Annotated in this window: 68 protein-coding genes (2 of these 68 cut by a window edge); 23 read left to right on the top strand and 45 right to left on the bottom strand. The window is 29.6% G+C overall.

Annotated elements, in window-relative coordinates; all coding sequences use genetic code 11:
• The 6 genes from FBF02_RS00870 to FBF02_RS00845 all read right to left on the bottom strand — a co-directional run.
• Positions 1-181, bottom strand: partial view of a ribonucleotide-diphosphate reductase subunit beta gene (locus FBF02_RS00870; protein ID WP_002851758.1) — the start only. 842 nt of this gene lie to the left of the window's left edge; the window shows 181 of its 1,023 coding nt (coding positions 1-181); the start codon lies at positions 179-181; its stop codon lies beyond the left edge, outside the window.
• Positions 182-194: 13 nt separating this feature from the next.
• The gene (locus FBF02_RS00865; protein ID WP_002851998.1) at positions 195-605 is read right to left on the bottom strand and encodes an RDD family protein; all 411 of its coding nucleotides are present in this window, start codon (positions 603-605) and stop codon (positions 195-197) included.
• Positions 606-1,214, bottom strand: a complete 609-nt coding sequence (pyrE, locus tag FBF02_RS00860) for an orotate phosphoribosyltransferase (protein ID WP_002851820.1) — start codon at positions 1,212-1,214, stop codon at positions 606-608.
• A 2-nt stretch (positions 1,215-1,216) separates the two neighbouring features.
• Positions 1,217-1,780, bottom strand: a complete 564-nt coding sequence (gene frr, locus FBF02_RS00855; protein WP_002864198.1) for a ribosome recycling factor — start codon at positions 1,778-1,780, stop codon at positions 1,217-1,219.
• A gap of 9 nt (positions 1,781-1,789) precedes the next feature.
• Positions 1,790-2,161: a preprotein translocase subunit SecG gene (secG, locus tag FBF02_RS00850; RefSeq protein WP_002851915.1), complete on the bottom strand. Its 372-nt coding sequence runs from the start codon at positions 2,159-2,161 to the stop codon at positions 1,790-1,792.
• Between the two features lie 103 nt (positions 2,162-2,264).
• Entirely contained in the window at positions 2,265-2,960 is a 696-nt protein-coding gene (locus tag FBF02_RS00845) for a Bax inhibitor-1/YccA family protein (protein ID WP_002851668.1), read from the bottom strand.
• A gap of 159 nt (positions 2,961-3,119) precedes the next feature.
• Between FBF02_RS00845 and FBF02_RS00840 the strand changes: the two genes are divergently transcribed.
• Both FBF02_RS00840 and FBF02_RS00835 read left to right on the top strand, forming a co-directional pair.
• Positions 3,120-3,755 (top strand): carbonic anhydrase, encoded by a 636-nt coding sequence (locus tag FBF02_RS00840; RefSeq protein ID WP_002851887.1) that lies wholly within the window; start codon positions 3,120-3,122, stop codon positions 3,753-3,755.
• A complete protein-coding gene (locus tag FBF02_RS00835; RefSeq protein WP_002858655.1) occupies positions 3,752-5,635 on the top strand; it encodes a mechanosensitive ion channel family protein in 1,884 nt (627 codons plus the stop codon). Before FBF02_RS00840 ends, FBF02_RS00835 begins: the two co-directional genes overlap by 4 nt.
• Positions 5,636-5,657: 22 nt before the next feature.
• Here the strand turns inward: FBF02_RS00835 and FBF02_RS00830 are convergent, their stop codons facing one another.
• From FBF02_RS00830 to FBF02_RS00815, 4 genes are all read right to left on the bottom strand, one after another.
• Complete coding sequence (locus tag FBF02_RS00830) at positions 5,658-6,629, bottom strand: iron-sulfur cluster assembly scaffold protein NifU (RefSeq protein ID WP_002840050.1); 972 nt, start codon at positions 6,627-6,629, stop codon at positions 5,658-5,660.
• A gap of 9 nt (positions 6,630-6,638) precedes the next feature.
• Entirely contained in the window at positions 6,639-7,820 is a 1,182-nt protein-coding gene (locus FBF02_RS00825) for a NifS family cysteine desulfurase (protein ID WP_002858709.1), read from the bottom strand.
• Positions 7,821-7,997: 177 nt separating this feature from the next.
• Complete coding sequence (locus FBF02_RS00820) at positions 7,998-8,399, bottom strand: bacteriohemerythrin (protein WP_002851900.1); 402 nt, start codon at positions 8,397-8,399, stop codon at positions 7,998-8,000.
• Between the two features lie 136 nt (positions 8,400-8,535).
• Positions 8,536-9,702 carry a hypothetical protein gene (locus FBF02_RS00815; RefSeq protein ID WP_002852016.1) on the bottom strand — a complete coding sequence of 389 codons (1,167 nt, stop codon included), beginning with the start codon at positions 9,700-9,702 and terminating at the stop codon, positions 8,536-8,538.
• Between the two features lie 155 nt (positions 9,703-9,857).
• On the opposite strand from FBF02_RS00815, the gene rpmI reads away from it, so the two are divergent.
• Together rpmI and rplT are read left to right on the top strand one after the other, a co-directional pair.
• Positions 9,858-10,049: a 50S ribosomal protein L35 gene (gene rpmI, locus FBF02_RS00810; protein ID WP_002851822.1), complete on the top strand. Its 192-nt coding sequence runs from the start codon at positions 9,858-9,860 to the stop codon at positions 10,047-10,049.
• A 93-nt stretch (positions 10,050-10,142) separates the two neighbouring features.
• On the top strand, positions 10,143-10,496 hold the full coding sequence (rplT, locus tag FBF02_RS00805) for a 50S ribosomal protein L20 (protein ID WP_002851731.1): 354 nt from the start codon (positions 10,143-10,145) through the stop codon (positions 10,494-10,496).
• 52 nt (positions 10,497-10,548) lie between these two features.
• On the opposite strand, the gene FBF02_RS00800 is transcribed toward rplT, so the two are convergent.
• Both FBF02_RS00800 and FBF02_RS00790 read right to left on the bottom strand, forming a co-directional pair.
• Complete coding sequence (locus FBF02_RS00800; RefSeq protein ID WP_002858658.1) at positions 10,549-11,676, bottom strand: methyl-accepting chemotaxis protein; 1,128 nt, start codon at positions 11,674-11,676, stop codon at positions 10,549-10,551.
• Positions 11,652-12,206 carry an FIST N-terminal domain-containing protein gene (locus FBF02_RS00790; protein WP_002851848.1) on the bottom strand — a complete coding sequence of 185 codons (555 nt, stop codon included), beginning with the start codon at positions 12,204-12,206 and terminating at the stop codon, positions 11,652-11,654. Before FBF02_RS00790 ends, FBF02_RS00800 begins: the two co-directional genes overlap by 25 nt.
• Positions 12,207-12,687: 481 nt before the next feature.
• Here FBF02_RS00790 and cheP point away from each other — a divergent pair, with 481 nt between their 5' ends.
• Both cheP and cheQ read left to right on the top strand, forming a co-directional pair.
• Positions 12,688-13,545, top strand: a complete 858-nt coding sequence (gene cheP / locus FBF02_RS00785; protein WP_002851703.1) for a cheVAW transcriptional regulator CheP — start codon at positions 12,688-12,690, stop codon at positions 13,543-13,545.
• A gap of 27 nt (positions 13,546-13,572) precedes the next feature.
• Entirely contained in the window at positions 13,573-14,052 is a 480-nt protein-coding gene (gene cheQ, locus FBF02_RS00780) for a cheVAW transcriptional regulator CheQ (protein ID WP_002851877.1), read from the top strand.
• On the opposite strand, the gene FBF02_RS00775 is transcribed toward cheQ, so the two are convergent.
• Both FBF02_RS00775 and FBF02_RS00770 read right to left on the bottom strand, forming a co-directional pair.
• A complete protein-coding gene (locus FBF02_RS00775; RefSeq protein WP_002851616.1) occupies positions 14,021-15,331 on the bottom strand; it encodes an MFS transporter in 1,311 nt (436 codons plus the stop codon). The two genes, cheQ and FBF02_RS00775, sit on opposite strands and share 32 nt — an antisense overlap.
• A 2-nt stretch (positions 15,332-15,333) precedes the next feature.
• Positions 15,334-15,489, bottom strand: coding sequence for a highly acidic protein (locus FBF02_RS00770; RefSeq protein ID WP_002851965.1), 156 nt, complete (start codon positions 15,487-15,489; stop codon positions 15,334-15,336).
• Positions 15,490-15,581: 92 nt separating this feature from the next.
• On the opposite strand from FBF02_RS00770, the gene moaC reads away from it, so the two are divergent.
• From moaC to FBF02_RS00755, 3 genes are read left to right on the top strand one after another with little or no spacing between them, the layout of a single operon-like run.
• Complete coding sequence (gene moaC, locus FBF02_RS00765) at positions 15,582-16,055, top strand: cyclic pyranopterin monophosphate synthase MoaC (RefSeq protein WP_002851725.1); 474 nt, start codon at positions 15,582-15,584, stop codon at positions 16,053-16,055.
• On the top strand, positions 16,033-16,296 hold the full coding sequence (locus tag FBF02_RS00760) for a DUF493 family protein (RefSeq protein WP_002852023.1): 264 nt from the start codon (positions 16,033-16,035) through the stop codon (positions 16,294-16,296). Before moaC ends, FBF02_RS00760 begins: the two co-directional genes overlap by 23 nt.
• Positions 16,286-17,446: a hypothetical protein gene (locus FBF02_RS00755; RefSeq protein WP_010891847.1), complete on the top strand. Its 1,161-nt coding sequence runs from the start codon at positions 16,286-16,288 to the stop codon at positions 17,444-17,446. Before FBF02_RS00760 ends, FBF02_RS00755 begins: the two co-directional genes overlap by 11 nt.
• Before the next feature lie 18 nt (positions 17,447-17,464).
• Here the strand turns inward: FBF02_RS00755 and FBF02_RS00750 are convergent, their stop codons facing one another.
• Positions 17,465-18,223 carry an exodeoxyribonuclease III gene (locus FBF02_RS00750; protein WP_002851821.1) on the bottom strand — a complete coding sequence of 253 codons (759 nt, stop codon included), beginning with the start codon at positions 18,221-18,223 and terminating at the stop codon, positions 17,465-17,467.
• A gap of 117 nt (positions 18,224-18,340) precedes the next feature.
• Between FBF02_RS00750 and eptC the strand changes: the two genes are divergently transcribed.
• Genes eptC through pyrC form a run of 4 tightly spaced genes read left to right on the top strand, consistent with a single transcriptional unit; the run spans position 18,341 to position 21,471 of the window.
• The gene (gene eptC / locus FBF02_RS00745; RefSeq protein WP_002851930.1) at positions 18,341-19,879 is read left to right on the top strand and encodes a lipid A/FlgG phosphoethanolamine transferase EptC; all 1,539 of its coding nucleotides are present in this window, start codon (positions 18,341-18,343) and stop codon (positions 19,877-19,879) included.
• The gene (locus tag FBF02_RS00740; protein WP_002858751.1) at positions 19,876-20,232 is read left to right on the top strand and encodes a diacylglycerol kinase; all 357 of its coding nucleotides are present in this window, start codon (positions 19,876-19,878) and stop codon (positions 20,230-20,232) included. The genes eptC and FBF02_RS00740 overlap by 4 nt, the downstream gene beginning before the upstream one ends.
• Positions 20,229-20,474: a replication/maintenance protein RepL gene (locus tag FBF02_RS00735; RefSeq protein WP_002851854.1), complete on the top strand. Its 246-nt coding sequence runs from the start codon at positions 20,229-20,231 to the stop codon at positions 20,472-20,474. Before FBF02_RS00740 ends, FBF02_RS00735 begins: the two co-directional genes overlap by 4 nt.
• Complete coding sequence (pyrC, locus tag FBF02_RS00730; protein WP_002852008.1) at positions 20,464-21,471, top strand: dihydroorotase; 1,008 nt, start codon at positions 20,464-20,466, stop codon at positions 21,469-21,471. Before FBF02_RS00735 ends, pyrC begins: the two co-directional genes overlap by 11 nt.
• Before the next feature lie 31 nt (positions 21,472-21,502).
• Here the strand turns inward: pyrC and FBF02_RS00725 are convergent, their stop codons facing one another.
• From FBF02_RS00725 to FBF02_RS00715, 3 genes are all read right to left on the bottom strand, one after another.
• A complete protein-coding gene (locus FBF02_RS00725) occupies positions 21,503-21,718 on the bottom strand; it encodes a hypothetical protein (RefSeq protein ID WP_002858731.1) in 216 nt (71 codons plus the stop codon).
• A gap of 55 nt (positions 21,719-21,773) precedes the next feature.
• Complete coding sequence (locus tag FBF02_RS00720) at positions 21,774-22,493, bottom strand: class I SAM-dependent methyltransferase (RefSeq protein WP_002858666.1); 720 nt, start codon at positions 22,491-22,493, stop codon at positions 21,774-21,776.
• An 80-nt stretch (positions 22,494-22,573) separates the two neighbouring features.
• Positions 22,574-24,577, bottom strand: a complete 2,004-nt coding sequence (locus FBF02_RS00715) for a methyl-accepting chemotaxis protein (RefSeq protein WP_079376546.1) — start codon at positions 24,575-24,577, stop codon at positions 22,574-22,576.
• A gap of 220 nt (positions 24,578-24,797) precedes the next feature.
• Between FBF02_RS00715 and FBF02_RS00710 the strand changes: the two genes are divergently transcribed.
• The 3 genes from FBF02_RS00710 to FBF02_RS00700 are packed head-to-tail and all read left to right on the top strand — an operon-like array spanning position 24,798 to position 27,351.
• Positions 24,798-25,688: a zinc ABC transporter substrate-binding protein gene (locus FBF02_RS00710; protein WP_002858739.1), complete on the top strand. Its 891-nt coding sequence runs from the start codon at positions 24,798-24,800 to the stop codon at positions 25,686-25,688.
• Between the two features lie 12 nt (positions 25,689-25,700).
• Positions 25,701-26,555: a metal ABC transporter ATP-binding protein gene (locus FBF02_RS00705; RefSeq protein ID WP_002857268.1), complete on the top strand. Its 855-nt coding sequence runs from the start codon at positions 25,701-25,703 to the stop codon at positions 26,553-26,555.
• Positions 26,548-27,351, top strand: a complete 804-nt coding sequence (locus FBF02_RS00700) for a metal ABC transporter permease (protein ID WP_002857348.1) — start codon at positions 26,548-26,550, stop codon at positions 27,349-27,351. Before FBF02_RS00705 ends, FBF02_RS00700 begins: the two co-directional genes overlap by 8 nt.
• Here the strand turns inward: FBF02_RS00700 and FBF02_RS00695 are convergent.
• The 11 genes from FBF02_RS00695 to FBF02_RS00645 form a co-directional block, all read right to left on the bottom strand.
• Positions 27,340-28,671 (bottom strand): McrC family protein, encoded by a 1,332-nt coding sequence (locus FBF02_RS00695; RefSeq protein WP_002858668.1) that lies wholly within the window; start codon positions 28,669-28,671, stop codon positions 27,340-27,342. The two genes, FBF02_RS00700 and FBF02_RS00695, sit on opposite strands and share 12 nt — an antisense overlap.
• Positions 28,664-30,439, bottom strand: a complete 1,776-nt coding sequence (locus FBF02_RS00690; RefSeq protein ID WP_002858749.1) for an AAA family ATPase — start codon at positions 30,437-30,439, stop codon at positions 28,664-28,666. The genes FBF02_RS00695 and FBF02_RS00690 overlap by 8 nt, the downstream gene beginning before the upstream one ends.
• Positions 30,440-30,511: 72 nt before the next feature.
• Positions 30,512-30,955 (bottom strand): ribosome maturation factor RimP, encoded by a 444-nt coding sequence (rimP, locus tag FBF02_RS00685; protein ID WP_002858729.1) that lies wholly within the window; start codon positions 30,953-30,955, stop codon positions 30,512-30,514.
• Entirely contained in the window at positions 30,945-31,307 is a 363-nt protein-coding gene (gene rbfA / locus FBF02_RS00680; RefSeq protein WP_002778650.1) for a 30S ribosome-binding factor RbfA, read from the bottom strand. Before rbfA ends, rimP begins: the two co-directional genes overlap by 11 nt.
• Complete coding sequence (gene infB, locus FBF02_RS00675) at positions 31,304-33,919, bottom strand: translation initiation factor IF-2 (protein WP_002908209.1); 2,616 nt, start codon at positions 33,917-33,919, stop codon at positions 31,304-31,306. Before infB ends, rbfA begins: the two co-directional genes overlap by 4 nt.
• The gene (locus FBF02_RS00670; RefSeq protein WP_002859353.1) at positions 33,906-34,163 is read right to left on the bottom strand and encodes a YlxR family protein; all 258 of its coding nucleotides are present in this window, start codon (positions 34,161-34,163) and stop codon (positions 33,906-33,908) included. Before FBF02_RS00670 ends, infB begins: the two co-directional genes overlap by 14 nt.
• A gap of 24 nt (positions 34,164-34,187) precedes the next feature.
• On the bottom strand, positions 34,188-35,066 hold the full coding sequence (gene thrB, locus FBF02_RS00665; protein ID WP_002851909.1) for a homoserine kinase: 879 nt from the start codon (positions 35,064-35,066) through the stop codon (positions 34,188-34,190).
• Between the two features lie 8 nt (positions 35,067-35,074).
• A complete protein-coding gene (locus FBF02_RS00660) occupies positions 35,075-35,476 on the bottom strand; it encodes a tRNA (adenosine(37)-N6)-threonylcarbamoyltransferase complex dimerization subunit type 1 TsaB (protein WP_002851789.1) in 402 nt (133 codons plus the stop codon).
• A gap of 38 nt (positions 35,477-35,514) precedes the next feature.
• On the bottom strand, positions 35,515-36,399 hold the full coding sequence (gene lpxC, locus FBF02_RS00655; protein ID WP_002851689.1) for a UDP-3-O-acyl-N-acetylglucosamine deacetylase: 885 nt from the start codon (positions 36,397-36,399) through the stop codon (positions 35,515-35,517).
• Positions 36,399-37,772 (bottom strand): M23 family metallopeptidase, encoded by a 1,374-nt coding sequence (locus tag FBF02_RS00650; RefSeq protein ID WP_002858680.1) that lies wholly within the window; start codon positions 37,770-37,772, stop codon positions 36,399-36,401. Before FBF02_RS00650 ends, lpxC begins: the two co-directional genes overlap by 1 nt.
• Before the next feature lie 79 nt (positions 37,773-37,851).
• Positions 37,852-38,679 carry a prephenate dehydrogenase gene (locus FBF02_RS00645; RefSeq protein WP_002851653.1) on the bottom strand — a complete coding sequence of 276 codons (828 nt, stop codon included), beginning with the start codon at positions 38,677-38,679 and terminating at the stop codon, positions 37,852-37,854.
• Positions 38,680-38,755: 76 nt separating this feature from the next.
• Between FBF02_RS00645 and bamA the strand changes: the two genes are divergently transcribed.
• The 7 genes from bamA to FBF02_RS00610 are packed head-to-tail and all read left to right on the top strand — an operon-like array spanning position 38,756 to position 45,272.
• Complete coding sequence (bamA, locus tag FBF02_RS00640; protein WP_002851708.1) at positions 38,756-40,975, top strand: outer membrane protein assembly factor BamA; 2,220 nt, start codon at positions 38,756-38,758, stop codon at positions 40,973-40,975.
• The gene (locus tag FBF02_RS00635) at positions 40,975-41,697 is read left to right on the top strand and encodes an inositol monophosphatase family protein (RefSeq protein WP_002851687.1); all 723 of its coding nucleotides are present in this window, start codon (positions 40,975-40,977) and stop codon (positions 41,695-41,697) included. Before bamA ends, FBF02_RS00635 begins: the two co-directional genes overlap by 1 nt.
• A gap of 8 nt (positions 41,698-41,705) precedes the next feature.
• Positions 41,706-42,548, top strand: coding sequence for an acetyl-CoA carboxylase, carboxyltransferase subunit beta (gene accD / locus FBF02_RS00630; protein ID WP_002851791.1), 843 nt, complete (start codon positions 41,706-41,708; stop codon positions 42,546-42,548).
• 1 nt (position 42,549) lies between these two features.
• Positions 42,550-42,999 (top strand): 23S rRNA (pseudouridine(1915)-N(3))-methyltransferase RlmH, encoded by a 450-nt coding sequence (locus FBF02_RS00625; RefSeq protein WP_002851666.1) that lies wholly within the window; start codon positions 42,550-42,552, stop codon positions 42,997-42,999.
• A gap of 11 nt (positions 43,000-43,010) precedes the next feature.
• Positions 43,011-43,373, top strand: coding sequence for a molecular chaperone DnaK suppressor DksA (gene dksA / locus FBF02_RS00620; protein ID WP_002851949.1), 363 nt, complete (start codon positions 43,011-43,013; stop codon positions 43,371-43,373).
• The gene (locus FBF02_RS00615) at positions 43,363-44,349 is read left to right on the top strand and encodes a hypothetical protein (protein WP_002851806.1); all 987 of its coding nucleotides are present in this window, start codon (positions 43,363-43,365) and stop codon (positions 44,347-44,349) included. The genes dksA and FBF02_RS00615 overlap by 11 nt, the downstream gene beginning before the upstream one ends.
• Positions 44,346-45,272, top strand: a complete 927-nt coding sequence (locus FBF02_RS00610; protein ID WP_002851926.1) for a tRNA-dihydrouridine synthase — start codon at positions 44,346-44,348, stop codon at positions 45,270-45,272. The genes FBF02_RS00615 and FBF02_RS00610 overlap by 4 nt, the downstream gene beginning before the upstream one ends.
• Before the next feature lie 24 nt (positions 45,273-45,296).
• Here the strand turns inward: FBF02_RS00610 and FBF02_RS00605 are convergent, their stop codons facing one another.
• The 16 genes from FBF02_RS00605 to atpD all read right to left on the bottom strand — a co-directional run.
• Positions 45,297-45,986 (bottom strand): hypothetical protein, encoded by a 690-nt coding sequence (locus FBF02_RS00605; protein WP_002851870.1) that lies wholly within the window; start codon positions 45,984-45,986, stop codon positions 45,297-45,299.
• 123 nt (positions 45,987-46,109) lie between these two features.
• Complete coding sequence (gene ybeY / locus FBF02_RS00600) at positions 46,110-46,517, bottom strand: rRNA maturation RNase YbeY (protein ID WP_002851664.1); 408 nt, start codon at positions 46,515-46,517, stop codon at positions 46,110-46,112.
• Entirely contained in the window at positions 46,514-47,128 is a 615-nt protein-coding gene (recO, locus tag FBF02_RS00595) for a recombination protein RecO (RefSeq protein WP_002851895.1), read from the bottom strand. The genes ybeY and recO overlap by 4 nt, the downstream gene beginning before the upstream one ends.
• The gene (locus tag FBF02_RS00590; RefSeq protein WP_002785057.1) at positions 47,128-47,649 is read right to left on the bottom strand and encodes a cysteine hydrolase family protein; all 522 of its coding nucleotides are present in this window, start codon (positions 47,647-47,649) and stop codon (positions 47,128-47,130) included. Before FBF02_RS00590 ends, recO begins: the two co-directional genes overlap by 1 nt.
• Positions 47,650-47,653: 4 nt before the next feature.
• Complete coding sequence (locus FBF02_RS00585) at positions 47,654-48,409, bottom strand: tRNA 2-thiocytidine(32) synthetase TtcA (RefSeq protein WP_002851719.1); 756 nt, start codon at positions 48,407-48,409, stop codon at positions 47,654-47,656.
• Positions 48,406-49,095: an aminodeoxyfutalosine nucleosidase gene (gene pfs / locus FBF02_RS00580; protein ID WP_002859787.1), complete on the bottom strand. Its 690-nt coding sequence runs from the start codon at positions 49,093-49,095 to the stop codon at positions 48,406-48,408. Before pfs ends, FBF02_RS00585 begins: the two co-directional genes overlap by 4 nt.
• Positions 49,092-49,964, bottom strand: a complete 873-nt coding sequence (locus FBF02_RS00575) for an ACP S-malonyltransferase (protein WP_229151379.1) — start codon at positions 49,962-49,964, stop codon at positions 49,092-49,094. Before FBF02_RS00575 ends, pfs begins: the two co-directional genes overlap by 4 nt.
• A gap of 47 nt (positions 49,965-50,011) precedes the next feature.
• A complete protein-coding gene (locus tag FBF02_RS00570; protein WP_002851661.1) occupies positions 50,012-50,581 on the bottom strand; it encodes a peptidylprolyl isomerase in 570 nt (189 codons plus the stop codon).
• Positions 50,582-50,595: 14 nt separating this feature from the next.
• Positions 50,596-51,543: a tetratricopeptide repeat protein gene (locus FBF02_RS00565; protein WP_002851738.1), complete on the bottom strand. Its 948-nt coding sequence runs from the start codon at positions 51,541-51,543 to the stop codon at positions 50,596-50,598.
• A 3-nt stretch (positions 51,544-51,546) separates the two neighbouring features.
• Positions 51,547-52,044 (bottom strand): peptidoglycan-associated lipoprotein Pal, encoded by a 498-nt coding sequence (gene pal / locus FBF02_RS00560; protein ID WP_002851617.1) that lies wholly within the window; start codon positions 52,042-52,044, stop codon positions 51,547-51,549.
• A gap of 76 nt (positions 52,045-52,120) precedes the next feature.
• Positions 52,121-53,329: a Tol-Pal system protein TolB gene (gene tolB / locus FBF02_RS00555; RefSeq protein ID WP_002858647.1), complete on the bottom strand. Its 1,209-nt coding sequence runs from the start codon at positions 53,327-53,329 to the stop codon at positions 52,121-52,123.
• A 9-nt stretch (positions 53,330-53,338) separates the two neighbouring features.
• Complete coding sequence (locus FBF02_RS00550) at positions 53,339-54,118, bottom strand: TonB C-terminal domain-containing protein (protein WP_002859784.1); 780 nt, start codon at positions 54,116-54,118, stop codon at positions 53,339-53,341.
• Between the two features lie 2 nt (positions 54,119-54,120).
• Complete coding sequence (locus FBF02_RS00545) at positions 54,121-54,510, bottom strand: ExbD/TolR family protein (RefSeq protein WP_002858790.1); 390 nt, start codon at positions 54,508-54,510, stop codon at positions 54,121-54,123.
• A gap of 8 nt (positions 54,511-54,518) precedes the next feature.
• Positions 54,519-55,073: a MotA/TolQ/ExbB proton channel family protein gene (locus FBF02_RS00540; RefSeq protein ID WP_002854361.1), complete on the bottom strand. Its 555-nt coding sequence runs from the start codon at positions 55,071-55,073 to the stop codon at positions 54,519-54,521.
• On the bottom strand, positions 55,073-55,462 hold the full coding sequence (gene atpC, locus FBF02_RS00535) for an ATP synthase F1 subunit epsilon (protein ID WP_002851752.1): 390 nt from the start codon (positions 55,460-55,462) through the stop codon (positions 55,073-55,075). The genes FBF02_RS00540 and atpC overlap by 1 nt, the downstream gene beginning before the upstream one ends.
• Before the next feature lie 3 nt (positions 55,463-55,465).
• Positions 55,466-56,135, bottom strand: the 3' portion of a protein-coding gene (atpD, locus tag FBF02_RS00530; protein ID WP_002852005.1) for a F0F1 ATP synthase subunit beta. Its footprint extends 728 nt past the window's final position; only the last 670 of its 1,398 coding nucleotides appear in the window; the start codon falls outside the window, past its right edge; the stop codon is at positions 55,466-55,468.

Here is a 56,135-nt window from a genome sequence, read left to right as displayed (position 1 = left end):
CTTTAGTTGTATCCACTTCTTTTGGAAACCAAGTATTTGCCTCCATTAAATCCCAAAGTTTTAAAGCCCAAGTATATTTTGCCTTAGTGAAATTTAAAATTCCATGTGGGTTGCCATCAAAAACTTTACGATCTCCTAGGGTTTCGTTTGAACTTGGATTGTAAATTCTTTTTCTTTGCATTTTTAACCTTTCTTTATGCTTTAGTAGCTATACAACTTTGAGTTAAAATATCGTGTAAATTTAAACGATCTTTTCTTACAAAACTGACAAATAAACCAAAGAGTAAGCCAAAACTTATAATAAATATCACATATCTTAGTAAAATTCTAAGAAAACTTAGTTTCTTTCCCGTTTTTATATCAATAAGATATAAATCATATGCTTTAAGACCTGGGCTTTGTGCCTTTTTTGTTAAAAAAATAGCTTGAATCAAACCAAATAAAAAAGTACATAAAGTTGTGATAAAATGGTTGTTTAAAAAAGCTTCTTTAGAGCCTAATAAAAAATAAAATAAATACAAAATAGGAACATAAATAAGAAAAATATCTATAAGCAAAGCTCTAAATCTTAGCCATCTAGAGCTAATTTTTGCTTTAGTTTTCATTTAATTTCCACGGCTTCCTGGTTTTATAGCTTTATTCCCTTTTTTACAAAGTGGACAATTTGTTTCATCGTAAATTTCAAATTCAAAATTTCCTAGAGTAAAGAGTGGTAAATTTTCAGGTAATTTCGCATTATCTTTTCTTGGAGATTTTAAATTTTCTACTGCACAAAAACCACGATTTGCCAATGCTGCAAAACCTACAACAATACCACCTAAACTTTCAATGATTTTTGCACTCTCTAAAGCACTACCACCTGTAGTAATGATATCTTCACAAATTATAAATTTTTCACCCTTTTTTACTTCAAAACCACGTCTTAAAGTCATTTCTTTATTTACTCTTTCAGTGAAGATAAAACGTTTACTACAAGCTCTTGCAAGCTCATAACCTGCTAAAATTCCACCTAAAGCAGGAGAGCAAATGCTATCAAATTCTATCTTATAGCTTGCAATAATCTTTGCAAGTTCATCACAAAGTTTTGCTGCTAATTTTGGATCCTCTAAAACTTTTGCACTTTGAAGATAAAACTGCGAATGCTTACCTGAACTTAGTAAAAAATGCCCTTCTAAATAAGCACCACAATCTTTATAAATTTGCTCTAAATTCATCGTTAAACCTTTAAAAGTTCACTTTCTTTGCTTTTTACACCCTCATCAATTTTTGTTGTATAGGTGTCGGTAAGTTTTTGCACTTCATCATAAGCTTTTTTTGCTTCATCTTCGCTTATTGCCTTATCTTTTTCTAGTTTTTTAACTGCATCGTTGGCATCTTTGCGTATATTTCTTATAGAAACTTTTGCCTTTTCACCCATAGCTTTAGCTTGTTTTACGTTTTCTTCTCTTTGCTCTCTAGTCATCGGAGGGAAAAATAATTTTACACTTTCGCCGTCATTGTTTGGATTGACACCGATATTTGCAGCTGCAATAGCGCTTTCTATGGTTTTTAGTAAAGGTTTTTCCCAAGGAGTGATGCTAATAGTTGAAGCATCACTTGCTAAAACAGTTGCTACTTGATTTAAAGGAGTTTGAGTTCCATAATAATCCACTGTAATATGATCTAAAATATGGATATTAACTTTTCCAGTTCTTAAAGTGGTAAAGTCTTTTTTTAAGGCTTCTAAAGATTTTTCACTTTGGGTTTTTTGTTTGTTAAAAATTTCATTTAGCATTATCATTTCCTTTAATTATTTACTTGAATTAACATCGCTTGGAAGTTGTGGTGCACTTGGAGCGATAGAATTTGTGTTTGGGGTAGTAGGCACAATAGGAGCACTTGGAATAGTAGTGTTGTTGTTTTCTACTTTAATTTTCTCTGCTAGAGAGTCCTTGCTAGCTTTATTGTATAAATAACCAAGACCAATAGTATTTGCAATAAGTAAAATTCCCATGACAAAGGTAAATTTTGCCAAAAATCCAGCCGGTCCTTTGGCGCCAAATAAACTTTCATTGCTTCCACTATAAGCTCCAAGTCCTATACTTGAACTTTTTTGAAGTAAAACTGCTATACAAATAACTACAACGATGATAAATTGTAAAATGATTAAAAGAGTGATCATTGAAATTTCCTAAAAGTTAATTTTTAAATGATTATTTTAGCTAAATAAAACTTGAAAAGTTTTGAAACTTGAAAAGTTTTTGTGAGAAAAATCCCACAAAAACTTATCTGCTATTGAAGCTTCTTAAGATATTAAGTAAAGATACGAAAAGATTAACAAAATCAAGATAAAGTGCTACTGCACCTTCGATTGGAGTTTCATAATTTCCGCGGATAATATTTTGCGTATCATAAAGAATGTAAAATGAAAATAATATTGCAGCTACTGCTGAAATAGCTAGATTAACTATACTGCTTTGGAAGAAAAGGTTTAGTAAAGATGCTGCTACAATAACGATTAATACTATAAATAAAGCTTTACCCATAACAGTAAAATCTTTTTTTGTATTCATAGCAAATACACTAAGTCCTGCAAAAGCAACTGTTGTTAAAGCAAAAGCTTGAGCGATGATAATTCCTCCAGCTGGTAGAGCTAAAACTGAAATAAGTAAAGGTGTAAGCGTTAAACCTGAGCAGAAAGTAAAACCAAAAAGTAAAACAAGATTTAATGGAGCTTCTCTTTTTTTCCATTGCAAAGCAAATAAAAGTCCGATTTCAACAGCAAAAAGGATCCAAAAAGTTACTTGTGATTGTATAAAAAATGATGCTAAAGCAAAAATTCCTACATACGCACCTACTGTTGCAGCTAATAATGAAGCAGCAAAAAGTTGATAAGTTTGTTTAATAAAAATACTTAATTCGCTTGAGCGTGTATTTTCAAATTCTTTTGATCTTGAGTAGTCTCTATCATAAAGACTCATAAAATTCTCCTTGCAAAATTGTTAGATTTTTTAAAATCTTGAGCGAAATCTAACATATTAGACTAAATAAAAAGTTAATTTATATAATATCTTATGCTTAAATGAAATCTTTGCTGAAATTTTGTTATAATTTCAAGATTTTAGTTTCAGGTTGGTTTTATGGAAAATCTTATTAGCGGTGCGATTAAGTTTATGCAAGAAGACTTTAAGGAGCATGAAGAACTTTTTGAAAGTCTAAAAAATAAGCAAAATCCCCATACTCTTTTTATAGGTTGTTCTGATTCTAGAGTAATTCCAAATTTGATCACTAATACGGGTCCAGGTGAGCTTTTTGTAATACGAAATATTGCAAATATAGTTCCACCTTATCGCGTTGGAGAAGATTACTTGGCGACAACTTCAGCAATAGAGTATGCTTTAAATTCATTGCATATTAAAAATATCGTCGTTTGTGGCCATAGTAATTGTGGAGGTTGCAATGCTCTTTATTATTCTGATGAAGAGTTAAATAAAATTCCTAACGTGAAAAAATGGCTTACTATGTTAGATCCGATAAAAAAAGATGTGATGATTTTTGCAAGAGACGATTTGGCTATGCGTTCATGGCTTACAGAAAAATTAAATTTAGTAAATTCTTTGCAAAATATACTTACTTATCCAGGCGTGCAAGAAGCTTTAGATGAAGGAAAAATAGAAGTACATGCTTGGTATTATATTATAGAGACAGGTGAAATTTATGAGTATGATTTTAAAGCAAAAATTTTTACTTTAATACAGGATAGGAAAGTTCAATGAAAAAAATTATTTTTAGTTTATGTTTTTTTATTTTACACCTTGGAGCACAAGAATTTAAATTTATTGATGCGAATATTAGTAAAGAAGATGAAGGAATTTATGCTTTAGTTGAAAAATATGTTGATCTTAACAATCAAATTAAAGAATTTAAGAAAAACAATGATGAAAATTCAAGCACTTTTAATGGTATTTTAAGTGAATTTGAAAAAGACAAAAAGACTATTTTAGCAAAAATACCCGATATGATAGTAGGACAAAAGATTAATGAAGAGGCAGTGGCTAGATTTTTAAAAGCAAAAGAAAAATTACTAGATGTTCAAAAAAAGAATATTAATAAGCCTTACATTTATACAGATGCCACTCTTAATCTAGTTTATTTTAACATTGTGGAAAGTTTTTATTCTTCTTTGTTTGAAGTGGAAAAACTTTTTAAAAATACAGCAAGCAGTGAAGATTTGATTGCTACTGTTGATAAGGCAATGGAAAATTTACAAAATTCTTCTAATGTTAATTTAGATAGTTTTAAAAGCAAAATTACAAATCCAGAAGAATTAGAAAAAATTACCCTAAAAGAAAGATATATCAGTAATGCCGTAGATTCTTATTCTGAAATTCTTAAGTATTTACGTTCAAATGCAGATTTGCTTGAAAGTAATTATATTTTTTCATTACTCGAGCTTCAAGTTTGGATAGATCGTATAAATGAGGCAATTGGGGTAAGTTTTGTTAATATCGGAAAAATAGTAATTTCTGCTTTGGTTTTAGTATTTTTTATATCTTTAAGACGTTTTTTTGCAAATATAGTATATTTTTTCCTTGTTCAGCTTTTTTATAGAAATAAAAATGATGTAGATGATATTAAAGTCATTTTTATTGAGAATATTAAAAAACCCGTAGGTTTCTTGTTGATTGTCTATGCTATTTCTCTTTGTCTTACTATAGCAACTTATCCTGCACCTTTGAGTGTAAATTTAAGTAATTTTTTTCATATAGTTTATGCAGTTTTAATTGCATGGCTTATTTTAAGAATGCTTGATGGTTATGGCGTGGTATTGGTTTCTAAACTTGCTCAAAAAAGTGGAAAAAAAGAAGTTGTAAATTTAATTATTAAAATTTTATATTTTGTCATTATTATCATAGCTTTATTATATATTCTTGCTCAACTTGGTTTTAATATTTCGGCTATTATTGCATCTTTGGGAATTGGTGGTTTAGCTGTTGCTTTAGCGGCGAAAGATATCATTGCAAATTTCTTTGCTTCTATACTCTTACTTTTTGATAATAGCTTTAATCAAGGAGATTGGGTAGAGGTTTCAGGCATAGAAGGAACTGTGGTTGAAACAGGACTTAGAAAAACTACTATTAGAACTTTTGATAATTGTCTTGTATTTTTACCAAATTCAACTATTATGGGAGCTAATATCAAAAATTGGAGCAAAAGACGCATGGGTCGCCATGTTAGAATGTATTTGGGTGTTGGTTATGATGCTACTCCTGAAAAACTAGAACAATGTGTAAAAGATCTAAGAGAATTTTTGCATACAAGTGATTTAGTAGCTCACGATGAGGATAGCGCATTAAAATATGGCGATCATACAACAAAATATCGTCAAAATCTTGTATCTATTAATGATTTAGAAGGCTATAAAAATGCTTGTTATGTGGCTTTAAGTGAATTTGCAGATAGTAGTATTAATATAGAGCTTTATTTTTATATCAAAGAAATAGGTGGAAAAGATTTTAGAGAAGCTAGACAAAGTTTAATGCTTGAGTTTATGCGTATAATTGAAAAAAATGGTTTAACCTTTGCTTTCCCAAGTCGTAGTATTTATATAGAAAATTTACCACCCCTTGATTTGCAAGCAAAAGCTATAAAATAGCAAGATTTTATCTTGCTATTTTTTAAACCGGCATAACGCGTATATTTGGACTTAATTCTTCTTGTAAAATTGTTTCAATAGCATAAAGTGTTGCACCACTTCCACTAGAACAACCACTACAAGCACCAAGATAACGAATATAAACATCAATTGCTGCACCTTCAGCCTTTTGTATATCAATCACTTCCAAATCTCCGCCATCATTATGAAGCATAGGGCGAATTTCAGCATCTAAAACACTTTCAACTGCTTTTAATTGTCCCACTACGGTCATTTCATCAAAAGCTACATCACTTTTCATTGTATTTTTGAGTTTTTCTCTATCTATTTCAGCTCTAGTTTCAGCTAAAATATCTACAAGGTAATAATCTCTTTTTTCATGTCCGCCTGGTTTGATACAGGATTTACAAAAAGCACCCGCTTTAGTGTATTGTGTGATTTCTTCTACGCTATGCAAATCATTAAGTTTAATCACTTCTTTAATAGTTCCAAGACTTACCCTAGCGCATTCGCAAACTATAATTTGATCTTCAAAATCTTCAGGACTTATACCTTTATAATGCGCTGCTGCTTGTTTGATTACATCATAAGCCATAACCGAACAGTGCATTTTTTGAGGTGGAACAGCTGGAGTTTCTGGATTATCACGCATAGCAAATTCCACATCTAAATTTGTGATTTTTACTGCTTCATCTACAGTTTTTCCTATACAAAGATCCACCATAGTATCACTACTTGCTATAGCTGTACCACAACCAAAACTTTTAAATTTTGCATCGATAATTTTATCAGTTTTTTCATCTACAAGCCAAAAAAGTCTTACTGCATCGCCACAACTTTCTGCACCAAAATCAGCTACGATCAATTTTGCATTGCGTGCTTTAGCATCTTCTTCACTAAATTCTCCCATATGTTGAGGATTATTCATTCTATCTTGAACTTTTTGTGAATACTCATCCCAAATGGATCCACCAATTAAACTATTTTTTCCCATTTTTCATCCTTATTTGTAATTATTTGGATTATAAGCATAAGTACAAGAAATTGCTCTTAATCTCTGTGTTGCATTTTTAATTTGTTTTGCTGCATAATCAATTTCTTCTTCAGTGTTAAAACGTGACAAAGAAAGCCTTAAAGCTGTATGCGCTAAATCATGCTCCGCACCGATAGCTTCCATAATAGGATTGCTTTCTAAAGCTTCACTTGCACAGGCTGAGCCCGTACTTGCAGCTATACCATTTTTATTTAAATCCCAAAGCATTGCTTCGCCTTCAACACCTTTAATACTTGCTAAGATTGTATTAGGCACACGGTGTTCCCTTTTTCCAACCACTGTTGTATCGGGCAAGGCCAAAATTTGATCTTCTAGTTTATCTCTTAAACGGCGTATATGAGAATCTTCAAAATCAAGCATAGTATTTGCAATACGCAAAGCCTCGCCCATAGCCACTATGTAAGGCACATTTAAAGTTCCGCTTCTACGACCACCCATGTGTTCTCCACCGTGTAAAAGTGGAGTAAGTTTAAGTCCTTTTTTTATAAAAAGTCCACCCACACCCTTTGGTCCATGAAATTTATGTGCCGAAAATGAAGCAAAATCAACTCCTACTTGAGTTAAATTAACCTTTATTTTACCTACTGCTTGAGTAGCATCTGTATGAAAAAGAGCACCAAATTCATGCGCAAGTTCTGCCATCGCTTTAATATCAAAAATCATACCTGTTTCATTATTTGCCCACATAACACTTACAAGTGCTGTTTTATCGCTAATCACTTTACGCAAATCTTCTACAGTAGAAACCCCTTCTTCGTTTACAGGAAGTTCTATAACTTTTACTCCAAGACTTTTTAAAAAATAAGCAGCAGCAGTAACAGCAGGGTGTTCTACACTAGAAATAATCACTTCATTGCGTTCTTTATCTAAAATATGATCAAAATACACACCCTTAAGCACCCAGTTAATGCTTTCTGTCGCACAGGAGGTTACAACTATGTCATCTAGGTCATTTGCTCCAAGTCCTGCATAAAGTTTATCCAAAGCTTCTCTTAAGGCAGGATGTGTTGCGCTACCATATTGATGAAGGCTATTTGGATTTCCATACATATCCTTTAAAAAAGGTAGCATCAACTCATAAGCATTAGGATCAAGCATTGTCGTTGCGTTGTTATCTAAATATACTTTCACTTTAAAATCCTTAATTTATCCTTAATTTTAATTAGGATATTTTTTATCTTTATTTAAAAACGGATAATAACAAAAATTTATAAAAATTAGGTTAAAAATTATAACAAAAATAAAATGCTAAAGTAAAATTTTAAAGTGAAATATTTTGTGAATTTTATATAGCAAAAATGAGAAATACTATTTCTTAAATTTTTCTTCGTAATACTTTACTATTTTTGAATCTTCTTTGGCTGTATGTTTAAAGATAAAATCTTGAACAACGAGATTTAATTTTTCGGTCATTATATTTACAAATTTAGCTTCACTGATGATAATTTCTTCAATTTCTAAGATAATTTTTCTGTGAATTCTTGTATGATGGTTGATATAAGGATATTCTATTTCTCTCATAAAGGCTTCTTCATCTGAAAAATGTCTATTGATCATTATTAACAACTCTCTTAAGACAATTTTTAATTCTTTTGTTCCAACATGACGTTGGTTCATTAAAGAGAGTTTTTTAGAAATTTCAAAAAGTTCTTTATGTTGATGATCTAAAAGATCATTATTCATTGAAATAATTTTTTCATTATAAGTCATGGTTTTGAGTACTTTTATATTTATATTTTTTGAGAGCGGATTATAATGCTATAATACTTAAAATTTTATTAATTAATTATATAAAAATTATTATTATTAAAGTATTTATAATTTATATATTTTTTAAAAAATTATTTTAAACCATTACAGACATATAAGAATTTAGAATTTTATTTATATTTGCTTGTTTTTGACGACGATCTAAAAAATTTTCTATAGAGCTAGAACGTAGTTGATTTGCTTCTTCTAATCTTTGCGTATCTTGGCTTTGGTTTTGATATTGTTTTTTAAGAGCATCAAAATCATTGCGATTTTGATCGATATAAATTTGAAATATTGAACTTGAATTTGCAAATTCTCTTAAATCCATATCTTTTTGGTAGTTAATATATTGTTGAAAAAATACAGATAGTTTGTCTTGAGTGCTTGTTTTTTTATCTACGCCATTAATATAAAGATAAAGATCAAAACTCATCTTTTTTTCATTTTCTTTTTTGATGTAATCTTCTATATCTGTTTCGCCCTTGAGAATTTTTTGTAAATTTTGATGAGAGCTTAGTTCTAAAGTGGCAGGTTTCATAAAAAAGTTAAATTCTTTTTCGTTTTGAGTTTTTATATCATGGTAGATAAAATTCATTAAAAGACCAGATTTTGATACTTCTGCATTTTTAGTTAAATAAGGTTTTAAAATTTCATTAGAAGAAGTGTTTTCTATGGCTTTATCAAAATGAAAATTAGTTATTTTATTATCTAACATTAAAGTATTTAAATTTGTGATATTGCTTAATGCCAAATCAATTTCTTCTTGATTGTTGTAAATTCTTGAAATTTGGCCTAAAAATTCTCCATTATCTGTTGAAAAACCTGATGATAGTTTTGAAATAAGATCGCGACTTAAATAAGCATTATCATCTTGTAAAAATTCTGAATTTATAGATTTTAATGAACTATGATAGCTATTTAAAAGATAAGGTAGATCAATTTTATTGTAGTTTAAATTTTCGTCTTGTTTTGCGAGTTCTTTTGCTATGCTTCTAACACTTTTAATGTTGATATCATAAGATTCTGGTATATTTGCAATTTTATTTAAATCTTTATCAAAAAAACCTTCTTCATTGATTCTAAATCCAAATTCACTAGCATAAGTGGTATTATTAAAAATATAACTTAATTGTTCTAAGCTATTTTCATTTCCTTCTTGATCCAAAGCTTTACTATCTTTAATCAAATTTAGAGCAGAGCTATTCTGCAAAGGATTAGATAAGGTTAAATTTTGATATGGATTTGCCGAATTTATAGTCATTTTAAATCTTTCCAAAATATTGCTGATTTTTTATAAGCAAAAGGTGTGCCAAGTTTTTTAAAAATTAAATTCAGTCAAAAATTAGAAAAAATTTGATAGTATTTAGCTTTTCTTTTAATTTGAAAAATAAAAATTTATCTAAATAAGGAAAGCGTATGCCAAAGATGAAAAGCGTTAAAAGCGCAGTTAAACGCTTCAAAGTAGGTAAAAATAAAATCAAAAGAGGCTCAGCTTTTAGAAGTCATATTTTGACTAAAAAACCTGCAAAAAGAATGCGTGGTCTTCGCACAGCTAAATATGTGCATAGCACAAATGTAAAAGCTGTTGAAAAAATGCTAGGAATTTAAGTTTTTGACTAAAAGTCATTCAAACTCCCCTCTGAGATAAAATTTCAAGGGTAAGCTCCAAATTTGGACGCCACTTTATGAAAGGAAATAAAAATGGCAAGAGTAAAAACAGGTGTTGTTAGACGCCGCAGACATAAAAAAGTTTTAAAATTAGCGCGTGGTTTTTATAGTGGACGCCGCAAACATTTTAGAAAAGCAAAAGAACAATTAGAAAGAAGTCTAGTCTATGCTTATCGTGATAGACGCCGCAAAAAAAGAGACTTCCGTCGTCTTTGGATTGTGCGTATCAATGCTGCTTGCAGACTCAATGATTTAAGTTATTCAAGATTTATCAATGGTCTTAAAAAAGCAGGCATTGAACTTGATAGAAAAATTCTAGCAGATTTAGCTATGAATGATGCTGCTGCTTTTGCAAAAATTGCAGAGGCTGCAAAAAAAGCACTTTGATTTTTTAGTATAAGAATTTCAAGATTTTTGATTCTTGAAATTCTTAATTTTTTCAGTATTGATTTAATTTAGCTAGAACATCTTCATAACATTTGAGTTGATTTACATTTTTTTCAAAATCTTCGCTGACATTGCTTCTTTGTTCCAATTTATCTGAAATTTCTTTACCTGAATTTATAAGATTTGAAATGATTTTGGAAAATTCATTAGTTTTATCTCTTATAAAATTCATTTCTTGAGTACTAGAATTGGAACTTTTTGCAATGGATTGTATGGTCTGAATAACTAATTTGATAGCTCCTTCCATTTCACCTAGACCCATTTGGGTATTTTCTGAAAGTTTTCTAACTTCATCAGCTACAACTGCAAATCCACGACCAAGTTTTCCAGCTCTAGCAGCTTCTATACCTGCATTTAAAGATAAAAGGATAGTTTGTTCAGCAATCCCTGAAATAAGATCTAAAATACTATTTAATTGATCTATATTTTTCAAAGAGGATTGTACTTCTTTTTCTAAATTCATTTTTTCTTCGCTTTGGTAAAGGTTGTATTCTAGGTAGTTAGTGAAATTGGTAAAACTTTCACTAATAGTTGTAAGACTTCTTCTTATATTTTCAAGTTCTTCAAAAATTTCTTTAAATATACTTGTATTTTTATCAATTTCTGATGTATTTTGTTTGAGTTGATTTAAGATTATTTTATTAATCTCATTTGTCATTTCTAGTTTTTGAGCTCTTATATTAAGATAATAGTATTTAAAATCGCTGTATTTTTGTATGAAAGTTTTTAAATATCTAGGTTTGAAATCATTAAAATTTTCAACTTCATAAAAAAATATTGCCACTAAACTTTTTGCAATTCCCACTCCATAAATTTCTCCAAAACTAGAAAAACCAACTATAGGAAAATCATTAAAATGGATTTGATTTAAATGTTCTTTGTTGTGAAGCCTTCTTAAGATACAATCGTTAAAAATTGCTCCTAGTGGTTTTGGTTTATTAAGAGAAAATTTTTCATAATCTTTTTTTATAGCTTCAATAAAATTTGTTTTTTTAAGCAAGCTTAATTCCTGAGCGCTTTCTATATCACAATAACTAAATAATGTTTTATTTGGGTTGATTTCCATAGGGGAAATAAGATAGTCTTCTCCAATTTTTAAAGCAAAAGTATATTCTTGCATTTTATTTTTAAGTTCTTCAAAAGTGCAGTTAAAATAATTACATAAAGCTTCAACCGGAAAGGTTTTTTATTAATCAATTCGCGTACGGTTTTATCATATAAGCTTACATCAAGTATGGTAAAGGTGATATTGCTTTGAGGATTAAAATTTTGAGACTTCATTAAATTAAAACGGTATTTAGGTTTAAATTGAACATGTATGCTTAAAGCTTGATTTTTTAATATTTCTCCATTATAAAATATAAATGCTCCGCTAAAGTCCATGTTTCCGCTAGACCCACCCCCTACTAAAGCACAAGGATAGGGGTTGTGTTTGTACAAAAGTTCTAAAAGAGAACTTTCGCTTTGACTTAAACCATCATAAATTAAATAATACAAAGTATTTATGCAGTGTGCTTCAAAAGGTATATTTATAAATAAAACTTCTTTTTCTATCAGTTTTTTTCTTTCTGTATAATCTTTTATATCACTAAAAAGCTTGATTTTATTTGTGCAAAGATTTTCTATCATATCTTCACTAAAAAGTATCAAGCTTATTCCTTGGATATTTTGTTTATAAGGACTGTTTTCAATGTTTGAGTTAGAATCAAGGTTGCATAATAAATCAGTAGCACTGCTTAAGATGATATCACATTGCTCATTTATAGAATTTTGAATCTTATTTCCTATGATCGCTAGATTAAGTTGATTGACACAAAGCCTATAATTAATTTTGGCTTGATGTTTATTTTTTTTAATTTTTCTTCAAGTTCATTTTATTGAAGATATAGAGCTTCTAAAACTTTTTTACTTCTTCTTTTTTTGTTGAGCTTTTATTTTTAAAATTAAAAAAACATCAATTTTACTCCATTAAAACTATTTTTTAATTACTAGTTAACTAAATCAAGACACCATAAATTCGACATTTATTTGTAATTTTTATTATACCTTAAGTCATAAAAAATGCAATAAGTAAATTAAAATTTAGATATAATTGCAAATTATAATAATATTAATTAAGGATAAATTAAATATGATTGGAGATATGAATGAGCTTTTATTAAAAAGCGTTGAAGTATTGCCACCTTTACCTGATACTGTAAGTAAGTTAAGAAAATATGTGAGCGAGGCTAATTCAAATATAGAAACTATGAAAGTTGCTGAAATCATTTCAAGCGATCCGTTGATGACGGCTAAGCTTTTGCAATTAGCAAATTCTCCTTATTATGGTTTTACAAGAGAAATTACAACCATAAATCAAGTGATTACTTTATTAGGCGTTGGTAATATCATCAATATAGTTATGGCTGACTCCATTAGAGATAATTTTAAAATAGACGTTTCACCTTATGGTTTAAATACTCAAAATTTTTTAAAAACGTGCAATGAAGAGGCAACTTTTATCGCAAATTGGCTTAATGATGAAGATAAAAAACTTTCTCATCTTTTAGTTCCTTGTGCAATGCTTTTAAGGCTTGGTATTGTTATTTTTTCAAATTTTCTTATACAAAATCATAAGGATAAGGATTTTTTAGCTTTTTTAAATAAAAATGAAAATCTTGCTTTAGCGGAGAATGAATTTTTAGGCGTAGATCATATTTCTTTCTTGGGATTTTTGTTACATCGTTGGAATTTTGATGATGTTTTGATTGAAAGTATATGTTTTGTTCGCACTCCTCATGCTGCTCGCGAAAAAGTGAAAAAATCCGCTTATGCTTTAGCAATAACAGATCATCTTTTTGCTCCGCATGATGGTTCTTCTCCATTTAACGCAAAAGCTGCAGTTGCTTTACTTAAAGAGGCAAAAACTCAAGGAATTAATTTTGATTTAAACAATCTTTTATCTAAGCTTCCTAACAAAGCTAAGGAAAATTTAAACAAAGAAGATTAAAGAGCCTTTTTAAGGCTCTAAATTGTAGTGATGAAAAGTTTAATCTTACCTCCTAATGAATTTTTAGATCACTATATTTTAAACGCTGAATTTCATCGTTTTGCTGGAATTTCAAAAAATGCTTATAAATTTTGGAAAAATGCAGAAATAGGTAGATATCAAGGAACAAGAATTATATTTTTGCATAGAAATTGCATTTTAGAAAAACATCAGCAAGCTTTAAGGCAATGTAGTGGTTTAAATGGTTTTGTATTGGCAAGTGCTTTTTGTTCTTTTACTGGATTAGCTCCCTCTCATTTAGTGGAAAAAAATAATTCTTCTATTTATAAACTTTTAGAGCTTAAGGAAATTTGTGGGATTAAATTTGTTAATTTAAAAAAATTTTATGATTTTTTAGGGCTAAATTATCATCAGCATATTTATATAGAAAAATGCCATTTTTTTAGCCCAGCTCCTTTTGAAAAGCGTATTAAAATCACTGAGAGTATGTGCGTTGGGTATTATTAAGATAAGAAAAAATAAATGCACATAGCAAAGCTATAATAGCCAAAAAGAAAACATAAAGTCCCAAAGAAAAACGCCAAAAATTACTTAAATTATTTAAGGCAAAACTATGCAAGAAAAAAGCAAGTTGCGGAGTTAAACCTCCAGCTATAGCATAAGCAATATTATATGAAAAAGAAAGTCCTGAAAATTTAATTTTTGCATCAAATACTTCACTCATTATTAAAGGGCAAAAATTCATCACTCCGCTAAAAAAACATACAAGTAAATATAAGCAAGCTACTAGGTTAAAATCAGCATTTTGTCTATATAAAGTATTAAAATAAAGCAAGCTTGCAATTCCAAAAAAAACACTAAAAAATACACAAGATTTAATAACGCCTATTTTATCCGCTAAAATTCCACTTATAATACACCCTAGGCAAATAAGCAAAATTCCACCTATTTGAAGATAGGTTTGTATAGAAGTATTAATTTGAAGTATTTTTGCCATATAACTAGGCATAAGCAAAATCATTACAACAATACAACCTGTCAAAACCCAAGTAATCATCATAGAAAGAACAATTCCCATTTTAGCTTTTTTAAACACTTCTTTTAAAGGAAATTTTTCTAAAGCCTTGTCTTTTTTCATTTGTTCAAAAACAGGAGTTTCTCTTAAAAATTTTCTCAAATAAGCAGAAATAATCCCAAAAATTCCACCTAAAAAGAATGGAATTCTCCAAGCCCATTCATGAAGTTCTTCTTGGGTATAAATTTTATTCATAATTAAAAAAACCAAACTACCTAATAAAATTCCACCTACAACCGAAGCGGTTAAAATTCCCAAATAAGTTCTTTTTTGACCTTGTGGTGCGTGTTCGTATACAAAAACCCAAGCTCCAGGGAGTTCCCCGCCTATAGCTATACCTTGACAAATGCGTATAAAAACTAAAAGCACAATACAAAGAAAACCTATACTTTCATAATTTGGAATAAAAGCTAGAGTAAAAGTTGGAATAACCATTAACAAAATACTAATCATAAACATTCTTTTGCGTCCAAATTTATCTCCAAAATGTGCCAGTATCACACCCCCTAAAGGACGTGCTAAATATCCAGCTGCAAATATTCCATAAGTATTAAACATTTGCCAAAAACTACTTAAATCTTTTGGAAAAAAGTTTGTTGAAATATAATTTGCAAAAAATACAAAAATAATAAAATCATAAAATTCTAAAGTTCCACCTAATGATGAAAGTCCTAAAACTTTTATATCTTTTTGGTTAAGGGTTTTGCTCATTCTTAATCCATCTCATAAAAATCATCATCATTGTTATCATCATCGTATTCATAATCATCATCATCGTAATTATAATTTTTATGGTGATTTTGTGGATATTCTTCATCTTCGTTTTCATAATCATCGTAATTTAAATCTTCTTCATCTTCATAAGCCATTGTTTTCTCCTTAAATAAAAATACAAAGCTTATTTTATCTTAAATTTGTTTGGTTTTGCTATAATTTTTATAATTTTTTAAAAGGTGAATTTATGAAATTAAGTCATTTAGATGAAAAAAATCATCCTAAAATGGTAGATGTAAGCGATAAAAATATTACTTTAAGAATAGCCACAGCTAGTGGTATAATATATATGAGTCAAGAAGCTTTTGATGTAATTAAAAACAATACCGCAAAAAAAGGTCCTGTTCTTCAAACAGCTATTGTTGCGGCTATAATGGGGGTTAAAAAAACAAGTGAAATTATTCCTATGTGCCATCCTTTGATGCTTTCTAAAGTTGAAACTAATATTGTGGAATTTGTTAAAGAATGTGCATTTAAGCTTATTGTAACAGTTAAGTGTGAAGGTAAAACAGGTGTTGAAATGGAAGCTTTAAGTGGAGTTAGTATAGGACTTTTAACTATATATGATATGATCAAGGCTATAGATAAATCAATGAGAATTACGGATATAGTGCTTGAAAGCAAAGAAGGAGGTAAAAGTGGTAAATTTGTGCGATCTTAAAAAAGAACCTCAGATCAATTATCCTACTTTTTGGGATTATAAGGTGATTTTTGAGGTGCATGTTAAGGCAAGTGAAATTTTTGAAGAAATTTTAGGTCAAAGAGAATATAAATTTAAACATTCGAATTCAAGTGCGAGTGGAAAATATCAAAGTTATTTGTTAAATGTTTATGTTGATAGCAAAAAAGATCGTTTGGATATATTTGATAAATTAAAAGCTAAAGCAAAATTTGTACTTTAAGAAAGAAGGAAAAATGAAAAATACTTTAATTATTTTTGAAAATTCTTTATCAAATCTCGGTAAAGATGAAGCAAGTGATTTACTTGAAGACTTGAGTTTTAATCTTGCGTATAAGCAAATTTCACATAATCCTCATGAAACAAAAAAAGTTTTAAATTCTCTTTTGGTTGAATTTTTAACTATTTTGAAAAAACTTGATTTTTTTGATGATGAAAATGTTACAAAGGTTATCAAAGCTTTGGTTAAGGCGAGTATTGTAGATGCTCAAAATTCACTTTATGAGTATATTAGCGAAGCTGAATTATTAAACAAACAGATTGAAAATCAAAAGAATTTGATTAAAAATCAAATCAGCGATAATTTTTTTGAATTCGAGAATATTTTACAAGAATGTTCTTTTTGTGATGAATTTAGTGGTGGTTTAAATGATGCTATTTTATTTGATATAGAAATGCTTGGAATTTTAAAAGAAACCGCTGAAAGTGCTTTTTTAACTACATTAGAAAAGGCTGAAGATATAGAACTTACAAGTAGTGAAATAGCTAAAAATCTCGTATATAATGCCATTTGTGAAGCTCATTTTGAAAAAGAAAGAATTTTAAAAATTTCAAGTATTATTTTAAATACCGCTTTTGAAATAGCTAATGAATCTATGGCTTATGCAAAAGATCTTTGTTTAGGCGTGATTAAAGGCACAAGGGATGGTATTGTTTTGGCAATGGAAAAATTTAAAGCTTCATTAACTTATGCAAATTTTGAAGAAGATGTTAGTTTAAAAAGCAAAGAACTAATAGGTATAGAAGATGATTTTATTGCTCTTTTAAAAAAAGAGATTCAATTACAAAATGATCCTTGTAAGAGTATAGTTGAGAATTTGCTAGAACATGAACTTGATAATCTTTTTGCTAAATTTAGACGTCTTGCAGGTGAAAGCAGAGAGCAACTAATATTAGTTTTAAATGATATTAAGAAAAATCCAAAGATTAATGATTTTAACAAACTTACTCAAAGAAAATTAAATCGTTTTAAACAAGAAATTTTTGAATTAGAAAAAATTGCTAGTGAAAAATACAAAGATTTAAATTCCAAAAAAGCTAAAAAGCTCGGTGTAAGACTTTGGGAAAAAGCAAAAAAATTCGTTAAAAAATAATATCCCATTTTTGGGATATTAAATATCTATTTCTATACCTACAGGTGCGTGATCAGAGCCAAAAATATCATCTCTTATGAAAGCGTTTTTAAGTTTATCTTTTAAACCCTTTGAAATGAAAAAATAATCAATCCTCCAGCCTACATTTCTTTCTCTTGCTTTCATTCTATAGCTCCACCACGAGTATTTTTCTTTGATTTCGCCATTAATTTCTCTAAAAGTATCTATAAAACCAAGCTTTAGCAAATCATCAATCCAAGCTCTTTCTATAGGTAAAAAACCTGAAGTGTTGGCATTGGCTTTTGGATGAGTAAGATCGATTTCTTTATGAGCGGTATTGACATCACCGCAAATGATAATTTCAAATCCATCCTTTAAAAGCTTATCCAAATACACTAAAAAATCTGCATAAAATTGCATCTTAAAATTTAAACGCTCTTCATCTTTTTGACCATTTGGAAAATAGATATTAAAAAGTGCAATATTTTTAAAGCGGTGTTCTAAAACCCTACCTTCTTCATCATCAAAAAATTCGCATTTTTTTACTTCGCTATTAAAATTACAAAGACTCATTACCCCAGAATACCCCGCTCTTTTAGCAGAATTAAAATACATGTGTTTAAAAGGATATTCATAAATTTTTTTAGGAAATTTATCTTCATGTGCTTTGATTTCTTGAAAACCTATAAAATCAATTTGTTCTTGTGCTATCCAATCAAGTGCATTTTTATCACAAATAGCTCTTAAGCCATTGACATTCCATGAAAGTAGTTTCATTATTTTCCTTAAAATTTTCATTAAAAGTGTAAATCATAACATAAAAAGATTTAAAACTACAATCCATTTAAAAAAATTCAATAAAATTAAAAGCTTAAATTTGAAGGTGGGATTTATATGCTTAGATTAACTTGGTTTCAGTTTACTTTTTTTAATTCTTTGATGATTGTATTGTTGAATTTTAATTTATTTTATTTTGTGTATGAAAAAAATACACAAAACTGGCTTATAACTTTTGTTTTTATTGTGGCCTATTTTGCACTTGTTCACGTGATTTGCTCTTTGCTTTTTATAAAGTTTTTTACTAAATTTTTTTCTATATTATTTATAATATCATCTTTTTTAAGTGTTTACTTTATTAGTTTTTATGGGGTGCTTATAGATTCTGATATGATGCAAAATGTTGTTCAAACAGACATTAAAGAAGTAAAAGATTTGTTAAATTTAAAATTGATCTTATTTGTTGTTTTGGCTTTATTATTGGTTTTTTATGTTGTTAAAGTAAAAATTGATTATTATGGTAGTTTTAAATCCCATATAAAAATTAAAATTATCAATATAATATCAGGTTTGATTGTTGTTTGTGCAGTTTTAATCCCTTTAAGTAAAACTTTCTTGCCTTTTTTTAGAAACTATAATGAAATAAGAATGTATAATACTCCTTTTTATCAAATTTATGCCGTATATCGCTATTATGTTCGTTTTGTAAAAGCTAAGCCAGAATTTAAAACTATAGCTAATGATGCTTATAGAGAAAACAATCACACTAAAAAACTTTTGGTTTTGGTGGTGGGTGAAACCGCTAGAGCGGCAAATTACTCTTTGGGTGGATATACTAAAAATGATACCAATTTTTATACCAAAAAAGATAATGTAGTCTTTTTTGATAATTTTTCATCATGTGGAACAGCAACAGCGGTAAGTTTGCCTTGTATGTTTTCTATTTCTAAGCGTGAAAATTATTCAAGTTCAGAGTTTCAAGAAAATGCGATGGATGTGCTTTATAAAACAGGTGTAGATGCTGTATGGTTTGATAATAATTCTGGTGGTTGTAAAGGGGTTTGTGATAGATTAGCTTATAAGCAAAAGCTTTCTAGTGATTTGGATGAAAATTTACTCGCCCCTTTTAAAGAAAAATTAAATCATTTAAGTGATCAAAATATAATAGTTCTTCATTTGCAAGGTTCTCATGGGCCAACTTATTATAAACGCTATCCAAGCGAATTTAAAAAATTTACTCCAACTTGTGATACTAATGAACTTTCAAAATGTGATAGCGAGGCTTTAATCAACACTTATGATAATACTTTGCTTTATACAGACTATCTTTTAAGTGAGATTATAAAACTATTAAAAGAGCAAAAAAGCTATGAAAGTTCTTTGTTTTATCTTTCAGATCATGGTGAAAGTTTGGGTGAAAATGGTATTTATCTTCATGGTATGCCTTATGCTATAGCACCAAGTTATCAAACTCATATTCCTGCTATTTTTTGGAGCAATGATAAAAATTTAATGAATTTAGCTAAAGAGTATAAAGGTTTAAAACTTTCTCAAGATAATCTTTTTAGTACTCTTTTAGGATATTTTGATGTAAAAACAAGTGTTTATGAACCAGAATATGATTTATTAAATCCTAAACTTAAGGCAAATCCATGAAGCCTAAATATCATTTTTTAAATAACGCAAGATATGCTTTAGAAGGGCTTTTTGCTTTATTTAAAAATGAAATGGCGTTTAGAATTGAACTTTGCATTATTATCCCCGCGATAGTTTTTAGTTTTTTCTTAAAAATTAGTTTTTTGGAGCATTTGTTATTGATAAGTGTCTTAATACTTATCTTAATTGTAGAAGCTTTAAATTCGGCTATTGAAGCTTGTGTTGATTTGATTACAAACGAATGGCATGAAAAGGCAAAAATCTCTAAAGATTGTGCGAGTGCGGCAGTGTTTTTTAGTGTGCTTTTAGCTCTTTTTGTTTGGGGCTTTATTTTATATAATATTTACTTATGAAATTTGAAAATTTAATACGAGAAATTTTAGGAAAAAAGCGTTTTGAATTGTTAAAATTTTTATGTGAAAATGCCGATGAAAATGGTTTTATTATGATTAAAATCAGTGATCTTGAAGAAAAATTACATCAAAGTAAACCTACCATCATCGCTACTTTTAAGTTTTTAGAAGAAAAAAAACTTTTTAAGCGTCTTAAAAATGGATTTTATCAGCTAAATATAGGAGATAAAAATGAAACTTAAAAATCCTTTAGATATGCATTTGCATTTAAGAGATAACCAAATGTTAGAACTTATTGCACCTTTGAGTGCAAGAGATTTTTGTGCAGCTGTGATTATGCCAAATTTAATCCCTCCGCTTTGCAATTTAGAAGATCTAAAAGCTTATAAAATGCGTATCCTTAAGGCTTGTAAAGATGAAAATTTCACTCCTTTAATGACACTTTTTTTTAAAAATTATGATGAGAAATTTCTTTACAGTGCTAAAGATGAAATTTTTGGCATTAAGCTTTATCCAGCAGGAATTACAACAAATTCAAATGGTGGAGTTTCAAGTTTTGATATAGAGTATTTAAAACCTACTTTAGAGGCTATGAGTGATTTAAATATTCCTTTGCTAGTGCATGGTGAAACCAATGATTTTGTAATGGACAGGGAAAGTAATTTTGCTAAAATTTATGAAAAATTAGCCAAACATTTTCCACGACTTAAGATTGTTATGGAGCATATTACCACTAAAACTTTATGTGAACTTTTAAAAGATTATGAAAATTTATACGCGACAATCACTTTACATCATTTAATCATCACTTTAGATGATGTTATCGGAGGTAAAATGAATCCTCATCTTTTTTGTAAGCCTATAGCCAAGCGTTACGAAGATAAAGAAGCCCTTTGCGAACTTGCTTTTAGTGGTTATGAAAAAGTTATGTTTGGAAGTGATAGTGCGCCTCATCCAAAAGATACTAAAGAGTGTTGCGGTTGTGCCGCAGGTGTATTTAGTGCCCCAGTGATTTTACCTGTTTTAGCTGAATTATTTAAGCAAAATAGCTCAGAAGAAAATTTGCAAAAATTTTTAAGCGATAATACTTGTAAAATTTATGATTTAAAATTTAAAGAAGATAAAATTTTAACTTTAGAAGAAAAAGAATGGCAAGTACCAAATGTTTATGAAGATAAATACAATCAAGTCGTGCCTTATATGGCTGGAGAAATTTTGAAATTTCAATTAAAACATTGATTTTCCACCTTAAAGGTGGAAAATTTAAGCTTTATTTACAAGAGCATCTCTGATATCTATAACAAGATAGATTACAAAAAAAACTTAAAAATAAAGCAATAAAACTGACTATCAATGACAATAAACCAGCTAAAAATCCAATGCTAAACATCATAAAAAGAGAATAAAGCAAAGCTACAACAAAACTTATCACTGCAATTGCATCAAGAATCAAGCGTCCAAATTTGATGATTAAATTTTTAACCATTAAAAACTCCTTTGAAATAATGAGTGAAATTGTAATCAATATAAGCTTAATATTTTTATAAGTTATTTATAATTAAAAGTTTTATTTTAGATTCTATAGTTTCAGTAATATTATTTTCAGCAAAAGAACTTACAGTTTCTTTAGAAGCTGTGATTTTGTTCATACTTAAATGCCATAGAGCATTTTCTATAGCCTCTTCTTTTGTTCTTTGGACTTTGCGTGTTTCATCAAAAACAATCTTATGAAAAAATATATTTTTTTCTAGTAAATAATTTTCTAAATCTTTTTTATAAAAACCTTTAAATTCAGTATTAAAATATTTAAAAATCGGATCTAAAAAATCACTTTTTCTATAATCAGCCCAACCAAGATAAATTTTTATTTTGGCTAGATTTAAGAAATTTGTATAATCTTTTTCATTTTGTAAAGCAGGAGACATACTTAAAAATGCAAGATCAAATTTAACATTAGGATTGTTTTGCATCCAAGTTTCAAAGCTCAAATTTTTGCATTTTATATTGTTAAGATTTAGTTTTTTAGCATCTTCTTGTAAAATTTCAAGCATAGCATTTGCACTATCTAGGGCTAAAATTTCTTTAGCTTCTTTAGCTAAGTGTAAAGTCCAAACCCCAGTTCCACATCCTATATCTATAATACTTTTATCTTGAAAGGAAATCTTTAAATTTTGTAAATATTCAAAAGTTTGTTTTTGTATAGTGTTTAAAGTGTTTTGATATCTTGCGTAAGTTTTAGCCTTTTTATCCCATAAATTCATATACTTTCCTTTATAAAATATATAAAATCATAGCATAAATTTTTAAAATTCAAGCCCAAAGAAAGGGCTTGAATGATTAATTAAAACCTCTTCTTCTTAACATCTTCTAAGATATTATTAGCTATATCACTTACTGTACTAGAAATAATAGCTGATTCATTAGCAATTTCAACATTATCTTTAGTAGTTTGATCAATTTGAGCTACGCTATCATTGATTTGAGTGATACCTGCAGTTTGTTCTTTAATACTTTCTGCCATATCATTGATAGATTGAACAAGTAAATTAGTATTAGCTTCAATTTCAGATAAAGACTTTTGAGTTCTTTCAGCTAACTTTCTAACTTCATCAGCTACCACTGCAAAGCCTCTACCATGTTCTCCAGCACGAGCTGCTTCAATAGCTGCATTTAAAGCTAAAAGATTGATTTGATCTGCAATATCACCTATAATACCTGTAACATTTTTAATCTCTTCGGATTGAGTGATAACATCACTAGTTTTAACTGAAACATTTTGCATAGAAGAAGTGATCTCTTCTAAAGCTGCTGCAGTTTCTTCTAAAGATTGAGCTTGAGAATTTGAAGAAGTGGTTAAGCTTTGAACAGCAGTTTGTAATTTTCCACTTTCATTAGCTAAAGCATTAGCAAAGTCTGAACTTTGTTTTAGCATTTTAACTATTTCATCACCTAAAGCATTAGTAGTTAATTCTACACTACCGCTAGCATTTTCTAATTTATTTCTAAAGTCTAAGCTTTTGTATTCTTCAAAAATTTTATGAATAGCATTCATATCAGAACCTACTCTAGCTTGTAAAACATCAAGAAGTTTATTTAGAACATTTTTAAGTTCAATAAGCTGTGGGTTTCTTGGATTAGCAGTAATTCTTGCTGTTAAATTACCACCTTCTACAACTGATACGGTTTGAACTGATTCTTTAACGGCTTGATTGTCTTGTTCTAAGCCTCTTTTAGTAGCAAGAATGTTTTCATTGATAGCATTTGAGATTTGTCCAAATTCATCATTGCTTTTTACTTCTATAGTAGAAACATTTTTTGTTTTATGGTTGATAAAATCAAAGAATGAAGTTAAACCTGTTTGGATAGCTGCAAGTGGGGAGAGGTATTTTGATACGATGAAATAAAGGAGGATGACGCTAAATACTACTACAATAATGACAACAATGGCTTGAATAAATGCAGCTTTATAAATAGGTTTATTTATAATATCAGCGCTTTCGGTAATACAAGCTGTATAAGCAAAGACTTTAGTACAAGCTCCAAGTCTTTCTTCATTATTTAACTTATAAGAGAAGAAGTTGTTATCACCATTGAGTTTATATGCATTTAGAACAGGAGAATGATCAATGGATGGATTTAATAATTCTTTATTGGTTGCTGCAAATATTTTATTTTTTTGATCAAATAAAAAAGTATTTCCAGGGGTTTTTGCAACTAAATTTTGCAAATCTTCTGATGGTATATCGACACCCAGTACCCCTATGATTTTACCATCTTTATAAATAGCTTTAGAATACGTTATTACATATTGTTTTAAAACTGTATCTAAATATGCTGGTGTAACAAAAATATCATTTGTTTTTAAAGCTTCTTGATACCAATCTTTTGTCTTTATATCTAAATCATCACGTAATTCAGGCATTTTTGCATCATTAGATTTTTGACTAAGTAAAACTTTTCCATTGTTTAAACCTAAATAAACATTTAGTGCATTTATACTATGATGATAATATTTCAATATTGGACCAACATTGTTAATAATATTTTCTTCAGTGATTAAAGATTGATAAGGTAAGTTCGCGATATCTTTTTCTAAAGCTCTAGTAAAAGATTGATTTGTGGAACGGAAATCTTCAACGGTAGATTGTGTGACTTTAAGTAGGTCAGTTTGATTTTTAAGAGTGCTTTCATATAGTGAGGTTTTTGTAAAATAAAAACTTACAATACCTAGAACAATTAAGGCAAAAATTGCAATTAAATTTGCAATGAGGGAAAGTTTGATTTTAATACTATTCATTATTTTCCTTTTAAATTTAATTAATTTTTGTAAAAGAACTTTTAACATTAATTTTATAAAATATAAAATAATGCTAAATTTTCTTAAGAATTATAAATTAAAAAATCTAAATTTTTACTTAAATATAAAAGTGATAAAAAATTTCATTTAATAAATATTAAATTAATTTATATTTATTATTTTTATTTAAATAAATATCGCTTCGAAAATTCTATGTATTAAGCTTAATATCGTTATAATTTAAAAAATTTATATCGAAGGAAATATTTTGAAAAAAATTCTATTATTTATCTTATCTTTAGGGATATTTTATACTTTCACACAAGCTAAAAATTTAGAGCAAGAACAAAATACTAGTAGCAATTTAGTTAGTGTCAGTATAGCACCTCAAGCATTTTTTGTTAAAAAAATAGCTGCAAATACTCTAGATGTCAATGTTATTTTGCCCCCAAATAGCAATGAGCATAATTTTGAATTTAAACCAAGTACTATGAAAAAACTTGAAAAAAGTGATATTTATTTCACTATAGGCTTAGAATTTGAAAAAGTTTTTACGGATAAATTTAAACAAAATTTTTCAAAACTTCAAGTTGTAAATATGCAAAAAAACATAGCTTTGATTCAAACTCATGATACACACGAACACTCTCATGAGCATGAACACCACGAACATGAGCATTTTGATCCTCATACTTGGCTAGATCCTATTTTAGTCCAAACTATGGCTTTAAATATTTATGACACCTTGATTCAAAAATATCCACAAAATGAAAATTTATATAAAGAAAATTTAGATAAATTTTTAGCAGAATTAGATAGTTTAAATTTACAAATTGCCTCAAAATTAGAAAAATTAAAAAATAGAGAATTTGTAGTTTATCATCCTTCTTGGACATATTTTGCAAAACGCTATAATCTTACGCAAATTCCTGTAGAAATTTTAGGTAAGGAACCAAAAAGCAAAGATTTGCAAAAACTTATCACTCTAATGAAAGATAAAAATTTAAAAGTCATTTTTGTTCAAAATGGTTTCCCTGAAAATGCAGCAAAAACACTTGCTAAAGAATGTGATGCAAAAATTTACAAAATAGATCATTTATCTTATGATTGGGAAAATGAGCTTTTAAAAACTGCTGATGCCTTTTCTCATAATTTATAATCAGGTTTTTTGATGCTTTTTTTTGAAATTTCTAATCTAAACTACGCTTATGATAATGAAATCATCTTAAAAAACATCAATCTTAGCTATGACAATAAAGACTTTCTCTCTATCATAGGTCCAAATGGCGCAGGAAAATCAACACTCGTAAAACTTATCTTAGGACTTTTAAAATCCAAAAATGAAATCCATTTCAAAGCTCTTCAAAGAAAAGAAATAGGCTATGTTCCTCAACACACTCTAGCCAATCCTAATTTTTGCCCAAGAGTACTTGAAATCGTTCTTATGGGACTTGTAAGTAAAAAAATTTTTGGTTTTTATGGGAAAAAAGATAAAGAAAAAGCTATGCAAGCTTTAAAAAGTGTAGGAATGGAAAAATTTTGGAACAAAACCATTGATTCTTTAAGCGGAGGACAAAGACAACGTGTTTTTATCGCAAGAGCCTTAGCTAGTGAATGTAAGATGCTTATTTTAGATGAACCTACCGCAAGCGTTGATAACAAGTCTGCTATACAAATTTTTGAACTTCTAAGCTCTTTGCACCAAAAAGGCATGGGAATTTTACTCATTTGTCACGATATCAACCTTGTATTAGCTTATAGCGATAAAATTGCACATTTAAACAAAGAACTTTTCTTGCATACTAACACTAAAGAAAAAGAAAAAAGTTCATTTTTAAAACATTTATACGAAAATCACTCTCATTTTTGTGATGTAGAAATGAGTTTAAATACTTGTTTTTGCGATGAAAAAAATTGCGATAGCAAAAAACTATGCGAACAAGAATTTACAAGAAGAAATTTGAAAAAAACAGAATTTAAAAAAGAAAATTTTTGTTTAAAATTTTCAAAGGAAAATAATGCTTGAAATTTTAAATTTCACCTTTTTTCAAAACGCTTTACTAGGAGCGATTTTAGTCAGTATAGCTTGTGGGATCATAGGTACTTTGGTGATGATAAATCGCCTTTTTTCTATGGCTGGAGGTATAACACATGGGGCTTTTGGTGGTATAGGTATAGCTTTTTATTTCTCTTTGCCTATTTTATTAAGCACGGGAATATTTACTTTATTTTTGGCTTTTTTAGTAGCTTTTTTAGCTAAACGCTATGAACACAGAAGTGATAGTATTATCGCTGTAATCTGGGCTTTTGGAATGGCTGTTGGGATTATTTTAATCGATTTAAGCCCTAGTTATAACACAGATTTAATGGCTTATCTTTTTGGGAGCATTTTAGCTGTAGGGACGCAAGATTTATGGCTTATGGCTTTGGTTGATAGCGTGGTGGTGCTTTTGATCTTTTTATTTTATAGACAATTTGAAGCATTAAGCTTTGATGCGGAATTTGCAAAAGTTCGTGGTATCAATACAAGTTTTTTTCATTATCTTTTAATCGCCCTTATGGCTTTTTGTATAGTTATTTCTATACGCCTTGTAGGGCTTATTTTGGTTATGGCTTTACTTAGCATCCCAAGCTTTATTGCTGAAAATTTCACCAAAAAACTTGGCTTTATCATGGTTTTAGCAAGTTTTTTAAGTATGATTTTTTGTGTTTTAGGACTTATACTTAGCTATTATCTTAACCTCTCAAGCGGTGCTTGTATCATAGCTGTAGCTTGTTTTGGTTTTTTAATGCATTTGATAGGCAAATTTTTAAAAAGGTAAAGGTGCAAAACACACTTGCACTTTTATATCTTTTTGCCCTTGTTCTTTAAAATACAAATGTTCGCTTGCCTTAAAAACAAAAAATTTTTCTGCGATTTTTCTTTGTAAATCTTGAGTTTTTTCACATAAAGGATACACAAGTTTAATATCATAAATTTTAAATTTGCAAGCATAAGCAAACATTTGATACAAATCGCTTTGTTCTATACCCTGTTTTTTCTCATCTTCACTATCATTTGGAATTTTCCATTTGGTATCTAGGATCATTTTATTTTCTATATATAAATCAGGCTTTAACATGAAACAATTTTCATCATTTTTTGAGATTAAATACTTTCCATTGTTTTGAACTTTAATATCTTGAGCTGGATTTACTTTTTTTAGCATATAAGCTACATAATCTTCAAAAATTTTCTCCATAGGAAAAAGCAAAGCAAAAGCTTCATTTTTACCATGATAAGGCATAAAACTTTCATTTTTTAAGAAAATTTTACACCACAAAAGCAAGTTTTCATAATAATCAAAATGTCTTGAAATTTTATAACTAAAATCTTTTTCATAATTTTTAGAAAATTCTACCTCATCGAGAATTTGCATAGATTTTATAAGTCTAAATTTATTCAAACTTGTTTTTGATTTTAAAAAATTTAGCGTTGATTTTATCAAACGATTGGGTGCTATATCTAAAACAAACTCATCATTGCTTGTAAAAAATCTTTCTTTGTGTATCAAATTTCGCTTGATATGCTCGTTAAATAGTAATTTTCCCTTTAAAAAAGCCCTATTTTCTTCGCAACTTAGATAAGATCTCATCAAGCCTTTTTTATATACGCTATCAAATTCATCTAAAAACATAGTGATAAACACTTCAAATAAAGGAATTTTAGAACTTTGCAAAGATGAAATTTGCGATTTTTTAAAGGGGGAGTTTTTTAAGGTTTTTAGCATATTTATCAAAAGATTTTTAGGATTAAATTTAAAATCTTTTTCATAAAAATCATTATTTTTAGAAATATTGTCTAATTCATAACATCTTCTTAGTTTTTCTTTGTCATGATTTGAAGAACTATCTTCTTTTTTATAACTATCTAAATTCGTGCATTTTGGCAAAATCTCCAAAACCCCGCTTTTAGTCTGTATAATGCCGACATAATTTTTAGCTTTTAAGGAATTTTTGTTTTTAAAGCCTAGAAGATTTTCATTATTTTTTGCAAAGTCTTCTAGCTCTTTATAAAACCCTTCGGCCTTTTCTTTGAAAATTTCTTTTAAATCTTCTTTAGAAAAAGCTTGGTATTCGATGATGGAAAAAATACTATTCATTTTCGTTTTTTAATTTATTTGCTATTTCATCATTATAAATTGCTTGATATATTTCTATTTTATCCCAAATTTTATCATCAAATGAAGCAATATTATAAATACTTCTCTCGCTATTAACACTATCTAGATTTTTTATTTTTTGAAGATATTTATCGTCTTTTTTATCTTCAAAAATCATACCATTATCATTTAAAACCGCATTAATCAAAGCATAATCATTATAAAAATACTCTTGCAAAAGCGGGATAATTTTGTTTTGAAAAACTTTTTTTAACTTTGAGATACTTAAAACATACCAATCTTCTTCATATTCATCTGGCTTAATCCAATTATTTTTATTAAATTTAACAGCTTCACTCATAAAAAATGCATGCCCTATAGTTTTTTCTCTATCTAATAAAAATTCAATTCTTTTATTTATACTTATTAAAATATTTTGAAGTATCTCTGCATAACCCTCTGTTTTAGCATCATCTCCTAAATAATCTTCGTCTTCATTTGGATTTTCTACATCTTTACAAATAAAAACATTATTAAGTAAATCAGAATTAGGCATCATCTCAACAAATTCAAATCTTCTTCTTAAAGCTGTATCAAGAGAAGTTATGCTTCTATCGGCTGTATTCATAGTGCCTATGATATAAACATTTTTAGGCACTCCGAATTTTTCACCACTATAAGGCAAAGTTAATTCTAATGCTTCTTCATTTCCTAATCTCTTACTAGGCTCTATCAAGGTTATAAGCTCACCAAAAATCTTACTTACATTACCACGATTGATTTCATCTATAATGATTATATAAGGTAAATTTATTTTTTCATCTTTTTCTTTATAATCTTTTAAACCTTGTGATTTCAAATAGTTTAAGATAGCTTTAACATATGCTGAATTATATATTTCATCTATATTAGAAGTTTTATATAATTTTTCTATATTATCTATACTTACTGGATAGTCTTTATGATTTTTGCTCATATCATCAAATTTAATTCTAAATGTTTTTCCACCTCTATATTGAATAGAATATTTTGTATTTGGCAATTGAAAATATTTTTCAGGATTATTGGCATCTTCTTTTGTTTTTTCTTTCAAGTCATTTATATAAAAATTAAAACTTTCTATGTCATCTCTATTCTCCAAAGCTTTCTTGCAAAGCTCTTTAAAAATTCCATCTTTAACCTTATAATTAATTTGCGAATTTTCATCACTATTTAAACTAGGCTTTATACCTTCTACAAATTCTTCATATCCGTAGCTTTGATGAAAAGTAGTAAATACTATTTGTCCATTTTTTACATACTCATCAAATTTAGCTTTTTTCTCATCTCTACTTTCTAAATTTTCACCCAAGATTTCCAAAGCCTTATCTATAGTATGATAAGTTTTTCCTGTCCCTGGAGACCCATAAAGAATTTGGTTTAAGGATATATTATTATTTATATTATCCTTTATAATTTTAAAATCATCTTTAGAAAATGTATTTTTTGGTATAGCAAAAAATTTGCAATTTTTATAATATCTATAAAATATTTCTCCATCTTTACTCATAGTTTTTAAATAATTAAGAATAGAAGAAGTCCATTTATCACCTTGACTTTTTGTGTGAAATTCATCTATAAATTTACCTTCTTGATAAACATACACACTCATACCGCCATTTTTTACAACTGCTTCTTTAAATTCATCTTCATCTTTTGGAAAATAATAATACACATTACCATTTTGATCTGCCTTACTTATTTTCCAATCGTATTTATCTTCTAGCATTGTATGCCTTTTGAATTTTTGTGTTTAATTTTAATTATATAAAAGATAGGTAAAAATTAAAAATCTAAATTTTTACCATTGTATGAAGGTTCTAGCTTTTTTTATATCATTAAAATTTATAGTAGTTTTTTCTTTATTTTCTAAATTTTCTAAAGTGATATTTTCATCCTCTACGCTGATGATTTTTGCTTCGATTTTTTCTTTTTCACCTGTTGTGATTTTTACAAGCTCATTGATACTTTTTGCAAAATGCTCTATCTTGCTAAGTTTTCTCTCAAGTCCTGCTGAAGATACTTCTAAAAAATACTCGCCACTTACAGGTGGTTCCACATCGAAAATAGGTGATAAAATTTCACTAAGCCTTGCACAATCATCCAAATTTACACCCCTTCTTTCACCCTTTTCATCTAAGGGCTTCATCACATAAACGCGGTAAATTTTCTTGCCATTTTCGCTAGTTAATTCGCTATCATAAAGCTCTAAATTCACTTCTTTGCAAAGGGCTTCAAGATTCATTTTTATCCTTTTTTATTTTTTCAAAAAGTGCATCCATATGGTTTTGATACTCAAGCCTATCATCAAATTTAAAATGAAAATTCGGACACCTATACCAACCCTGCTCACTCATGCAGTAATTTTGCAAAGCTCTACTTGCCTTTTTTAAAGAAGATAAAATTTTTTCTTGCTCATGAACATTAAAAAACATCTTATCAAGATACACAAAAGCATCATATCTGCCTTTTTTACACTCTACATCCACTACACACAAATTTTTCAAATTTTCATCATCTAAATTTGCTAAAGCTTCAGGGATCAGCTCTTTTAAGATACTTTCAGTGCGTAGTTTTTTAATCTCACTTGGGTTCATAGACTTGCTTGTTCCTCTACTTCTTTATAGCTTTCTATATAATCACCCACTCTCATATCATCGCACCCTTCTATACCTACGCCACATTCATAGCCTTTTGCCACTTCTTTAGCATCATCTTTAAAGCGTTTAAGTGAGCTTACATTTCCCTCATAAACCACAACTCCATCACGGATAAGGCGAATTTTAGCCCCACGGTTAATCACCCCTTCGGTTACCATACAACCTGCAATTTGTCCGATTTTTGGTACATTGATCACTTGTCTAATCTCTGCTTGTCCTAATTGCTCTTCAGAAATAATCGGGCTCATCATACCACCAAGCAAGGCTTTTACATCATCTAAAAGATTATAAATCACATTATAGGTTTTAATTTCTACGCCTTTATCTTTAGCACGCTCTTTAACTTCCCCTGTTGGGCGTATGTTAAAACCTAGTACTATAGAGTTTTCACTCGCACTTGCAAGCTCTATATCACTTTGCGTGATTCCTCCTACCCCACTATGAATGATATTCACTTTAATCTCATCATTTCTAAGTTTTTCTAAACTTGCTTTTAAGGCTTCTAAAGATCCTTGCACATCAGCTTTTAAAATAACAGGCAAGGCTTTTAGATTGCCTTCTTTGATCTTAGCTCCAAGCTCATCAATGCTAACTTTAGTAGATTTGCTAAGTTCTTTTTGGCGGTTGTATTCGTGGCGTTTATTAGCGTATTCTCTTGCTTCTTTATCACTCTTTACTGCGATTAAAATTTCACCCGCATCAGCCACTTCACTAAGTCCTACGATAACCCCACATTCGCCTGGTTTGATTTCTTTTAAGGCTTTACCTTGATCATCACTCATCGCACGTACTTTTCCATAAGCCTCGCCTGCAACCACAGTACTTCCTACAGTAAGTGTTCCATTTTGCACGATGATAGTAGCTACCGCACCACGCCCTTTTTGCACAGAACTTTCTATAATGCTTGCTTTAGCAAAACTTTTTGGATTGGCTTTAAGTTCTAAAATATCAGCTTGTAAAAGCACAATTTCAAGTAAATCTTCAATCCCCATTCCTGTTTTAGCCGAAACTCCTACAAATTCATAAGATCCGCCCCATTCTACTGGCATGATTTCCATTTCTGCGAGTTGAGTTTTTACCATATCAGGATTTGCTGCTTCTTTATCCATTTTATTAATAGCAATAATAATAGGCACACCTGCTGCTTTAGCATGATTTATCGCTTCTTTAGTTTGTGGTTTTACCCCATCATCTGCGGCTACAACGATGATTACAATATCAGTGATACTTGCACCCCTTGCACGCATAGCAGTAAAAGCTTCGTGACCTGGAGTATCAATAAAAGTAATTTTACGTCCATTTTTTTCTACCATATAAGCACCCACGTGCTGAGTAATACCCCCTGCTTCACCACTTGCAACGCGTGATTTTCTAATATAATCTAACAAAGAAGTTTTACCATGATCAACATGCCCCATGATGGTAATCACAGGTGCTCTAGTCACTAAATCTTTTTCATCAGTCTCTTCTTCATAGTCTTTTACATAATCAAACTCATCAGCCTCGTTAATGATATTGATCTCTATACCAAATTCAGCAGCCAAAATTTCAATCGCATCTTCATCTAAGAAATCATTTTTTGTTGTCATCATTCCAAGCATGAAAAGTTTTGAAATCACTTCACTAGTGCTTTTTCCTATCTTATCAGCGAATTCATACACACGAATTTCTTTAGAAATAGCAACGCTACCTACTTCTTCTACTTCCTTTTTTTCAATCTTTTTAGATGGTTTTTTACGACTTCTTCTTTGAATTCCACCTTCAAGCCCAAAACCCGCAGAATTTCCAACAGCTTGTCTTATAAAATTAGGTTGTTTTTTATTGATATTTTGTGGTTTTTCTTGTTCTTTTATACTAAAATCAGGTAATACTACCTCATCTTCATCATCTAAAGAAATATCACCAAAATCATGTTCATCTAAAAAATTCATTTTTTCGGTACTTTCTTTTTTACTTGCAACAAAAGATTTTTTTTCTTTTTTCTTTTTCTTTAAACTCTCATCAGCATTTGAAAACATAGTTTTTAAACTTAAGCGCTCTTCATTATTGATAGATATATCATTTGAATTTTTTACTTCTTCTTTTTTAACTTGAATTTCTTCTTCGTCTTTTTTCTTTTTAACAATAACAAGTCCGCGTCTTTTGGCTAAAGTTGCACTAGCAAGGCTTTGTGGCTTATGAGTATCAATAATTTCTTGTTTTTCTTCCTCTTTTGCATTTTCTTTTTCAGTTTTTAATTCTTCTTTTTTAACTTCTTGTTTAAGCTTTTCTTCTTTTTTAGGTTCTTTTTTTTCAGATTCATTTAGCTTTTCTTGTTCTTTTATATTTTCTTTTTTAGGCTTTTTTGCCGTAGGGGTTTTGATATTTTTCTTGAAAGCTTCTGGAATTTCTCTTGTTTGTATATACTCATAAATAGCTGCCGCAATCTCAGGTTCTACAGCATTTGATGCTGTTTTAATTCCAAGTCCTAATTCATTTGCCTTTTCAATAATTTCCTTACTATCATAACCTAATTCTTTTGCGATTTCATGAATTCTAATCTTTGCCATTTAAAAATATCTCCTTAAGTCCTTGCTGAGTAATTTTAGTATTTAAATTTTTACATATTTTAGAAAATGCTTTTTGTAAGACTTTATCTTCTCTCTCAATACAATTTTGACATAAATATCCGCTTCTTCCATGTTCTGCTTTAGGCACAATATCTCCTAAAACAACTTTAAATCTAAATAACATATTTTGCTCAAAGCGGTTTTTACACACTATGCACATTCTAATTGGTATATGTTTTTTCAAAATTATATCTTTTTTTTATATTTTTTAGCAAATTTCAAAGCCATTATCATCAAATTCTAAATATTGCACACGAAAATCTTTAAATTTTGTTTGTATTTTCTTTGCCAAAGCTAAAGCATCATCTTTAAAAGCTAAAGAAAAAAAGCTCGATCCCGAACCTGAAAGTGTGCTCATTAAAGCTTTATTTTCTAAGGCAAATTTTTGCACTTCAAAAAGCTCGGGTAAGTTTTTCATACGATTGATTTCATGGAGCTTATCTTGACTTGCAAATTTTAAAAATTCATATTTTTTCTCCAAAAAACAAGCGGTTAAAAATGAAGCATGAGAAAGGTTGAAAACCGCATCATTAAAACTTAAATTTTTGGCCAAAGCTTGGCGTGATTGTTCCGTGCTCATTGCCAAATTTGGGATCACAACCACAGCAGCTAAATCTTTATCAATCTCTTTTTTGATACTATAAACTTTATTTTTTTCAACCAAAGAACACACAAAACCACCAAGAGTAGCTGGAGCGATATTATCTGGATGGTTTTCATAAATTAAAGCTTCATCTAAAATACGTTCTTTTTCTACCTTAAATCCACTCATATAATAAGCACTGGCAATAGCTCCAACAATCACAGCTGAAGAGCTTCCTAATCCTCTTGAAAGAGGAATGTTATTTTGAAAAATAAAACGAAAATTATCTTTTTTTCCGCTTAGTTTTTCATAAATTTCATAAAAAATATTTACAAATATATTGTTTTTTTTAAGAAAAATATTATCACTTCCCTCGCCTCCAATACTAATGCTAAAAACACCTGATTTTTGGATTTGAGTTTCATTAAAAAGCTTTAAACTAAGTCCTAAACAATCAAAACCTGGCCCTAAATTCGCACTCGTAGCTGGAACTAAAATTTTCAAATTTCATCCTAAATTGCATCTAAAAAATAAAAGGGAAGATTATCATTATTTAGTTTAAGCTCTTGTAAATTTTTTGGTAAAAAAAACTCTGCTGGGATATTTTGCTCTAAACAAATTTCACCTTCCTTATATACAAAACAAAAATTTTTATTTGCACTTATGGGTTTATAGCCATTTAATTCAAAAGCACTCACCGCAAATAAAGGAATATTTTTTACTATACTTAAAGTACTCAAACTTACATAAGAAATTTTAATCCCCATATAAGAACCTGGACCATTAGCATAGATTAAACTTGTAAAATCATACTCTTTAAGCAATTCATCTAAAATTTTTGGTAAAAATTCGCTTGCTTTTTCTTCACTTTTATAAGTTTTTATAAGTTTATCATCTTGATAAATTCCGATCATTAAAGGCTTAGATAAAGTATTAAGTAAAAGAGAAGTTTTTATGCAAATACCTTTTCATAAGCTTTTTGGGTTGTTTTTTCAAGGCTTACAATTTCATAAGCATCTTTATCTTTTAAAACTTCTTTAGTAAGTAAATGATTTAAATGATGACTCCCAGCATATGAAGTATAATCCCCAAAAACACGATATCCAAGTAAGGTTAAATCTCCAATTGCATCTAAAATTTTATGTCTTACAAACTCATCTTTGAAACGCAAACCTTCAGGATTTAAAATACGATTTTCATCTACCACTATAGTATTTTCTAAACTTCCACCTAGTGCTAAATTCATACTCCTAAGAGCTTGAACATCTTTTAAAAAACCAAAAGTTCTAGCTCTTGCTATGTTTTCTATATAATTTTTTTTGCTGAATTCAAAATTGTAACTTTGTTCACCTATAACAGCATTGTCAAATTTAATTGTGTAATTAATACGGGGTTCTTTAGTAGGAGTTAAACGCACAAATTTATTACCATCTCTTACTTCTATAGGCTTTTTAATTACCATAATTTTTTTAGGCGCATCAAGTTCTTTTACCCCTGCTTCATCAAGCATCATACAAAAACTAATACTTGATCCATCCATAACAGGAGCTTCATTTGCATTTAAAACTATGCGTACATTATCGATTCCATAAGCATTAATCGCACTCATTAAATGCTCTATTGTAGAAATAAACCCTCTTTCATCTCCTAAAACAGTTGCCATTTGAGTATTGATCACATTTTCAGGACTTGCCTTATAGCTTGCATTAAGATCACTTCTAAAAAATACTATACCACTATTTGCTTCTAAAGGCTCTAAAGTAATTTCTATGGGTTCACCCTTATGAAGTCCTATACCTACGCCTTTGACAGTTTTTGCTAAAGTTAATTGTTTCATTAATTTTTTCCTAAAATTATCTTTTTACCATCATTTAAAACATTGTAAATATTATTTTCTATCCATTTTTTATCTTGCCATTGTTCAGGACGCGTTTCAACCCCTTGAACCAAAACTCCAAAATGCAAATGATCGCCTAAGGCTAAACCACTTGTTCCTGTTTTGCCTATAATGCTTTGTTTATTAATCATTTCATCTAAATCAACATTTTTAGAAGAACAGTGCCCATAAAGACTATATACTCCAAAACCATGATAAACAATTAAATTTAAACCATAAATTCCATTTTCAGCAGCAAAAACAACCTTGCCTGCGTTATTACTTATGATAGGAGCTTGTGCTACGCTTGCTAGATCAAGCCCCATATGATAAGAATCACTCACAAATTGCCCATTATAAGAATAATACCTATGATCAGCAAAATCCGCTACTTTCATACCATTTTTAAGAGGTAAAAATAAATTCAAATCAAAATTATCAATTTTTTCCTCAGGTACTTTTGAAGTGATTTCATGGATAAGTTTTTCATTGCTATTTCTTAAAGTTTCATTGACAAACTTAAATTTTTCATAACGATTGAGATTATTATCTTTTGGAGCGTACTGATTTGCTAAATTCTCAATCTTTCCATCTAAAAATTTATCCGTTAGATTGATATTTGAAACACGATATTTACGATTAACAAAATAATACCTTATACGTTCTTTTGAAATATTGCCCGCTTTATCCGTAGCGATAACAAATGCACGAAATTCCTCATCTCTTGCATCCCAAGCAATCAAAGCCGCATAATATCCTTCTTTTACATAAGGTGTGGCTTTAAAGATTTTACCTTTATTTGTTTCTATATACACCTTATCTAAATTAGCATCATCAGCCTTAAAAACAACTGCCCCAGCACCACCTTGCTCGATTTGGTAAGAATTGCTTATGATATTGATTTTTGGAGCCGTATTATCTACTAATACCGCAATTTGTTTTCTTGCTTCATTGCCACTAAAAAAATTCCAAAAACTAGAATCTTTAGCTATCACCTCCAAAACAAAAGATTTTACATTTTCTTTGTAACCAAATTTTGGCAAAGCAACTTGTAAGGTAATATCTTTTAAATTAGAAATCTTTTCATCTGCTATAACCATTGCACTAGTATTGTCGTCTTTATGCAATATAATTTGTACGTTTTTGATAGAACTTTCATCATCTTTAATATGCACTAAAATAGGTTTTTTAAGATCAGTATATACAACATCTGGCATTAAAATTTGAGGAGGATTTTTTTCAAAAATACTTAATCTTGAAATAAAAAAAATCAAAATTGCTATTAAAACTAAAATTAAAACAGATAAATAAGTTTTGCCTTTTCTTTTTGCCATAACCTTCCTTAAAAATTTTCAATGTTTTTGTTGCTTTTAATATAAATTCTATTATATTTTCAGTAAATATCTAGCAAATTTATAAAATTTCTCTTAGGGTATTAGCCTGTTTCATCCATTCTCTTAATTCATCGTTTTTGTCTAATTGTATCATTTGTTTACATCTCTCTAATTCTTGTTGAAAAAAATCAATAGAACTTAATAAGTTATCTTTATTTTGTAAAAAAATACTTTCCCACATTTGTGGCGATGATTTGGCAATTCTGCTCATACCTTTAAAAGATCCTCCGGCTAAATGAACAATATTTCTTTTATCTTCTTCCTTCATTACAAAATTTGCCAAAGAAAAACTTATAACATGAGGCAAATGAGAAATAATAGCAGCATGATGATCATGGGCTTTACTATCCATAAAAACAATTTTCATCCCTAAATGAGAAAAAATTTCTACCGCTCTTTTTTGATGTAAATCATCAGCTATTTCACTATCACAAAGAACACAAACTGCATCTTTATAAAGCTCTTTAAAAGCTGCTTTTGGACCTGAATTTTCAGTTCCTGTCATAGGATGAGCAAAAAGAGTTTGTTTGATTAAATTCTTAGGCAAACTTTCTATAATTTTTCTTTTTGTACTTCCAAGCTCTATAATTGTTACATTAGAAGGCAAATCAACTAACTTTTGCAAAATTTCTATAATAGCATCAACAGGAGTTGCGACAAAAATCATATCACATAAAGCTAAATCTTTAAATTCTATAAGCTCATGAATAAGACCTAATTGCAGGGCATCTTTTTCATTTTCTTTGCTTAAATCCATACCATAAACACAAGAAATAAGCTTATTTTCTTTCAAACAAAGCCCTAAAGATCCACCCATAAGCCCAAGCCCTATAATTGCTATTTTCATACTTTCTACCTTAGTTTTTTTGTTAAATTTTTTTTGCTATTATACAGCTTTTAATAAAGCTTTAGGTAAAAAATCAATGAAAAAACATCTTATTAGTATTTGTGCTTTAGTTGCTATGGCCAATGCAGCAACCATTAAAGATATTAAATTTATCGGATTAAATCATTTATCGAACACAAGCGCTATAAATATCGCGGGGCTTAAAATAGGCGAGGAAATAAATCCTGCAAAAATCAACACTGCTATTCTTAATCTTTATAAACAAAATTATTTCGAAAATATTGCAGTAGAAAACAACAATGGAATTTTGGAAATTATAGTTACTGAAAAACCAACTATAGCAAAGGTTACTATCACAGGTATAGCTTCAAATGATAGAAAACAAGTTGAAAGTATTTTAGGGATTAAAAGAGGTACACTACTTGATGAAGGAAATATAAAAGAAGCTATTGAACGCATTAAAGCTTATTATGAAGCAAAAAGTTATTTTGATACTATTGTAGAATACAAAAAAAAGACTTTAGAAAATACTGATGGACTAGAGCTTGAATTTATAGTAAATCGTGGTGAAAATATCATTATTGATAATGTTCATTTAAGTGGAGCAAAGAAATTTTCATATTCTGATATAGAACCTGCTGTTGTTAACAAAGAAAAAGAATTTATGGGATGGATGTGGGGACGCAATGATGGAAAATTAAAAGTTTTTGAACTTAGTAACGATAGTTCAAGAATTGCTGATGAATATATGAAAAAAGGATATTTAGATGTTCAAGTATCCTCCCCTTATCTTAAAACCTACACAGATACTTATCAAGCAAATTTGACTTATTTTATCAAAGAAGGAAAGCCTTATAAAATTAAAAGTATAAGCATAGAAAATCCTTTATTTGATGATAAGCAAAATGCACAAACCGTAAAAGATTTAAGATCAAGCGCTGGCAAAACTATCAATATCGAAGACATTAGAAAAGATGTTAAAACCATAGAAACACAAAGTGCTGATTTGGGTTATGCGTTTGTAGAAGTCTATCCTGATATTCAAAAAAATGATCAAACTCAAGAAGCCACCGTTGTATTTAAAGTAATCCCTCACGATAAAGTTTATATAAGAAATGTTATTATTTCAGGAAATTCACGCACCGTAGATCGCGTCATACGCCGAGAATTATATATAACAGAAGGTAATTTATACAATAGAACAGACTTAAGCGAGTCAAAAAATGCTTTAAAAAGAACTTCTTATTTTGACGATGTAAATATCAAAGAAGAAAAAGTTGATGATACACATATTGATTTGATTGTTGATGTTAAAGAAGCTTCTACAGGAGCTATTTCTGGAGGCATTGGCTATGGATCAAGCGATGGTATTTTGCTTAACGCTTCTTTATCGGATACAAATATCTTTGGTTCAGGAATAAAAAGCTCTGTAAGCGTAGATAAAAGCGATGATACTTTATCGGGAAGGATTAGTCTCGTAAATCCACGCGTTCTTGATAGTCAATATAGTCTGGGTGGAACACTTTATTCAAATGACTATGAATGGGATAATTATTCAGAAAAAAATTACGGCTTTGATATAACAATTGGACGCCAATTTGCAAGATACTATAATGTAAGCTTAACTTATAATCTTGAACAAAGCGATATATATCACTTAAGTCCAACTCTTTTAAGAACAGGATATGAACTTGGCAAAAGTATTAAAAGCTCTATAACTCCAGCAATCACCTTTAACGATACAGATGATTATTATCTGCCACGATCAGGTATTATTGCTTCAACTAGTTTAGAATACGCTGGACTTGGCGGAGATCAAGAATTTATTTCATCAAGCTCTAAATTTAACTTTTATCAAGGTTTGCAAGACTATATAGGATATGATCTTATTTATCGCTATAAAGCGAGTTTTTATAAAGTATGGGATGAAGGTTATTTACCAATTAACCAAAGAATTTATTTAGGTGGTATTAGATCGATACGCGGTTTTGAAAGCAGAACAGTAAGTCCTAAAAATCAATGGGGAGATGAAATAGGCGGAACCATAGCTTTTGCCAATTCCGTAGAACTTAGTTTTCCTTTGATTGATAGAATCAAACTTCGTGGTAGCGTGTTTTTTGATTATGGTATGATAGGGCGTAAAAATTTAGATGAAATAAAAAGAATGAGTACAGGTATAGGCATTGAATGGATTACACCTATTGGACCTTTACAACTTGTATTTGCCAAACCTCTTAATGATAAAAAAGGTGATGATACTAATAGTTTTGAATTTAATCTTGGAACACGCTTTTAATGAAAGAATTTTTAGATGCTTGCTTGAATGCAAATTTGCAAATACGCAAGTATCTAAACAATATCCCACAAAATGATCTTAAACTTTGCTCTAAATTAGGCTATGATAAAAATCAAGGCTATGAGCTTGACTTAAAATGTGAACAAATTTTCATAAAATATCTTAGTTGTTTTGGACAAATTTTTTCTGAAGAAAGCGGATTGATCGGAAAAGCTAGCCCAAAACAAATGATTCTTGATCCTTTGGATGGAAGTTCAAATTTTGTTTCTAAAATACCATTTTATGGAACTTCTATAGCTCTTATGGAAAAAGATCAGGCAAAAAGTGCTTTTGTTTGCAATCTTGTCAGTCAAGAAATTTTTGCTTTTAATAACAAACAAGCTTTTAAATCCAATCTTTCCGATCCAAAATACTCACCCTTAACACCTAATCTATTTTCTAAAATAGGTATAGTTGAAAAAATTTCACTTTATCCAGAACTTCTCGATTTTTTAACAAAAAATCAATTAAAATTTCGCTCTTTGGGTGCAACAGCCTTAAGTCTTGCTTATGCTTCGTATTTTAGTTTTGTATTAATTCTTGGAAAAACACGAATTTTTGATACAGCAGCTGCTTTAGCAATTCATCAAAATTTATATATAGAAAAAAATGAAAATTTCCTTCTCCTAAGCCAAGACAAAAAAATTTTTGATATAATCTTAGAATTTTTAAAAAATAATTAGGTGAATATATGAATTTTGCAGATATTTTTTCAAAAATAAGAAGACAACAACCTAGCGTTAAAGAAGCGCCAAATCACTGGGTAAAGTGCCAAAGTTGTCATGCTTTGATGTATTATAAAGAAATAGAATCTTGTTTTAATGTTTGTCCTAAATGCAATTATCACATGAGAATTTCAGCTGATGAACGTATTAAACTTTTAAGCGATGAAGGCAGTTTTATTGAGTATGATGCAAATTTAGAAGCTATAGATCCTTTAAAATTTGTTGATAGCAAATCCTATAAAAAACGCCTTAGCGAAGGTGAAAGTAAAACAGGTAGAAAAAGTTCTGTCATCAGTGGAGAATGTGAAATCAATGGTTTAAAAACCCAACTTGTTGTATTTGATTTTTCTTTTATGGGCGGATCTTTAGGTTCTGTTGAAGGAGAAAAAATTGTTAGAGCTATACAAAGAGCTATCACAAGCAAAACTTCTCTTGTCATCGTAAGTGCAAGCGGTGGAGCTAGAATGCAAGAAAGTACTTATTCTTTGATGCAAATGAGCAAAACTAGTGCTGCACTTAAACTTCTTAGCAAAGAAAAACTTCCTTATATTAGCATTTTAACCGATCCTACTATGGGTGGAGTAAGTGCTTCTTTTGCTTGGCTTGGAGATTTAATCATCGCTGAACCTGAAGCTTTAGTAGGTTTTGCTGGCGCAAGAGTTATTAAACAAACTATAGGAGCAGATTTACCTGAAGGTTTTCAAAAAGCAGAGTTCTTGTTAGAACATGGACTTATAGATGCCATAGTTGAAAGAGGAGAACAAAAACAATATCTTAGCGATGTACTAAAATTTTTTAGTGGAAAATAATTTGCAAGTTAATATCTTTTGTATTCAAAAAAGTGATGAATTTAAAACTTGTAGTGAGAAATACTCTAAACTCATCTCCAAATACGCCACTTTAAAAGAAATAAATGTTTTTAATAAAAAAATAGCCTTAGCTCAAAATTTAAATGCCATAGAAGCAAAAAAAAGCTATGAAGAAGCTTTTATGCCTTATAAAAAAGGCTATTGTATCGCTCTTGATGAAAAAGGGAAAGATCTTACAAGTATAGAATTTGCAAAACTCATCCAAGATAAAAATGAATTAAGTTTTTTTATAGGAGGTGCTTATGGTTTAAGAGAAGAATTTAATCAAAGTTTGGATTTTAGACTATCATTAAGCAAACTTACTTTAGCACATCAATTTGTTAAAACCTTACTTTTAGAACAAATTTATCGTGCATTTTGCATCAACAACAATCACCCTTATCACAAATAGAAAGTTTTAAAATGAAAAAAAATGAAATACAAAATTTCAAAAATATTTTAGAAGAAAGAAAAAAAGCCATCTTAGAAAATTTGCAAAGCAATTCAAATGAAATCGAAGCTCTTCACAATAGCGTCCCAAGCGATAGTGTAGATTTTTCTGTCATAGAAACAGGCTCTCAAATTGACTTTGCTATCAGCACCAATCTCAAAGAAGAACTTATAGAAATCGAAGATTCTTTAGATAAAATCAAAAACGGCACTTATGGAATTTGCGAATCTTGCGATGATGAAATCGACTCTCAAAGACTAAAAGTCAAACCTCACGCAAGATATTGTATCACTTGCCGTCAAATTGCAGAACAAGGAAAAAAACATGAAAATTAAACTCTTCTTACTTGCAAGTTTTATTTATATAGCACTTATTTTTGCCTTTGCTTGGCATCTAGAACTAGGAAGCTATACTCTAAATATCAGCACTTATACCTTTGAACTACCTATTATGATATGGCTTGTTATTCCTTTATTTATTTATATGATTTTAGCCGTTTTACACATAGCATTTTATGGATTTTTGCGTTATTTAAAATTTAAGCATTTTTTTAAAGATGCAGCTAAATTTGAAGCTTATACTCAAGATTTACTCCTTGAAAAAGATCTTAAAACCACTTTTCAAACAAAAGAATTTAGATCTGTAGCACAACTTTTTAAAACCATAAAAACACATGAAAAAATTCCACACTCAAATAAAATCAATGAAATTTTAGATCTTATTGATGGTTTAAATAAAAACGAATTTTTTAACCTTAGCAAATTTAAACTCGAAAATAACAATGTTTTATATTTGCAAAATGAAAAAAATCATCTCAAAAATGATGCAAATTATGCCTATAACAAACTTAAAAACCTTAATGAAATCAAAGATGAATTTGAAGAAATTGCTTTTAACACTCTTATAGAAAAAGCTAGTTATGAGCAAATTAAAAATGTAAAAATCCCTAAAAAGCCTTCTGAAGTTCTCACACTTATCAAGCGTTTTAAAGAAGGAAATTTAGAACTTAGTGTAGCAGAATATGAAGTTTTACTTTCACACAACATATTAAGCGAAAAAGACTATCTTAACGCAGCAAAACTAAGTACTAAACTTTTAAATCCTGATGCTATTTTAGGAATTTTTAACAAAATTAAAAATGAAAAAAGCGAAGCTTTAAGAGCATATTTATATCTTTTGGCTGAATTTGGACTTTTAGATGAGTTAAGAGAACAAATTCACAATGATGATAAAAAATTTAATGATTTTAAAGCCTTTTTAGCCTTGCGTGAAAAAAATATCAAAATCGATCTAAATCAACTCATACAATGATAGATTTTAGCAAAAAACCCCTGTTTTTAGCCCCTATGGCAGGTTTTTCAGATCTGCCTTTTCGTAATGTAGTAAAAAAATTTGGTGCTGATATTACCATAAGTGAAATGATAAGTTCTAATGCCTTAGTTTATGAAAGTTCTAAAACTTTACATATGCTAGAAAGAGCTGAATTAGAAAATCCTTATATAGTCCAAATTGCAGGTGGAGATAAAGAAGTGCTAAAAAAAGCAGTGCAAATGCTAAATGAAATGGATTTTGTAGATGGGATCGATTTTAATTGCGGTTGCCCTGTAAATAAAGTTGTTAAACAATGTGCTGGCAGTGCTTTGCTAGAAAATTTAGAGCTTTTTAAAAATCTTGTAGGAGTGATTAAAGAAAACAATAAAAAAAGCCTTACAAGTGTGAAATTTCGACTAGGATTTAATGAAAAATATCCTGAAAAAATGGCTAAAATTTGTGAAAGCTTGGGGGTGGATTTTATAAGTATCCACGGACGCACAAGAAAACAGCTTTATAGCGGAAAAGCCGATTATGGATCCATTGCTAGTGCTAAAGCGAGCGTGAAAATTCCTGTGATTGCAAATGGCGATATTAACGCACAAAACGCTAAAGAAGTTTATAAAATCACAAAATGTGATGGACTCATGATAGGGCGTGCAAGCGTAGGAAATCCTTGGATATTTTATGAAATCAAAAGCGGTAAAAGTGTAGATGAAAAACTCAAAAAAGAAATCATACTCACTCATTTTGATGAAATGATAAAACACTACAAAGATCAAGGCGTAAGTATATTTCGCAAGCATTTACACGAGTATTCTAAAGGGCATAAAGACGCTTCAACCTTTAGAGATACCGTTAATCGTATCGACAATGTCGAAGAAATGCGAAAAAAAATAGAAGAATTTTTTAGTTTAACTTGATTGATTTTTATAATTTAAAAAATCTTAAGCCTTAATATCTATAATTTTTGCTGAAGTGTTTTGAGAAAGAATTTTATTAAATTCCCCTGCATTATCATTGCTAAAATTCATACCAAAAAGAATTTCTAGCTCATCGCTTGTGCCAAATTTAGTTTCTAGTAGTTTTCTTAAAAGCTCATTCATTTTATTATCATCTTTGTAGGTTTCGCTTTTACTTTCTACTTGTATAGGTTTGAAAGCTTTTTTGTCTTCTTCTGAAGTTTCTTGCAGTTTTTTCTGCGATGAATCAATATTGTTAAAATCAACAAAATATTTTTTTTGAAGCTCAAGATATTTTTCTTTAAATTCATCTATACTTTTGCTTGTGTGAAAAATTTTAACATAAGCTTCATCATAACTCACGCCATCAATATGCATCCAACGAGGGTGTTTAGCATTTTCATCCATCCATTGAAATAAATTTTTAACTTCTGATTCTGGTAATTCATTGTTTCTAAGCTTATCTTCTATTGAACCCTCGACTAATTCTATTTTATCGCTGAATTTTTTAGAAATCTTATACAAATCTATCAAATCATTACCTAATTCTTCTCTTTGTTTTTTTGTAAGCTCGGGATTTCCATTTTCAATACTTTCATCTCTTATTTTGGTAAGTGTTTGCAAAGGATTGTTTCCAAAATATCTATTAAAAGAGCTTAGAGGAAATACTATCATCTTTATCACCTTGGAATAAATTTTATTCTAAAGTAAATCGGCAAAAATGATTTTTTTTAATATTTTTACTCATATATTTAAAATATAAAGCGCAAGTCTTCTAGCCCTTGAAAAAAATCTTACTTAATCTTCCAAAGTCCTTACAATCAAACTTTTAGGTAAATTAAAATGCTCTATAAGTTCTTTCTCTTTTTCTCTCATTTCTCCATTATCATTTTCATGATCAAAACCTAACAAATGAAGCATAGCGTGGATAAAAAGCAAGCTTATTTCTTCTTCATAGCTATGCCCTAACTCTTTAGCCTTTTCTTTTGCCAAATCCACATTGATCACAACAGAACCCAAAGGCAAACTCTCATCGATATTTTCAAGTGGAAAAGAAAGTACATCAGTGGTTTTATCTTGTTTTCTTTGCTCTAAGTTAATTTCTTGCATTTCTTTACTATCCACAAAGACAAGCTCCACATCTTTAGGACTTAAAAAACTTGCTATAGATTCTAAAAAATCACATTTTTCATCACTTAATATCATAAACCTTCCTTAATCAAATGATATAAATTTTCTATTTCTTCATCATCAAAAATCGCACAATTTTTACTACTATAAAATTGTTTTAGTTTTTTCTCTTCAAACTCAAATCCTAAAGCACATTGAGAATGCGAAGGTAAAAAAGCCCTTAGCAATGTAATGGAATTTTGAATTTTCTCATCACAGGCAAAACAAAAAAAATCTTTATGCAATCTTCCTTCAAATTCCAAAATTTTTAAATAAGCATCAACAATAACACGCTTTGGATTTTGTTTTTCAAACCTTTTCACACACTCATCAAGTAAATCAAAATAAAAACTATCAAGCTCTTCCACATCTTTTAAATGCCTATATAAAAGACGGATAAATTCTTGCCAAATAAGCATTTTATCCCTTTGCATAATCCATAAAAATCCCAAATGCAATACATCTTTAAGTCTTGGTAAAAAACTAGGATTTTCTTCTAAAGCAAAGTCGATTTTATAGCCGCTTAAAATACTAGAATGTCTAAGTCCATAAAAACGATAAGCCTTAATAAGCATTTTAGGACTTAAAATATAAACGATCAAATCCTCATCTTTAACTTTTTGAGTATGAAGTATAAAGCCTTGCATTAAACAATTTCAATACCATAAGCCCTAAGTATATCAAAAGCGGATTTTTCTAAATTTTCATCAAAACTTGCACTTAAATTTTGGTGTAAAATTATCCTTGCATTAGGCTTAGCACCAAAAGCTAAAATGATATTACAAAACACACAAATATGAGAAACAAGCCCTGCAAAATGAAGTTCTTCATAATCACTTTTTTGTATGAAATTAGCTAATTCTAAGCTACCAAAAGTATTTTTATAAAAAATTTTATGAGCTTTTTGTAAAAAAGGTTCAAATTCCTTTGGCATTTGCCAACCCAAACTCTCTTTAATGCAATGTTTTACAGGTAAATTTAAACCTTCTTTACTTTGTAGATAATGCTCATCATGCGTATCATAGGTTAAAAGCAAATGCGTGTTATTAAAATCGATTTGATTTAAGGCTTTAAGAATATTTTCTTTGATTTTTAAAGCCTTATCAAAACCTAAACTTCCATCAATAAAATCATTTTGATAATCCACTAAAACAAAAGCTTTTTTCATGCTTTTATGCCTTTTGAAGCCAAAAACTCTCCGTGTGTAAATTGGCAAAAGCGGTTTTTAAACTTGTAAAAAGCTTAGGATGATCTTTTTCTAAATTTGCTAAAAGCTGTTTAGCTTCTTCTCTAGCGTGTGGAAATTTTACATTTTTTTCACTGAGTTTCATACCAGGACAAAATTCATTTCCTATCACGCTAAGTTCATTTTGCGTAGCATTATCTCTAAGCTGTCTTTCACGCACAAAAATCAAAGGGCGTATCACAGTTATACCGCGTTTGCTTTGATAAATAGGTGCTAAGGTTCTTAAAGCTCCATTATGAATAAAATTCATAAAAAAGCTTTCTGCTGCATCATCTAAATGATGAGCTATAGCAAGCTTGTTAAAACCTTTTTCAAGAGCGTAAGTATATAAAGCTCCACGACGCATTCTCGAAAAATAACTACAAAAACTTGAATTTTCTCTTATGGTATCGCCTGAAACTTCATAAATATTTGAATCAAGCACGCTATGTTTAATGCCGTGTTCTTCACAATGTGCATGAAGATGAGAATAATCCTCGCCCATACCATAACTCAAAGTTACCGCTTCAAGTTCAAATTTAAAAGGAGCGTGAGCTTGCATACGATTTAAAAGATGGGCTAAAGCCAAAGAATCTTTCCCGCCACTAAGCCCTAAAAGAACCCTATCTCCATCTTTAATAAGTCCAAATTTAGCATTAGCTTGTGCAACTTGGCGTATGAGTTTTTTGCTAAGATTTATCATAATTTCTCGCACATTTTAAGCACAAAATTGGCTGAAATTTTAGCTGAATTGATCACAAACTCATCAAAATCAAATTCAGCCTTTTCCCCTGCTTTATCACTCATAGCTCTTAAGATAAAACAAGGCACCTTTAAAGCATCACAAACCAAAGCCACACTTGCGCCTTCCATTTCACAAGCATCCGCATTGAAAATTTCTCTAATTTTTGCTTTTTTTGCTTCATCGCAAATAAACTCATCACCCGTTGCAATAATGCCTGCACGAAGTTTGATATTTAATTCCTTAGCAACTTCTAAAGCAAGATTGTTTAATTTCTCATCGGTTTTGATAAAAATTTCATTACCTGGAACAAAACCCAAAGGATGTCCAAAAGCAGTAATATCAAGATCGTATTGAGCTAATTTTGTTGCATAAAGCAAATCGCCAATTTCAAGTTCAGGATTAAAAGCACCTGCAACTCCTGTAAAAAGCAAAGCTTGTGCGCCAAATTTTTCTATCATCACACTAGCACTAAGAGTAGAATTTACCTTGCCAATTTTAGAATACGCTAAAACAAGTTCATGGTTTTTATACTTTGCAAAATAATAAGTATTGTTAGCGTGTTCTATTTTCGTATAATCTTTAAGTGTTTCAAGCAAAGGAGTGATTTCTTCACTCATGGCTCCTAAAATTGCTATTTTCATCATACAACCTTTAAAAATTCATCAATATCATTCATATTTGTTAAAGCATAAGTTTCTTTTGAAGTGATTTTTTTATTCAAACCCTTAAGCACACTTGCGCCAAATTCTATGAAATAATCTACTTCATTTTCACATGCCTTAATGCTTTGTTTATAAAGCACAGGAGAGATAAGTTGTGCTTTTAAAAGCTCAAGGGCTTCTTCTTTGCTTGTATAAATTTTGGCATTTGCATTAGAAATTACGGCTTTAAAATTTGGTTTTAACACCTTTTCAAGCTCCACACAAAGCTTAGCTGAAGCATTTTCCAAAAGAGGACAATGACTTGCCACGCTCATATTTAAAAGCATAGCTCTTTTAGCTCCTGCTTCTTTAAATACACTTTCATAACTTGCTAAATCAGGTTTTAAACCTGCTACAACGATTTGTCCATCGCAGTTATAATTTGCAGCGAAAATTTGCTTGTTTTCTTTTTGTGCTTTTTGACAAAGCTCTTCAACCTTTTCATCATCAAGCCCCAAAACCACCATCATACCTGCTTCAACTTTTGCACAATCTTCTTGCATGAAAAGCCCTCTTTTATTGACCAAAGAAAGAGCCTCTAAAAAATCAAAAGCACCATTGACAGCTAAGGCTGAAAATTCTCCCAAAGAATGCCCTAAAGCAAATTTCGAACTTAAATCAGGTTTTTTTTCAAGTAAAACACTATAAGCCATTAAGGAATTTAAAACGATGGCGGGTTGAGTAAATTCACTTTGATTGAGTTTTTCGTTTTCTTCAAAAAGCAAATGTTTAAAATCAATCTTACAAAAATCACTTGCGTTTTGAAGGAGTTCTTTGGCTTTTATAGAGTTTTCATAAAAATCTTTTCCCATGCCAAGACTTTGAGAGCCTTGACCTGGAAATATAAACGCAGCATTCATTAATGACAACCGCAACCGCCGCCACCACAGCAACCGCCGCCACCATGTCCATGTCCGTGATGATGATCGTGTCCATGTCCGCTTCCACAACCACAACTATGACTTCCTGCGATAATACCTGTAAGAATTTCATCTTCACTCGCAGCTCTAGCATCTACGATATTTAAAGAAAAAAGCAAATCACGACCTGCATAAGGATGATTATAATCAATTGTCACATCATTTTCACCAATTTCTTTTACAGTTACACGAACGGTTTCGCCATTTTCACCTTCGCCAAAAAGCTCCATACCTACTTTTAAATCAATACCTGCAAATTGCTCTTTTGGTAAAGTTTGAACGGCATTTTCATCGTATTCGCCTAAACCTTTTTCTTTTTTAATTACCACATCAGCATTGCTAGGGCAATCAAGCTTCATCACTTCTTCTTCTAAGCTTTCTAAAATCTGACCTTTGCCTAAAATAAAAGAAATAGGTTGAGAATATAAATTTGATTCTAAAACTTCATTTGTATTTGCATCTTTTAACTCATAAAACATTGAAACTACACTATTTTTTTCTATAGCCATTTTATCTCCTTAATTTATTTTCTATTAGGTGAAGCTTTTGCTTCGGGTGAATTTGGATAATTAGTTTTTAAAGCTTTATAAAAACCATTTGCTGTTTTTGTATCACCTGTTTTATCCAATGAAATGGCAGTATGATATAAAAGTTTTGGGAAATAATCTCCTTTTGTACTCAAAGAAGAACTTTTTTTATAATAAACAATAGCATTGTTATAATTTTTTTGTTTATACTCGATCTCCCCTAACCAAAAATTTGCTCTTGCAGGTTTATACTGCTTTGTTATGAGAAAATTTAATTTTGCTTTGGAATCTTCAAAAGCATTTTTATCAACATCTTTTATCGCTAATTCTAAAATTTCATTATTTTTTTTCTTTTTCCAAGATTCATCAATTTGTTTTGCTTTATCATCTTGGGTATTTTGAGTATTATTGTTTTCAATGGTACTATTTGAATCTGTAGTTGAAACAACAACACTAGGTGTAATAGTTTTAACGCTTAAATTTGCATCATTTAATTCGTTTTTAGAAACATAATTTGCATTAATAGCATCTACTAAAGAACTAAGTTCGGCTAAAACTTTTTTTACTTGCTTATTATTAGCTTCTTGAATTTTTCTACTTTCTTCAACATAAGCCTTTAATTTTTGAATTTCACTAGTAAAATTATTTTCAATATTTTGATTATTCTCTTCAACTTGACTTAATCTAGAATTTGATTTGGCATATTGAGAATTTATACCTTCTAAAGTGCTTTGTAAACCCTCGATTCTTTCGTTAATTTCATTAATTCTAGCATTTGTTTGTATATTTTCATTATTTAAATTATCTAACTTTTCTTTAAATAATTTTTCATTTGAAGTTAAACCATAAGAAGAATTGCTTGTTATATCTCCTGCACCAAAAGCTGAGCTTTCTGCATAAAGTAAAGTAGCTCCAAGAAGAGCTACTGTGAATATTTTTTTCATTAATTATCTTGATAATTTAAATTCAGCACGTCTATTTTGCGCATCGCAAGCTTTAGTTTTTTCAGTGCACACAGGATTTGTTTCTCCATAGCTTTTAACAGCAATTCTATCAGCATTTACACCTTTAGCGATTAAAGCTTCTTTTACAGCTTTTGCTCTTTTTAAACCTAGAGCTTGGTTATATTCATCGGTTCCCCACTCATCGCAGTTTCCTTCAACAGTAATACTTACACCGCTTACTTCAGTGTTAAAAATATTAGCATTTGTGCTTACAACATTTTGCATATCAGGACGAATGTTGAATTTATCAAAATCAAAATATACTTTATTTAAAGTATCATTAAGTTGAGAAATTTTTGAATCAATATCCCAACCATCACTTCCACCTGAACCACGATTTGAATCAACACTACTATCACCGCTTACGCTAGTGCTTTTTGTGCTACAACCACTAATAACAACTGCAAGAGCTGCGATTGAAGTAAAAAGAATTTTTTTCATTTATGACCTTTCAAAGTTAATAAATTCTTATTATTATATCTAATTTTTAATTAATTTTAACCTAAAATTGAAATTTTTACCAATCAATTGATTGAATTTTTCCAACCCTAAGAGGAAAATAAAAAGTCTTATTTGCATTTACACGAATAACACCCAAAGCACTTTGCGCACCTAAATATTTGATAAATACTATACTTCCACCATCACTAGAAAATCTTGGAAATAAATTTTTTCCATTTGCTGTAAGTTGACGAATATAATCACTATTAATTGACATCAAATAAATATTAAAAACACCTGCTTGATTTGGTTCACGACTTGAATAAACCAAAAAATCTTTATAAGTCGAAACAGCCGAATTGTTTCTACCATGAAAAACAACTTGTTCAGCACTATTGCTATTTAAATCTTGCATAAAAATATTAGGATATCCTAAACGATCGCTTACAAATACCACTTTACTATCATCTGAGCCAATAAAATTTCCATTAACATCAATACCAGAATAATTAGTTAATTGTGTTAGATTTTTGGTATTTAAGTCATATAAATAAACATCAGGCTGATCTTTTGGAGCCATGGTAACAAGTAGTTTACTTCCATCTACATTCACATCACTTGCTACAACCATACCGCCACTTGATAAAATTTTACTAGCTTTATTGGTATTTAAATCATAACGGTATAAAGTTGGCTTATCATGATCATAAGCTGTATAATAAAATAGAGTTTGTTCTTTATTTCCCCATTTTGGAAATAAATTAAGTCCACCATCAACAATAACTTTTTGATAAGTTAAAGTATAATCAGCCATAATAATTTGACTTTTTTTAGAGCTAGAATTTCTCGCGATCAAAATTTTATGATCCATCCAATCAACAGGTGCAAGTCCTAACGCATTTACAGAAGCTTTGACACTTTTATGTGCCAAAAATGGATATTGCTCTAAACCATTTAAAGTATAAGTTTGCTCTGACTTATCAGAACCGCCAGCTTTTATTTTTACATTTAAACTCAAAGTGTTACCATTTTTATTTAAAGTGTATTCAAAAATATAATTACTTGTCTCAGTTGCATTAGCAACAACTTCAAAGTTTGAACTTACTTTCAAATCGTTCACAATGATATTATAAAAGCTTTTCTTTAAATTCTCATCACTTAAATTTGAATTGTCTTTAACAATAATCTTTGGTAAAACTACACCAGAATTAACAACATCAATCACTGGATCTTCTGCCCAAAGACTTCCTAAAAAGACTAAAAAAATTGCTACAATTTTTTTCATTTTTTTCTCCTAATCATTTTTAACTTTTACTTCATCTCTTAAATTCATGGTAATGCTTATATTTTTATTTTGCGGAGGATAAGTAATAAATTTACCTTTTTGACTTTCTAAAAATTCAGCCACTTTAGCATCATATAAAGGATTCCCACTTTTTTCAACTGAAGTATAGCCAAATTTTCCATTTTCATCAATAAAAATTTTTACCTTAACAGAAATTTTTTCACTATTTGGATAATACTGAGTCCATCTTTGAGTGATAATACGCACAACTTTCCCTAAAAATTCATCATAAATTCCAATCTTTTGCGCCTTTGTGCTTTCGCCTTGCGTTGAACTTTCTTCTTGAAGTAAACTATCATTAAGTTGTTTTACAAGTTCAGAAGCTTGAGGTTTTGGGGCACTAGAAATTCCTGATTTAGCACTTGATTGAATTTTTGTAGTCTTTTCTTCTTGTATTTCTTTAATATTTCCAAAAAGCTCATTAAAATTACTTGCCTTTTGGTCAATATCTTCAGTTTTAACTGTTTTATTTGTAGTCTGAGCAAAAAGCTTTTCTATATCAATTTGCTCTGTTGGTTTTTGTATTTCTTTAGGAGTGTTGCTTTGAGTAATAACTTGTTTTGATGGTTCAGCAAGTTCAATATCTACAAAACTATCTTTTATATCAGTATATTGTATAGCAGGTTCAACCTCGCTTACAAGTCTAAAAAAAACAAGAATTACTATACTAATATATATTGCTAAAGCAAGTAAAAACGAATTTAAATTACTCAAACCATAATTTTTCATGATTATTCAGTCTGTAAAGCAACTTTATTAAATCCTAAATTTTTTACACTTCTTAAGACTGAAATAACATCGTCATATTTTAAGCTTTTATCAGCGCGTATAAAAACCGGATCTTCGGTATTAAATTGTGCTTTTCTTTGAGCAAGATTGTCAGCAAAACTTATAAAATCGTATTTTTCTTGATTTAAAAAAATTTCTTTTTTTGCATTAATACTAATAATTAAACTCTTAACAGTTGGAGTGCTGGTATTTTTTTGACTACCTTGTGGAAGATTAATTTTTTCTTCATAAGTAATGCTTGGAGCTGTTACCATTAAAATCGCAAGCAATACAAGCATAATATCTACTAAAGGTGTGATATTAAGTTCAGGTTTTTCATCATCAAATGGCATTTTTAACCTTATTTACTCGAACTTATAACTTTAATCTCGCTATCAATAATGCTTAAAAGTTCAAAAGCTTTTCTTTTAATGATGAGATGAAATGTATAAGCAGGAATTGCTACTAAAATACCACAACCTGTAGCAACTAAAGCCTCGCTGATTTTAGGAGCTATGATACTTAAAGAATTTTGAGTTCCAAGCCCACCAAAAGTTTCAAGTATAGAAATAACTGTCCCAAAAAGACCTATAAAAGGTGAAGTTGAAGCAATAATACTAAGCCAAGTAAGTCCAGCAGAAGCGCGGCGACTTGCTAAATTTTTATAGATTTCTAAATGATTTGAAGTTGTATCATTACATTTTCTTAAAATCGAATCAGTACGACTTAAATCCTTCTCACCCAAGAGCAAAGTTTCTAAACTTTCTTTTTCTTTATTTCTCCATGTAGCCAAATAAGTCAATCTAGCAAACAAAATACTAAATGCTAAAATAAAATATAAAGAAAGCCATAATAAAACTATATAAGTAATAATACTTGAACTATTGAAAAAATGAAATATAGCTTCAAAATTCATTAATGCATCCTTGCATTATCAAGTTTTGAAAAAGTTGCTGCTAAAGCTGCATTATCAGAACTCATAGATTTAATCAAATCTTTTGCTTGAGCAAGATTTTTTTCAATCTCACTTTCATCACTTCCACAAACCCAAACCGCACCCTTTGCTAACACGCAAATCTTATCTTCATCTACCTTTGCATGTCCAGCATCAATAGCAATTAATTCATGGTTTAAATCAGCTTTTTCAATATCAATTACTCCAGATTTTAAAGAAGAAACCAAAGCAGCATGTCCTTTAAGCACGCCAAATTCTCCTTCACTACCCGGTAAAGTAACAGATTTTACTTCTCCTTGATAGATTACACCCAAAGGCGTAACTATCTCGAAATTAATCAAATCGTTCATAAATTAACCTTTTAATTTATCCGCTTTTGCAATAGCTTCATCTATATTTCCAACCATATAGAAAGCATTTTCTGGTAAATGATCATATTTACCTTCTAAAATTCCCTTAAATCCTGCTATTGTATCTTCAAGGCTTATATATTTTCCTGGGCTACCTGTGAAAACTTCTGCAACGAAAAATGGTTGTGATAAGAATTTTTCAATCTTTCTTGCTCTTTCAACTACAAGTTTATCCTCTTCGCTAAGCTCATCCATACCTAAAATGGCGATGATATCTTGTAAATCTTTGTATTTTTGAAGCACTGATTGAACACCACGAGCAACTTTATAATGTTCTTCTCCAATGATATTTGGGTCAAGCATTCTTGAAGTTGAGTCAAGTGGGTCAACTGCAGGATAAATACCCTTTTCAGCAATAGCTCTATTTAAAACCGTTGTAGCATCTAAGTGAGCAAAAACAGTTGCTGGAGCTGGGTCTGTTAAGTCATCAGCTGGAACGTAAACAGCTTGAACTGAAGTGATTGAGCCTTTTTTAGTTGAAGTAATTCTTTCTTGGAATTTACCCATTTCACTTGCTAAGGTTGGTTGATAACCCACAGCTGATGGAATTCTTCCTAAAAGTGCTGACATTTCAGAACCTGATTGTGAAAATCTAAAGATATTATCAATAAAC

The organism is Campylobacter sp. CFSAN093226, from assembly GCF_012897595.1.
Classification (GTDB): Bacteria; Campylobacterota; Campylobacteria; order Campylobacterales; family Campylobacteraceae; genus Campylobacter_D; species Campylobacter_D jejuni.
The sequence above is the reverse complement of the archived record's forward strand: the minus strand, read 5'-3'. Positions and strand labels throughout refer to the sequence as shown.

Bases quoted from the DNA above. Each gene is read 5' to 3' on its own strand.
- FBF02_RS00865 (WP_002851998.1), bottom strand. From the start codon at position 605: ATGAAAACTAAAGCAAAAATTAGCTCTAGATGGCTAAGATTTAGAGCT.
- pyrE (WP_002851820.1), bottom strand. From the start codon at position 1,214: ATGAATTTAGAGCAAATTTATAAAGATTGTGGTGCTTATTTAGAAGGG.
- frr (WP_002864198.1), bottom strand. From the start codon at position 1,780: ATGATAATGCTAAATGAAATTTTTAACAAACAAAAAACCCAAAGTGAA.
- secG (WP_002851915.1), bottom strand. From the start codon at position 2,161: ATGATCACTCTTTTAATCATTTTACAATTTATCATCGTTGTAGTTATT.
- FBF02_RS00845 (WP_002851668.1), bottom strand. From the start codon at position 2,960: ATGAGTCTTTATGATAGAGACTACTCAAGATCAAAAGAATTTGAAAAT.
- FBF02_RS00840 (WP_002851887.1), top strand. From the start codon at position 3,120: ATGGAAAATCTTATTAGCGGTGCGATTAAGTTTATGCAAGAAGACTTT.
- FBF02_RS00835 (WP_002858655.1), top strand. From the start codon at position 3,752: ATGAAAAAAATTATTTTTAGTTTATGTTTTTTTATTTTACACCTTGGA.
- FBF02_RS00830 (WP_002840050.1), bottom strand. From the start codon at position 6,629: ATGGGAAAAAATAGTTTAATTGGTGGATCCATTTGGGATGAGTATTCA.
- FBF02_RS00820 (WP_002851900.1), bottom strand. From the start codon at position 8,399: ATGACTTATAATGAAAAAATTATTTCAATGAATAATGATCTTTTAGAT.
- FBF02_RS00815 (WP_002852016.1), bottom strand. From the start codon at position 9,702: ATGACTATAAATTCGGCAAATCCATATCAAAATTTAACCTTATCTAAT.
- rpmI (WP_002851822.1), top strand. From the start codon at position 9,858: ATGCCAAAGATGAAAAGCGTTAAAAGCGCAGTTAAACGCTTCAAAGTA.
- rplT (WP_002851731.1), top strand. From the start codon at position 10,143: ATGGCAAGAGTAAAAACAGGTGTTGTTAGACGCCGCAGACATAAAAAA.
- FBF02_RS00800 (WP_002858658.1), bottom strand. From the start codon at position 11,676: ATGCAAGAATATACTTTTGCTTTAAAAATTGGAGAAGACTATCTTATT.
- cheP (WP_002851703.1), top strand. From the start codon at position 12,688: ATGATTGGAGATATGAATGAGCTTTTATTAAAAAGCGTTGAAGTATTG.
- FBF02_RS00775 (WP_002851616.1), bottom strand. From the start codon at position 15,331: ATGAGCAAAACCCTTAACCAAAAAGATATAAAAGTTTTAGGACTTTCA.
- FBF02_RS00770 (WP_002851965.1), bottom strand. From the start codon at position 15,489: ATGGCTTATGAAGATGAAGAAGATTTAAATTACGATGATTATGAAAAC.
- moaC (WP_002851725.1), top strand. From the start codon at position 15,582: ATGAAATTAAGTCATTTAGATGAAAAAAATCATCCTAAAATGGTAGAT.
- FBF02_RS00750 (WP_002851821.1), bottom strand. From the start codon at position 18,223: ATGAAACTACTTTCATGGAATGTCAATGGCTTAAGAGCTATTTGTGAT.
- eptC (WP_002851930.1), top strand. From the start codon at position 18,341: ATGCTTAGATTAACTTGGTTTCAGTTTACTTTTTTTAATTCTTTGATG.
- FBF02_RS00740 (WP_002858751.1), top strand. From the start codon at position 19,876: ATGAAGCCTAAATATCATTTTTTAAATAACGCAAGATATGCTTTAGAA.
- FBF02_RS00735 (WP_002851854.1), top strand. From the start codon at position 20,229: ATGAAATTTGAAAATTTAATACGAGAAATTTTAGGAAAAAAGCGTTTT.
- pyrC (WP_002852008.1), top strand. From the start codon at position 20,464: ATGAAACTTAAAAATCCTTTAGATATGCATTTGCATTTAAGAGATAAC.
- FBF02_RS00725 (WP_002858731.1), bottom strand. From the start codon at position 21,718: ATGGTTAAAAATTTAATCATCAAATTTGGACGCTTGATTCTTGATGCA.
- FBF02_RS00720 (WP_002858666.1), bottom strand. From the start codon at position 22,493: ATGAATTTATGGGATAAAAAGGCTAAAACTTACGCAAGATATCAAAAC.
- FBF02_RS00715 (WP_079376546.1), bottom strand. From the start codon at position 24,577: ATGTTAAAAGTTCTTTTACAAAAATTAATTAAATTTAAAAGGAAAATA.
- FBF02_RS00705 (WP_002857268.1), top strand. From the start codon at position 25,701: ATGCTTTTTTTTGAAATTTCTAATCTAAACTACGCTTATGATAATGAA.
- FBF02_RS00700 (WP_002857348.1), top strand. From the start codon at position 26,548: ATGCTTGAAATTTTAAATTTCACCTTTTTTCAAAACGCTTTACTAGGA.
- FBF02_RS00695 (WP_002858668.1), bottom strand. From the start codon at position 28,671: ATGAATAGTATTTTTTCCATCATCGAATACCAAGCTTTTTCTAAAGAA.
- FBF02_RS00690 (WP_002858749.1), bottom strand. From the start codon at position 30,439: ATGCTAGAAGATAAATACGATTGGAAAATAAGTAAGGCAGATCAAAAT.
- rimP (WP_002858729.1), bottom strand. From the start codon at position 30,955: ATGAATCTTGAAGCCCTTTGCAAAGAAGTGAATTTAGAGCTTTATGAT.
- rbfA (WP_002778650.1), bottom strand. From the start codon at position 31,307: ATGAACCCAAGTGAGATTAAAAAACTACGCACTGAAAGTATCTTAAAA.
- infB (WP_002908209.1), bottom strand. From the start codon at position 33,919: ATGGCAAAGATTAGAATTCATGAAATCGCAAAAGAATTAGGTTATGAT.
- FBF02_RS00660 (WP_002851789.1), bottom strand. From the start codon at position 35,476: ATGATCGGAATTTATCAAGATGATAAACTTATAAAAACTTATAAAAGT.
- lpxC (WP_002851689.1), bottom strand. From the start codon at position 36,399: ATGAAACAATTAACTTTAGCAAAAACTGTCAAAGGCGTAGGTATAGGA.
- FBF02_RS00650 (WP_002858680.1), bottom strand. From the start codon at position 37,772: ATGGCAAAAAGAAAAGGCAAAACTTATTTATCTGTTTTAATTTTAGTT.
- FBF02_RS00645 (WP_002851653.1), bottom strand. From the start codon at position 38,679: ATGAAAATAGCAATTATAGGGCTTGGGCTTATGGGTGGATCTTTAGGG.
- bamA (WP_002851708.1), top strand. From the start codon at position 38,756: ATGAAAAAACATCTTATTAGTATTTGTGCTTTAGTTGCTATGGCCAAT.
- FBF02_RS00635 (WP_002851687.1), top strand. From the start codon at position 40,975: ATGAAAGAATTTTTAGATGCTTGCTTGAATGCAAATTTGCAAATACGC.
- accD (WP_002851791.1), top strand. From the start codon at position 41,706: ATGAATTTTGCAGATATTTTTTCAAAAATAAGAAGACAACAACCTAGC.
- dksA (WP_002851949.1), top strand. From the start codon at position 43,011: ATGAAAAAAAATGAAATACAAAATTTCAAAAATATTTTAGAAGAAAGA.
- FBF02_RS00615 (WP_002851806.1), top strand. From the start codon at position 43,363: ATGAAAATTAAACTCTTCTTACTTGCAAGTTTTATTTATATAGCACTT.
- FBF02_RS00610 (WP_002851926.1), top strand. From the start codon at position 44,346: ATGATAGATTTTAGCAAAAAACCCCTGTTTTTAGCCCCTATGGCAGGT.
- FBF02_RS00605 (WP_002851870.1), bottom strand. From the start codon at position 45,986: ATGATAGTATTTCCTCTAAGCTCTTTTAATAGATATTTTGGAAACAAT.
- ybeY (WP_002851664.1), bottom strand. From the start codon at position 46,517: ATGATATTAAGTGATGAAAAATGTGATTTTTTAGAATCTATAGCAAGT.
- recO (WP_002851895.1), bottom strand. From the start codon at position 47,128: ATGCAAGGCTTTATACTTCATACTCAAAAAGTTAAAGATGAGGATTTG.
- FBF02_RS00590 (WP_002785057.1), bottom strand. From the start codon at position 47,649: ATGAAAAAAGCTTTTGTTTTAGTGGATTATCAAAATGATTTTATTGAT.
- FBF02_RS00585 (WP_002851719.1), bottom strand. From the start codon at position 48,409: ATGATAAATCTTAGCAAAAAACTCATACGCCAAGTTGCACAAGCTAAT.
- pfs (WP_002859787.1), bottom strand. From the start codon at position 49,095: ATGATGAAAATAGCAATTTTAGGAGCCATGAGTGAAGAAATCACTCCT.
- FBF02_RS00575 (WP_229151379.1), bottom strand. From the start codon at position 49,964: ATGGGAAAAGATTTTTATGAAAACTCTATAAAAGCCAAAGAACTCCTT.
- FBF02_RS00570 (WP_002851661.1), bottom strand. From the start codon at position 50,581: ATGGCTATAGAAAAAAATAGTGTAGTTTCAATGTTTTATGAGTTAAAA.
- FBF02_RS00565 (WP_002851738.1), bottom strand. From the start codon at position 51,543: ATGAAAAAAATATTCACAGTAGCTCTTCTTGGAGCTACTTTACTTTAT.
- pal (WP_002851617.1), bottom strand. From the start codon at position 52,044: ATGAAAAAAATTCTTTTTACTTCAATCGCAGCTCTTGCAGTTGTTATT.
- tolB (WP_002858647.1), bottom strand. From the start codon at position 53,329: ATGAAAAAAATTGTAGCAATTTTTTTAGTCTTTTTAGGAAGTCTTTGG.
- FBF02_RS00550 (WP_002859784.1), bottom strand. From the start codon at position 54,118: ATGAAAAATTATGGTTTGAGTAATTTAAATTCGTTTTTACTTGCTTTA.
- FBF02_RS00545 (WP_002858790.1), bottom strand. From the start codon at position 54,510: ATGCCATTTGATGATGAAAAACCTGAACTTAATATCACACCTTTAGTA.
- FBF02_RS00540 (WP_002854361.1), bottom strand. From the start codon at position 55,073: ATGAATTTTGAAGCTATATTTCATTTTTTCAATAGTTCAAGTATTATT.
- atpC (WP_002851752.1), bottom strand. From the start codon at position 55,462: ATGAACGATTTGATTAATTTCGAGATAGTTACGCCTTTGGGTGTAATC.